This window comes from Nocardia yamanashiensis NBRC 100130, from assembly GCF_001613325.1.
Classification (GTDB): Bacteria; Actinomycetota; Actinomycetes; order Mycobacteriales; family Mycobacteriaceae; genus Nocardia; species Nocardia yamanashiensis.
Genome location: NZ_BDCD01000025.1, coordinates 1 through 57,671 on the forward strand (window position 1 = coordinate 1; position 57,671 = coordinate 57,671).

General features: G+C 68.3%; 52 protein-coding genes and 2 pseudogenes (1 of these 54 running past the window's edge). 26 read left to right on the forward strand and 28 right to left on the reverse strand.

Translation table 11 applies throughout. The features are described 5' to 3' along the window. The 3 genes and pseudogenes from NY1_RS28770 to sigE all read right to left on the reverse strand — a co-directional run. Positions 1-383, reverse strand: a pseudogene (locus tag NY1_RS28770) (serine protease); the annotation flags it as partial. A gap of 10 nt (positions 384-393) precedes the next feature. Beyond that, the gene (locus NY1_RS28775; RefSeq protein WP_067720116.1) at positions 394-807 is read right to left on the reverse strand and encodes a hypothetical protein; all 414 of its coding nucleotides are present in this window, start codon (positions 805-807) and stop codon (positions 394-396) included. A 93-nt stretch (positions 808-900) separates the two neighbouring features. Beyond that, positions 901-1,608 (reverse strand): RNA polymerase sigma factor SigE, encoded by a 708-nt coding sequence (gene sigE / locus NY1_RS28780; RefSeq protein WP_084535519.1) that lies wholly within the window; start codon positions 1,606-1,608, stop codon positions 901-903. 238 nt (positions 1,609-1,846) lie between these two features. On the opposite strand from sigE, the gene NY1_RS28785 reads away from it, so the two are divergent. From NY1_RS28785 to NY1_RS28810, 6 genes are all read left to right on the forward strand, one after another. Then, a complete protein-coding gene (locus tag NY1_RS28785) occupies positions 1,847-2,494 on the forward strand; it encodes an O-methyltransferase (protein WP_067720118.1) in 648 nt (215 codons plus the stop codon). Between the two features lie 52 nt (positions 2,495-2,546). Further along, a complete protein-coding gene (locus tag NY1_RS28790) occupies positions 2,547-3,182 on the forward strand; it encodes a TetR/AcrR family transcriptional regulator (RefSeq protein ID WP_169815415.1) in 636 nt (211 codons plus the stop codon). Positions 3,183-3,214: 32 nt separating this feature from the next. Beyond that, positions 3,215-4,156 carry an ABC transporter ATP-binding protein gene (locus NY1_RS28795; RefSeq protein WP_067720120.1) on the forward strand — a complete coding sequence of 314 codons (942 nt, stop codon included), beginning with the start codon at positions 3,215-3,217 and terminating at the stop codon, positions 4,154-4,156. Continuing rightward, positions 4,153-5,799: an ABC transporter permease gene (locus NY1_RS28800; protein WP_067720123.1), complete on the forward strand. Its 1,647-nt coding sequence runs from the start codon at positions 4,153-4,155 to the stop codon at positions 5,797-5,799. Before NY1_RS28795 ends, NY1_RS28800 begins: the two co-directional genes overlap by 4 nt. Positions 5,800-5,967: 168 nt before the next feature. Continuing rightward, a complete protein-coding gene (locus NY1_RS28805) occupies positions 5,968-6,177 on the forward strand; it encodes a hypothetical protein (RefSeq protein ID WP_157762530.1) in 210 nt (69 codons plus the stop codon). Positions 6,178-6,256: 79 nt separating this feature from the next. After that, complete coding sequence (locus NY1_RS28810) at positions 6,257-6,730, forward strand: hypothetical protein (protein WP_067720127.1); 474 nt, start codon at positions 6,257-6,259, stop codon at positions 6,728-6,730. An 11-nt stretch (positions 6,731-6,741) separates the two neighbouring features. On the opposite strand, the gene NY1_RS28815 is transcribed toward NY1_RS28810, so the two are convergent. Next, complete coding sequence (locus NY1_RS28815) at positions 6,742-7,956, reverse strand: DUF7373 family lipoprotein (protein WP_067720129.1); 1,215 nt, start codon at positions 7,954-7,956, stop codon at positions 6,742-6,744. 90 nt (positions 7,957-8,046) lie between these two features. Next, positions 8,047-9,261: a glucose-1-phosphate adenylyltransferase gene (glgC, locus tag NY1_RS28820; protein ID WP_067720132.1), complete on the reverse strand. Its 1,215-nt coding sequence runs from the start codon at positions 9,259-9,261 to the stop codon at positions 8,047-8,049. Between the two features lie 135 nt (positions 9,262-9,396). On the opposite strand from glgC, the gene glgA reads away from it, so the two are divergent. Further along, positions 9,397-10,566 (forward strand): glycogen synthase, encoded by a 1,170-nt coding sequence (glgA, locus tag NY1_RS28825; protein WP_067720370.1) that lies wholly within the window; start codon positions 9,397-9,399, stop codon positions 10,564-10,566. On the opposite strand, the gene NY1_RS28830 is transcribed toward glgA, so the two are convergent. Beyond that, positions 10,563-11,051, reverse strand: coding sequence for a GNAT family N-acetyltransferase (locus NY1_RS28830; protein ID WP_218028460.1), 489 nt, complete (start codon positions 11,049-11,051; stop codon positions 10,563-10,565). The two genes, glgA and NY1_RS28830, sit on opposite strands and share 4 nt — an antisense overlap. 69 nt (positions 11,052-11,120) lie before the next feature. On the opposite strand from NY1_RS28830, the gene NY1_RS28835 reads away from it, so the two are divergent. Then, the gene (locus tag NY1_RS28835) at positions 11,121-12,038 is read left to right on the forward strand and encodes a LysR family transcriptional regulator (protein WP_067720135.1); all 918 of its coding nucleotides are present in this window, start codon (positions 11,121-11,123) and stop codon (positions 12,036-12,038) included. Here the strand turns inward: NY1_RS28835 and NY1_RS28840 are convergent. The 9 genes and pseudogenes from NY1_RS28840 to NY1_RS28875 form a co-directional block, all read right to left on the reverse strand. After that, positions 12,010-12,978 (reverse strand): putative RNA methyltransferase, encoded by a 969-nt coding sequence (locus NY1_RS28840; RefSeq protein WP_439956050.1) that lies wholly within the window; start codon positions 12,976-12,978, stop codon positions 12,010-12,012. The genes NY1_RS28835 and NY1_RS28840 overlap by 29 nt on opposite strands. Positions 12,979-13,119: 141 nt before the next feature. Next, complete coding sequence (locus NY1_RS42225; protein ID WP_068918317.1) at positions 13,120-13,287, reverse strand: DUF3117 domain-containing protein; 168 nt, start codon at positions 13,285-13,287, stop codon at positions 13,120-13,122. Positions 13,288-13,452: 165 nt separating this feature from the next. Continuing rightward, complete coding sequence (locus tag NY1_RS28845; protein WP_067720137.1) at positions 13,453-14,028, reverse strand: DNA-3-methyladenine glycosylase I; 576 nt, start codon at positions 14,026-14,028, stop codon at positions 13,453-13,455. Between the two features lie 257 nt (positions 14,029-14,285). Further along, a pseudogene (locus NY1_RS45440) lies at positions 14,286-14,576 on the reverse strand (DivIVA domain-containing protein); the annotation flags it as partial. A gap of 205 nt (positions 14,577-14,781) precedes the next feature. Beyond that, positions 14,782-15,918 (reverse strand): Mrp/NBP35 family ATP-binding protein, encoded by a 1,137-nt coding sequence (locus tag NY1_RS28855; RefSeq protein ID WP_067720139.1) that lies wholly within the window; start codon positions 15,916-15,918, stop codon positions 14,782-14,784. A gap of 43 nt (positions 15,919-15,961) precedes the next feature. Beyond that, positions 15,962-16,828, reverse strand: coding sequence for a lytic transglycosylase domain-containing protein (locus NY1_RS28860; RefSeq protein WP_067720376.1), 867 nt, complete (start codon positions 16,826-16,828; stop codon positions 15,962-15,964). A 200-nt stretch (positions 16,829-17,028) separates the two neighbouring features. Continuing rightward, the gene (locus NY1_RS28865; protein ID WP_233434540.1) at positions 17,029-18,378 is read right to left on the reverse strand and encodes a lytic transglycosylase domain-containing protein; all 1,350 of its coding nucleotides are present in this window, start codon (positions 18,376-18,378) and stop codon (positions 17,029-17,031) included. A gap of 157 nt (positions 18,379-18,535) precedes the next feature. Beyond that, positions 18,536-19,123, reverse strand: a complete 588-nt coding sequence (locus NY1_RS28870; protein WP_067720141.1) for a DUF1003 domain-containing protein — start codon at positions 19,121-19,123, stop codon at positions 18,536-18,538. Further along, the gene (locus NY1_RS28875) at positions 19,120-20,445 is read right to left on the reverse strand and encodes a magnesium transporter MgtE N-terminal domain-containing protein (protein WP_067720143.1); all 1,326 of its coding nucleotides are present in this window, start codon (positions 20,443-20,445) and stop codon (positions 19,120-19,122) included. The genes NY1_RS28870 and NY1_RS28875 overlap by 4 nt, the downstream gene beginning before the upstream one ends. 94 nt (positions 20,446-20,539) lie before the next feature. On the opposite strand from NY1_RS28875, the gene NY1_RS28880 reads away from it, so the two are divergent. From NY1_RS28880 to NY1_RS28890, 3 genes are read left to right on the forward strand one after another with little or no spacing between them, the layout of a single operon-like run. Next, positions 20,540-21,496: an HpcH/HpaI aldolase/citrate lyase family protein gene (locus tag NY1_RS28880; protein WP_067720145.1), complete on the forward strand. Its 957-nt coding sequence runs from the start codon at positions 20,540-20,542 to the stop codon at positions 21,494-21,496. Positions 21,497-21,508: 12 nt separating this feature from the next. After that, a complete protein-coding gene (locus NY1_RS28885; RefSeq protein ID WP_067720146.1) occupies positions 21,509-22,003 on the forward strand; it encodes a YflT domain-containing protein in 495 nt (164 codons plus the stop codon). A gap of 4 nt (positions 22,004-22,007) precedes the next feature. Beyond that, entirely contained in the window at positions 22,008-22,583 is a 576-nt protein-coding gene (locus NY1_RS28890; RefSeq protein ID WP_084535523.1) for a suppressor of fused domain protein, read from the forward strand. 6 nt (positions 22,584-22,589) lie between these two features. Here NY1_RS28890 and corA read toward each other — a convergent pair whose 3' ends face one another. Then, positions 22,590-23,672 (reverse strand): magnesium/cobalt transporter CorA, encoded by a 1,083-nt coding sequence (gene corA / locus NY1_RS28895; protein ID WP_084535525.1) that lies wholly within the window; start codon positions 23,670-23,672, stop codon positions 22,590-22,592. A 71-nt stretch (positions 23,673-23,743) separates the two neighbouring features. Between corA and NY1_RS28900 the strand changes: the two genes are divergently transcribed. From NY1_RS28900 to NY1_RS28915, 4 genes are all read left to right on the forward strand, one after another. After that, complete coding sequence (locus NY1_RS28900) at positions 23,744-24,598, forward strand: PHP domain-containing protein (RefSeq protein WP_067720148.1); 855 nt, start codon at positions 23,744-23,746, stop codon at positions 24,596-24,598. Further along, positions 24,595-24,861 (forward strand): hypothetical protein, encoded by a 267-nt coding sequence (locus NY1_RS28905; protein ID WP_067720149.1) that lies wholly within the window; start codon positions 24,595-24,597, stop codon positions 24,859-24,861. Before NY1_RS28900 ends, NY1_RS28905 begins: the two co-directional genes overlap by 4 nt. Positions 24,862-24,912: 51 nt before the next feature. Further along, positions 24,913-26,661, forward strand: a complete 1,749-nt coding sequence (locus tag NY1_RS42230) for an FAD-dependent oxidoreductase (RefSeq protein WP_084535527.1) — start codon at positions 24,913-24,915, stop codon at positions 26,659-26,661. Positions 26,662-27,178: 517 nt separating this feature from the next. Beyond that, positions 27,179-28,399 (forward strand): NAD(P)-dependent malic enzyme, encoded by a 1,221-nt coding sequence (locus NY1_RS28915; RefSeq protein WP_408639241.1) that lies wholly within the window; start codon positions 27,179-27,181, stop codon positions 28,397-28,399. A gap of 91 nt (positions 28,400-28,490) precedes the next feature. Here the strand turns inward: NY1_RS28915 and NY1_RS28920 are convergent, their stop codons facing one another. From NY1_RS28920 to NY1_RS28940, 5 genes are all read right to left on the reverse strand, one after another. Next, a complete protein-coding gene (locus NY1_RS28920) occupies positions 28,491-28,913 on the reverse strand; it encodes a CBS domain-containing protein (protein ID WP_233434541.1) in 423 nt (140 codons plus the stop codon). 113 nt (positions 28,914-29,026) lie between these two features. Beyond that, positions 29,027-29,734, reverse strand: coding sequence for an ABC transporter permease (locus tag NY1_RS28925; RefSeq protein WP_067720151.1), 708 nt, complete (start codon positions 29,732-29,734; stop codon positions 29,027-29,029). After that, positions 29,731-30,387, reverse strand: a complete 657-nt coding sequence (locus tag NY1_RS28930; protein WP_067720153.1) for an ABC transporter permease — start codon at positions 30,385-30,387, stop codon at positions 29,731-29,733. Before NY1_RS28930 ends, NY1_RS28925 begins: the two co-directional genes overlap by 4 nt. Further along, positions 30,384-31,535: an ABC transporter ATP-binding protein gene (locus NY1_RS28935; protein ID WP_067720155.1), complete on the reverse strand. Its 1,152-nt coding sequence runs from the start codon at positions 31,533-31,535 to the stop codon at positions 30,384-30,386. The genes NY1_RS28930 and NY1_RS28935 overlap by 4 nt, the downstream gene beginning before the upstream one ends. Positions 31,536-31,545: 10 nt before the next feature. After that, the gene (locus NY1_RS28940; protein WP_067720157.1) at positions 31,546-32,439 is read right to left on the reverse strand and encodes an ABC transporter substrate-binding protein; all 894 of its coding nucleotides are present in this window, start codon (positions 32,437-32,439) and stop codon (positions 31,546-31,548) included. A 290-nt stretch (positions 32,440-32,729) separates the two neighbouring features. Here NY1_RS28940 and NY1_RS28945 point away from each other — a divergent pair, with 290 nt between their 5' ends. From NY1_RS28945 to NY1_RS28955, 3 genes are all read left to right on the forward strand, one after another. Next, complete coding sequence (locus tag NY1_RS28945; RefSeq protein WP_169815416.1) at positions 32,730-33,635, forward strand: glycine betaine ABC transporter substrate-binding protein; 906 nt, start codon at positions 32,730-32,732, stop codon at positions 33,633-33,635. A gap of 130 nt (positions 33,636-33,765) precedes the next feature. Further along, positions 33,766-35,082, forward strand: a complete 1,317-nt coding sequence (locus tag NY1_RS28950; protein WP_067720161.1) for a prenyltransferase/squalene oxidase repeat-containing protein — start codon at positions 33,766-33,768, stop codon at positions 35,080-35,082. Beyond that, entirely contained in the window at positions 35,079-35,987 is a 909-nt protein-coding gene (locus tag NY1_RS28955) for a DMT family transporter (RefSeq protein ID WP_067720163.1), read from the forward strand. The genes NY1_RS28950 and NY1_RS28955 overlap by 4 nt, the downstream gene beginning before the upstream one ends. On the opposite strand, the gene NY1_RS28960 is transcribed toward NY1_RS28955, so the two are convergent. Both NY1_RS28960 and NY1_RS28965 read right to left on the reverse strand, forming a co-directional pair. Then, complete coding sequence (locus NY1_RS28960; RefSeq protein ID WP_084535532.1) at positions 35,899-36,582, reverse strand: phosphoribosylanthranilate isomerase; 684 nt, start codon at positions 36,580-36,582, stop codon at positions 35,899-35,901. The two genes, NY1_RS28955 and NY1_RS28960, sit on opposite strands and share 89 nt — an antisense overlap. Before the next feature lie 40 nt (positions 36,583-36,622). Further along, positions 36,623-37,264, reverse strand: coding sequence for a TetR/AcrR family transcriptional regulator (locus NY1_RS28965; RefSeq protein ID WP_067720165.1), 642 nt, complete (start codon positions 37,262-37,264; stop codon positions 36,623-36,625). A 69-nt stretch (positions 37,265-37,333) separates the two neighbouring features. On the opposite strand from NY1_RS28965, the gene NY1_RS28970 reads away from it, so the two are divergent. The 7 genes from NY1_RS28970 (at position 37,334) to NY1_RS29000 (ending at position 45,461) form a co-directional block, all read left to right on the forward strand. Continuing rightward, positions 37,334-38,857 (forward strand): flavin-containing monooxygenase, encoded by a 1,524-nt coding sequence (locus tag NY1_RS28970; protein ID WP_067720167.1) that lies wholly within the window; start codon positions 37,334-37,336, stop codon positions 38,855-38,857. A 29-nt stretch (positions 38,858-38,886) separates the two neighbouring features. Next, entirely contained in the window at positions 38,887-39,717 is an 831-nt protein-coding gene (locus tag NY1_RS28975) for an SDR family NAD(P)-dependent oxidoreductase (RefSeq protein WP_067720169.1), read from the forward strand. Positions 39,718-39,727: 10 nt separating this feature from the next. Next, positions 39,728-40,642 carry an alpha/beta hydrolase gene (locus tag NY1_RS28980; RefSeq protein WP_067720171.1) on the forward strand — a complete coding sequence of 305 codons (915 nt, stop codon included), beginning with the start codon at positions 39,728-39,730 and terminating at the stop codon, positions 40,640-40,642. 124 nt (positions 40,643-40,766) lie between these two features. Beyond that, positions 40,767-42,563: an AMP-dependent synthetase/ligase gene (locus tag NY1_RS28985; RefSeq protein WP_067720173.1), complete on the forward strand. Its 1,797-nt coding sequence runs from the start codon at positions 40,767-40,769 to the stop codon at positions 42,561-42,563. A 148-nt stretch (positions 42,564-42,711) separates the two neighbouring features. After that, positions 42,712-43,134: a VOC family protein gene (locus NY1_RS28990; protein WP_067720175.1), complete on the forward strand. Its 423-nt coding sequence runs from the start codon at positions 42,712-42,714 to the stop codon at positions 43,132-43,134. 71 nt (positions 43,135-43,205) lie between these two features. Next, the gene (locus NY1_RS28995; protein WP_067720177.1) at positions 43,206-44,732 is read left to right on the forward strand and encodes a molybdopterin-dependent oxidoreductase; all 1,527 of its coding nucleotides are present in this window, start codon (positions 43,206-43,208) and stop codon (positions 44,730-44,732) included. A gap of 108 nt (positions 44,733-44,840) precedes the next feature. Then, positions 44,841-45,461, forward strand: a complete 621-nt coding sequence (locus NY1_RS29000; protein WP_067720179.1) for a Uma2 family endonuclease — start codon at positions 44,841-44,843, stop codon at positions 45,459-45,461. Positions 45,462-45,516: 55 nt separating this feature from the next. Here the strand turns inward: NY1_RS29000 and NY1_RS29005 are convergent, their stop codons facing one another. Together NY1_RS29005 and NY1_RS29010 are read right to left on the reverse strand one after the other, a co-directional pair. Beyond that, positions 45,517-47,010 carry a DHA2 family efflux MFS transporter permease subunit gene (locus NY1_RS29005; RefSeq protein WP_067720181.1) on the reverse strand — a complete coding sequence of 498 codons (1,494 nt, stop codon included), beginning with the start codon at positions 47,008-47,010 and terminating at the stop codon, positions 45,517-45,519. Positions 47,011-47,098: 88 nt separating this feature from the next. Continuing rightward, positions 47,099-47,791, reverse strand: coding sequence for a PadR family transcriptional regulator (locus NY1_RS29010; protein ID WP_067720390.1), 693 nt, complete (start codon positions 47,789-47,791; stop codon positions 47,099-47,101). 120 nt (positions 47,792-47,911) lie between these two features. Between NY1_RS29010 and NY1_RS29015 the strand changes: the two genes are divergently transcribed. After that, complete coding sequence (locus tag NY1_RS29015) at positions 47,912-49,150, forward strand: vWA domain-containing protein (protein WP_067720184.1); 1,239 nt, start codon at positions 47,912-47,914, stop codon at positions 49,148-49,150. Here NY1_RS29015 and NY1_RS29020 read toward each other — a convergent pair. The 3 genes from NY1_RS29020 to NY1_RS29030 form a co-directional block, all read right to left on the reverse strand. Next, positions 49,130-50,455: an FUSC family protein gene (locus NY1_RS29020; protein ID WP_157762532.1), complete on the reverse strand. Its 1,326-nt coding sequence runs from the start codon at positions 50,453-50,455 to the stop codon at positions 49,130-49,132. The two genes, NY1_RS29015 and NY1_RS29020, sit on opposite strands and share 21 nt — an antisense overlap. Positions 50,456-50,649: 194 nt before the next feature. Then, positions 50,650-54,342: a multifunctional oxoglutarate decarboxylase/oxoglutarate dehydrogenase thiamine pyrophosphate-binding subunit/dihydrolipoyllysine-residue succinyltransferase subunit gene (locus NY1_RS29025; protein WP_067720188.1), complete on the reverse strand. Its 3,693-nt coding sequence runs from the start codon at positions 54,340-54,342 to the stop codon at positions 50,650-50,652. Between the two features lie 182 nt (positions 54,343-54,524). After that, positions 54,525-57,671: the 3' portion of an ABC transporter ATP-binding protein gene (locus tag NY1_RS29030; protein WP_067720392.1), read on the reverse strand. Its footprint extends 723 nt past the window's final position; only the last 3,147 of its 3,870 coding nucleotides appear in the window; the start codon falls outside the window, past its right edge — the gene reads right to left on this strand; its stop codon occupies positions 54,525-54,527.

Consider the following 57,671-nt stretch of genomic DNA (forward strand, 5'->3'; position numbering starts at 1 on the left):
GCGGTCAGCTTGCGGCCCGGCGCGTCCGGATCCCGTTGCAGCAGTTCGTCGGAACCCTGCGGACGGCCGAACGCCTCGGCCAGCACCGCGTCCGGCGGCCGGTTCACCAGCTCCGGCGAACCCTTGGCGGCGGCCGCCGCGGCGGCCGCGGTATGCGGCGCGAAGGAACCGTGCTGGCCATTGGGGCGGCGGAAAGCGCGGGCGGTGTGATTGTCGACATGCGGCCGATACACCGGCCGCGGCCCCAAGACGGGTGCGTCCGACGGCCTCAGGTTCCCCCGATCAGCCGCCGAATCCGAAGTCGCCGCGGCAGCCGCCGGCGCGATCTTGTCCGCGGGCCCCTCACCCGGAACCGGGCCCGTGTTCTTCGATTCGGTGGTCACGCGATGAACTCTACTTGCGCCACCACGAGGTCCACCGTCTGCTGTCGAACGAATCTTGGCGCAGGCCGAAGGAACTCACGCCGCGCGCGAGCATATTCCGATCGGAATGCTGCTCCGCCGCATTCGGCAGCTGGTGATTGTTGTGCTCGGCGCCCGGCAATTCCGAGAGCGGAATGCGGCTGAGCGTGTCGTGCAAACGCAGCGGGGCGGAAATCTGGTCCTTGGACTGCTGCAGGGCGATGCGCGCCTGCTGCTGCGCGTCCACCTCGGCCGCGCACTCGTGGCACAGCGAAAGATGATGGGCGGCGCGCAGATACGCGTTCATCCGCAATTCGCCGTCCACGTAGGCGGCGATGGCCTCGCTGGCCAGATGCTCGGTCGGAGCGAATCGAGGACGACGGGGCGCATTCTCCTGACCATTCATACGCTGGCCTCGCCACTCATGCGCTGCACACCCTTCCGGACGACCTCGGCGGAACCGGGGAAAACGACGCGCGGACCGGTACGGCCCGCACTGTCACCCGACGTTTTCGGCAGCGGCGACCCGCCGCTCAATCCCATTATGCTCGAGGTGCTCGCGCAGTGCCTGACGTCCACGGTGGATGCGGCTGCGCACGGTCCCCAGCTTGACGCCCAGCGTCGCGCCGATCTCCTCGTACGACAGTCCTTCGATGTCACAGAGCACGACCGCGGCGCGGAACTCCGGAGCCAGCGCGTCCAGCGCGGTCTGCAGGTCCGGGTCCAGATTGGCGTCGTGATAGGCCTGCTCCGGGCCGGGACCCTCGGACGGCACCCGGTCGTAGTCCTCGGGCAGCGCTTCCATCCGGATGCGATTGCGCCGGCGGACCATGTCCAGGAACAGGTTGGTGGTGATGCGGTGCAGCCAGCCCTCGAAGGTGCCGGGCTGATAGTTCGACAGCGAGCGGAAGACCCGGATGAAGGTTTCCTGGGTCAGGTCCTCGGCATCCTGCTGATCACCGGTCAGGCGATAGGCCAGGCGGTACACGCGATCGGCGTGCTCGCGGACCAGCTCGTCCCAGGACGGCATCATGGTGCGGTCGCCGGTGGCGTCGAAAGCGGCCGTCCCGCTGAGGAGTTCGTCGGTATCCTCGGGGGTGAGGCCATCGGAAGACAGTAGGAACTCGCCGTTCAGCGTGGTGTCGCTGTCCAGCGGCTGAATCTGCGGGTGCAGAGTGTTGGCGTGTTCACGCGCCGCGTCGACCATGTGGATGGGGTTACCTCCTACTCGGGACCGTGAACCTCGGTGTCCGGTACAACCGACCTGGTTGGTCGAGTTGTTCCCGGTGCCGGGATCCGCCGGTCGCTGGCCTGGCGTAGGCAATACTTTCGTCGGTCCGCATGTGGTCGCCGTATGTGGAGGCTGAGGGACACCTGAGAAAAAGTCGCCACACCGGCCGGTCACCGCCACGCCTTCGCGCCTTCCCGCCATTAGCCTTTGAATCGTGAGCCAGCCTGCCGCCGCAACGAACCTGCAGCGAAACCTCGCCTACGTGGAGGAATCGGTCGCCGAGGACGAGATTCTCGTCGCCGCGCGCGAGCGCGCCCTGGAACTGGGGGCGGGCCCGGTGCCTCCGGCGGTGGGCGCGTTGCTGAGCATGTACGCCCAATTGCTGGGCGCCCGCGCGGTGGTCGAGGTGGGCACCGGGGCAGGGGTGAGCGGGCTGTGGCTGCTCGACGGCATGCGCGAGGACGGCACGCTGACCACCATCGATTCCGAGCCCGAGCATCAGCGCGCGGCGCGGGAGGCGTTCCGGTCGGCGGAGATCACCCCGGCGCGCACCCGGCTGATCAACGGCCGGGCCCTGGATGTGTTGCCGCGCTTGGCCGATGGGGCCTACGACCTGGTGTTCATCGATGCCGCGCCGCTGGAGCATCCGCAGTACGTGGAGCAGGCGGTGCGATTACTGCGCGAGGGCGGGGCCATCGTGCTGCACAACGCGCTGCTCGGCGGGCGGGTGCCGGATCCGGCGCAGCGGGATCCGCAGACCATGGCGGTGCGGGCCGCGACCCGGGCCATCGCCGAGGATCCGCAGCTGACCAGCGTGCTGATTCCGGTGGGTGACGGGCTGCTCTGCGCTTCGCGGGGCTAGCGAAAGCGGTACCTCTTGCGCTCTTGTTGAACGACTGTTTAGCATATTAAACGTGCGTTCAGCAGAGGATCTGACGACCCGGGCCCGGATTCGCGATGCGGCCATCGCCGCTTTCGGCGCGGAGGGGTTCGGGGTCGGGGTGCGGGCCATCGCGACCGCGGCGGGCGTCTCGCCGGGGCTGGTGATCCATCACTTCGGGTCGAAGGACGGGCTGCGCGAGGCGTGCGACGACCGGGTGCGGGAAGTCGTGCGCACGGCCAAGACCGAGTACATCGAGCATCCGTCGCCCGGCAGTCTCATGCAGCAACTCGCCGAGATCGAGGATTTCGCGCCGTACATGGCCTACATGCTGCGGAGCTTCCAGTCCGGCGGGCCGTTGATGAAGGTGTTCTTCGAGCACATGGTGGAAGACGTCGAGGTCTACCTCACCACCGGCATCGCCGCCGGCACGATCCGGCCCCTGCCCGACGTCAAGGCGTTCGCCCGCTACGTGGCGATCACCAACGGCGGCGGCATGATGATGTTCCTGCAGCTCTACGCGGCCGAGCATCCGGGACCCATGGACTTCCGGAAAGCGCTGCGCGACTACGCCGATCGCATGATGCTGCCCGCGCTGGAGCTGTACACGCACGGGCTGCTCACCGACTCGTCCGCTCTGGACGCACTGACCGGCAAAGAACCGGCCTGAATCCGAAATCGTCTTCCTACCTAGGAGATTCGATGAACGTTCCTGCCACCCCCGCGATCGAGATCCGGGGCTTGCACAAGCACTTCGGGCAGGTGCGCGCACTCGACGGCCTGGACCTCGAGGTCCGCGACGGCGAAGTGCACGGCTTCCTGGGGCCCAACGGCGCCGGGAAATCCACCACCATTCGCGTCCTGCTCGGCATTCTTTCCAAGACCTCCGGGGAGGCGCGGTTGCTGGGCCGCGACCCGTGGACCGACGCGGTCGCCCTGCATCGCGATATCGCCTATGTGCCAGGCGATGTCACGCTCTGGCCCTCGCTCTCGGGCGGGGAGACCATCGACCTGCTGGCGCGTATGCGCGGCGGTATCGACCAGGAGCGCCGCGCCGAGCTGATCCAGCGGTTCGAACTGGATCCGCGCAAGAAGGCGCGCACCTACTCGAAAGGCAACCGGCAGAAGGTCGCACTGGTTTCGGCCTTCTCCTCCAATGCGCGACTGCTGCTGCTCGACGAACCCACCTCCGGGCTGGATCCGTTGATGGAGCAGGTATTCGGGGAATGCGTGGCGGAGGCGAGCGCGCGCGGTGTCACCGTGCTGCTGTCCAGCCACATTCTGTCCGAGGTGGAGAAGCTGTGCGAGCGGGTGACCATCATCCGGGCCGGGCGGACCGTGGAAACCGGGACCCTGGCCGAGATGCGGCATCTGAGCCGGACCTCCATCACCGCCGAATTGACCGGTGACCCAGGGGATCTGAGCCGGATCGCCGGGGTGTCGGATATCGCTGTCGACGGGCGGACGCTGCGCTGCCAGGTCGACAGCGAGCATCTCGGGGAGCTCATCCGGGTGCTCGGCGACGCCGGGGTGCGCAGCCTGGTCAGCCAGCCGCCGACACTGGAAGAGCTTTTCCTGCGGCACTATTCGCTGAACGGCGAGGGCGAGGCGGCCGCCGAGACCCGGGAGAAGGTGGCGAAATGACCGCCATCACCGCACCGCGAACCATCGGAACATCTTTACGCACAGCCGATTTCACCGGGACCGGGCAGCTGCTGCGGCTGTACCTGCGACGCGATCGCATCGTGCTGCCGCTGTGGGTGCTGCTGCTGTCGCTGCCGGTGGGCAGCGTGTACATCGACAGCATCGCCTCGGTGTATCCGAGCGAGGCGGACCGGGCCGGTTTCGCGGTCACGATTCTGGCCAGCCCGGCGCAGCTGGCCATGTACGGGCCGGTGTACAACACCAGCCTGGGCGCGGTCGGCATCTGGAAAGCGGGGATGTTCTACACCCTGATCGCCATCGCCACCATTCTCACCGTCATCCGGCACACCCGGGCCGAAGAGGAAACGGGGCGTGAGGAACTCGTCGCCGCCACCCGGGTGGGGCGGTATGCGAGCCTCACCGCCGCGCTGATCCTCGGCTACGGCGCGTCGCTGGCCACCGGGCTGCTGGCCTTCCTGAGCCTGTCCGGCACCGACGTGCCGCGCGACGGGTCGCTGGCCTTCGGGCTGGCGCTGGCCGGATCGGGCGCGGTGTTCGCCTCCGTCGCGGCGGTGGCGGCGCAGTTGTGCGCCGGGGCGCGGCTGGCCCGCGGCATCGCGTTCGCGGTGCTGGGGACCACCTATACCCTGCGCGCCATCGGGGATGCGCGGGCCGGAGACGGGCCGACCAGTCCGCTCACCTGGCTGTCGCCGCAGGGCTGGTCGCTGCAGGTGCGGCCGTATGCGGGCGATCATTTCGCGGTGCTGCTGCTGCACCTGGCAGCCGTGCTGGTGCTGACCGTGATCGCGTATTCGCTGCTGCGGCACCGGGACATGGGTGCGGGGCTGATCGCCGAACGGCTCGGCGCGCCGGCCGCGAGCCCGGCGCTGAGCGGTCCGTTCGGACTGGCCTGGCGTTTGCAGCGCGGCACGCTGGTGGCCTGGACCGCCGGGCTCGGGCTGTACGGATTGCTGATCGGCAGCGTGGTGCACGGGATCGGGGACGAGCTCGGCAGCAGCCAGGCCATCAAGGATCTGATCACGCGCATGGGCGGGTCGGAGTCGCTGGAGAACTCCATGCTCACCTACGCGTTCACCATGATCGCGGTGGCGGCCGCGGCGTACTCGGTGTCGGCGTCGCTGCGGCTGCACGCCGAGGAGAGCGCGCAGCGGGCCGAGATCGTGCTCACCGGCGCGGTATCGCGAACCCGCTGGGCGGCATCGCATCTGCTGTACGCGATCGGCGGACCGGCGGTGGCGCTGACGGTTTCGGCGCTGCTCGGCGGAATCGTCTACGGGCGCGCCGCCGGTGACGTCGGCGGCAAGGTCGGCGACACCCTGGCTGCGGCGCTGGTGCAGTTGCCGGCGGTGTGGGTGTTCACCGGGGTTACGGTGCTGCTGTTCGGGCTGGCGCCGCGCTGGACGCCCGTTGCCTGGGGCGTGCTGACCGCCGCCATCGCGGTATTCCTGCTCGGCGCGATTTCCGGTGCCCCGCAGTGGTTGCGCGATCTCGAACCGTTCGAGCACGCGCCCAAGCTGCCCGGGGGTGAGTTCACCGCCACACCGCTGGTGGTGCTGCTGGTTGTCGACGCGGCGCTGATCGGCTTGGGGCTCATCGCCTTCCGGCGGCGCGACCTGCGCTGACCATCGGATTCGCCCGCGATGCCACCGGCTCCGCCGGTGGCATCGCGCGTTTGCCGCCCTTGCCCATGCCCTTCGAGGCAGCACACGGGCAGGGCACAGGGGTGGATTCGAGCCCGCTCGGGGTGGTACCACCGATAGGGGAACGATTTTCGCTAGGAGGTGGGGGAGATGCTCGAAGGACTCGTCCTCGGCGTGCATTTGCCCACGGGCTGGCTATGGCCCGCAATGGTCGTCTTCGGCCTGATACTCGCGGCCGGACTGCTGGTCCTGCTGCTGGTCAGCGGGGCGCGCTTCGACGACCAATCGCATGTCGTCCCGTCCACGCCAGGACCGTGCGAACCGTTCTGCATGACGCCGTCGCCCGCGTACCAGCAATGAGGTGATCATCCGGCGATCGGAGGATTACCGGAGGTTCATCGCGGATACTCCATCGGAGAGTTCGACGATCGAGGTTTCCATGAGTCAGCGGGTTCCGTCCGTGGTCGGTTTGTATCTGCGCGAGTCCGGGGAATGGCGGCGGATCGCCGAGTTCCGGCTGAATACCGACGGGCACGCCACCTTCCGGGCGGTGGATCCGGTGGAGGGACTGGTCGCGCGCGTCTGGTACCACCAGGGCGTCGACCTGCTCGGCGAGGACCGCACCGTGCTGCCCGCCGACGGGCCCGCGTTCCTGCGAGCGCTGTTGCAGCCGTTCGGTTTCCGGGACTACCGCTTCCGCGACGACAGCTCGCCGGGCAGCCGGTCGGGACCGGCCCGGCCGCCGCGTGGGCACGATCGCAGGACCCATCCTTCGGTGCATCGCGAGAGCGACACCGCCACAGGTCTTTCCGACTGCGCCGGGTGCGCCGACGACCGGGAGCCGCGGCGCCACGCGCACGGCTCCCGGCCCGCCGCCTGGCGCCTGCTGGATTCCGATACCGTCCGCTACTGAAACCCTTTGCGCTACAGGCTGTTCGCCAGCAGCGCGTACTGCGCTGCGGCGGCCTTGTGCGCGGCGGCCTCGTTATCGGCGTTCACCACGCCGACATAGCGCTTGTACGCCACATAGCAGCGGTAGATCGTCTTGCTGCTGGTCTTGTGCGTCACGCACTTGGTGTCCGGAACCTTGTCCGGCGCAGCGCCATTGGTCTCGTCCAGGCCGCTGATCAGCCCGCTCACCAGATCGGCCCCGGCCTTGGCGTCGCGTACCCGGAAGGTGTAGTTGTCGCCGACGATCGCCATCGCGTCCATCCCGGTGTCGTCCACCAGCCGCTGCCGCAGCGCCTGCTCGCCCGCCGGATGCACCATCATGCTCGGGCCGTACACCGCGAAATTGTCCGGGTCGGGCGTGTGATTGTCGCGATTGTCGGTCAGCACCCGGGCCAGCATCCGCCCCGGATCCACCGGCAGCTTTTCCAGCTGATCGGCGGCGGTGGCCTGGAACGAATCCAGCGCCGGCACCTGCGCGTCCAGCGCCTTGCGCACCCAGGACAGCAGATCCGCCTGCTCGGACTTGGGCCGGGTGATGAACAGCGAGATCACGAAATCCTTGTGCGCCATGATCGCGCCGATATTCGCCACGCCCGGCCGCCAGTGCATGTACGCGTCCGGATACTCGGTCAGGGTCAGCTTCTTGTTCTGGTCCAGCGCCACATTGAAATCCGCGTCCTCGATCTCGCGCGCCGCCAGCTTGGCATTGTCGGCGGTGGACATGCGCAGCACCCGGATGGTGACCGTGGTGGCCTTCGGATTGGCCTCGTCGGTATTGGCCTGTTCGCGCAGATCCGTACTGCTGGTGGCGAATCCGGTCAGGAAGCCGCGGCTCTCCAGGATCGGCTTGGCGGTATTGGACAGATGGCTGACGCTGATCACGTCCTTGGCCGAGGCCAGCACCACGCCGCCGCGGCCGATGCCCACGCTCTCGTCCACCTTCACGCCCGGGACCACGGCGTCGGCCATCCGAATGCCTTCCAGCACCGCGCCTTTGCCGTCGGCCGATTGCACGTAGGTGTGGCGGTTCACCGGGTAGCTCCCGGCGTCGAGCGTGCGGACATCGAGTTCGCCCGCCACCGCGTGCCCCTGTTTGCCGCACCCCGCCACCAGGGCGGTCAGGGCCACGCACGTGACGGCGGTGACGATCCGGGTTGCTGTCGAGAACCGGCGCTTGCGGCGGCCCATGATGCTCCCTCCCGCGCCACCCTGCCGGTAGCGCTCCGGCCCCTAGATTTTCGGACCCGGAAGCGGTGGGTGTCCACCGTTATCGGCGGGTCACACCCAGATGCCCTTACCGACGGTCACCACGCCGCCATTGCTCACCGCGAAACGATCCCGGTCCCGGTCCAGGTCGACGCCGATGATCTCGCCCTCCGACACCACCACGTTCTTGTCCAGAATCGCGTGCCGCACCACCGCGCCGCGCCCGATCCGCACCCCGGGCATGAGCACGCTGCCCTCCACGGTCGCGCCGTCCTCGACCATCACATTGGAGAAGAGCACCGAATTGCGGACGGTGGCCGCCGACAGGATGGACCCCGCGCCCACGATCGATTCCTGCGCCAGCCCGCCGCGCCCGAACTTGGCGGGCGGCAGGTTCTCGGCCGCACCGCGAATCGGCCAGTGCTTGTTGTACAGATCGAACACCGGATCCACCGAGACCAGATCCATATGCGCCTCGTAGAAGGCGTCCAGGGTGCCGACATCGCGCCAGTAGCCGCGGCTGCGGTCGGTCGCGCCCGGCACCTCGTTCTCGGCGAAGTCGTAGACCGAGGCCGCGCCCGAACGGACCAGGCCCGGAATGATGTCGCCGCCCATATCGTGATCGGAATCGTTGTCGTCGGCGTCCGCGCGAATGGCGTCCACCAGCACCTTGGTGGTGAAGACGTAATTGCCCATGGAGGCGAAGGTGGAGTTCGGATCGTCCGGGGTGCCGGGCGGATGCGCGGGCTTCTCCAGGAAATTCACGATCCGGCCGGACTCGTCGGAATCGATGCAGCCGAACGCGCTCGCGGTGCTTCGCGGCACCCGGATGCCCGCCACCGTCACCCCCGCCCCGGATTCGATGTGCGCCCGGACCATCTGCTCCGGATCCATCCGGTACACGTGATCCGCGCCGAACACCACGATGTATTCGGGATCCTCGTCGTAGATCAGGTTCAGCGATTGCATGATGGCGTCCGCGCTGCCGGTGTACCAGCGCGGGCCCAGCCGCTGCTGCGCCGGCACCGGGGTGATGTACTCGCCACCGAAACCCGACAGCCGCCAGGTCTGCGAGATGTGCCGGTCCAGCGAATGCGATTTGTACTGGGTGAGAACGCAGATCCGCAGATAGCCGGCATTGACGAGGTTGGACAGCACGAAGTCGATGAGCCGGTAGGCGCCCCCGAACGGAACGGCCGGCTTGGCGCGATCCTTGGTGAGGGGAAACAGTCGCTTCCCCTCGCCACCGGCGAGCACGATCCCGAGTACGTGCGGCTGGCTCCTCACACCCGCCAAACTACCGGTACTAATCGAACCTGGAATGGCCAGCACGTTCCGTGTCGATAGCGCCGGCGATTGGTGACCATGGGTGGGAGCGATTAGTTTGGACCGGTGAGTTCCGGCTCGGACGGCGGCCGCGATCTGCGCGTCGCCATGATGACTCGTGAATACCCGCCCGAGGTGTACGGCGGGGCGGGCGTGCACGTCACCGAATTGGTGCCGCGACTACGCGAACTGTGCGACGTGACCGTGCACTGCATGGGCGTCGAGCGCGCCGATGCCGTGGTGCACCAACCCGATCCGATGCTCTACGCCGCCAATTCGGTGCTGCAGATGATGTCCGCGCAATTGCGCATGGCCGATGCCGCCGCCGGGATGGACGTGGTGCACTCGCACACCTGGTACACCGGACTGGCCGGGCACCTGGCCGCCACCCTGTACGGAATTCCGCACGTGCTCACCGCGCATTCGCTGGAACCGCGCCGGCCCTGGAAGGCCGAGCAGCTCGGCGGCGGCTACCGGCTCTCCTCCTGGTCCGAGCACAATGCCATGGTCTCCGCCGACGCGGTGATCGCGGTCAGCGCGGGCATGCGGGCCGATGTGCTGGCCGCCTACCCCGATATCGATCCGGCGCGAGTGCACGTGGTGCACAACGGAATCGACGCGCGGGTCTGGCATCCGGGCGGGCCCGCGCTCGAAAGCCGGGACATCCTCACCGAACTCGGCGTGCATCAGGAGCGGCCCATCGCGGCCTTCGTCGGGCGCATCACCCGGCAGAAGGGCGTCGGGCATCTGCTGGCGGCGGCCCGGCACCTGGATCCGGACATTCAGCTGGTGCTGTGCGCCGGAGCCGCCGACACCCCGGCCATGGAAGCCGAAGTGGCGGCGGCGGTTCGCGAACTGAGCGCCATCCGCGACGGCGTGCACTGGGTGAAGCAGATGCTGCCGACCGAACTGGTGCGGCAGGTGCTGGCGGCGGCCACCGTGTTCATCTGCCCGTCGGTGTACGAACCGCTGGGCATCGTGAACCTGGAGGCGATGGCGTGCGGGACCGCGGTGGTGGCCTCGGATGTGGGCGGCATTCCGGAGGTCGTGCTCGAAGGCGTGACCGGGCGGCTGGTGCATTACGACGAGTCCGCGCCCGGGGCTTTCGAGCGCGGGCTGGCGCACGCGGTCAATCAGGTCGCCGGCGATCCGGTCGCGGCCGCGGCCATGGGCGTCGCGGGCCGGGCGCGGGCGATCGGCGAGTTCGACTGGGCGCAGGTCGCGGCGCGCACGGCGGTCATCTACGACCTGGTGCGAAAGAGCTAGTCCGCGAACACGTACCGCATGAACACATCCGCGCGGTCGTAGTGGAACGGCGGCAGTTCGGTGGGCGGGACGTGCACGAAGCCGAACGATTCGTAGAGGTGCACCGCGTCCTGCAGCGCGCTGTTGCTGGCCAGGAAGACTTCGGTGGCGCCCATGCGCCGGGCCAGGCCGAGCGCGGTCTCCAGCAGCCGGCGGCCCACGCCCCGGCCCTGAACCCGTGGCGTCACCGCCATTTTCGACAGTTCGAACACGCCCGGCCGGTCCGCGACCAGCGCCACGCAGCCGACGATATCCGCGCCGTCGCGCGCCACCAGCACCTGCCCGCCGTCGGTCACGATGCGCTGCGGGTCGTCGAGCGTCACCAGATCGGCCGGTTCGACCTCGAAGATCTTGGTGATCCACTCCAGATTGAGTTCCTTGAAGGCCGCGGCGTCGGCGAGGGTGGCCATCGGCTCGATCACGAGGGCGTCGGTCTGCTGAGTCACCAGCACAGCATGCCCAGCCTCGAACCATAACGTCCAATACTTGATAGCTGCGATTGATACGCTCAGCTTATGGTTGATGGGGTCGAGCTGCGCCACCTGCGGTATTTCCTGGCGGTCGCCGACGAACTGCACTTCGGGCGGGCCGCCGCGCGCCTGCACATCGCCCAGCCCGCGCTCACCCAGCAGATCCAGCGACTGGAAAACCTGCTCGGGGCCAAGCTCTTCGACCGCACCTCGCGAACCGTCGCGCTCACCCCGGCCGGACAGGTGCTGTGCGAACGCGCCCGGCCGCTGCTCGGGCACGCCGCGCGCGACCTGGCCGAGGTCGCGCGCATCGGGCAGGGCAGTCAGGGCACGCTTTACCTGGGGTTCGTGCCGTCGGTGCTGCCGCTCGAACCGTTGCGCGGGGTGCGCGCCTTCCGGGAACGGTTCCCGCTGGTGGAAGTCGATCTGGTGGAGGGTTATACGAGCCATCTGATGGAGAAGCTGGCCACCGGAGCGCTCGACACCGCCATCGTCCGCGATCCGGATCCGCTGCCGGGCATCAGCACCGAACCGCTCATGACCGAACCGTTCGTGGCCATCGTGCCCAGCGATCATGCGCTCGCCGGGCGGGACACCATCACGGGGGCGGAACTCGCCGACAGCCCGATGGTGTTCTTTCCGCGCGCGGCGGGTTCCCTGGCCCACGACAAGAACCTGTCGCCGATGCTGGAATCCGGCCGCCGGCCGCACATCGTGCAGGAGGCCACCAACTGGACGATCATCCTGTACCTGGTGGCGGCGGGGCTGGGCATCACCATCGCGCCGCGCAGCGCCACCTTCACGGCGCCGGCTTCGGTGCGGATCATCCCGCTCGCCGGCACCTCGGCGGTCACCACCATCTACACGGCGCACCGGACCGACGAGAACCGCGCGCTGGTGCGGAATCTCCTCGCGCTGCTGCCCAATCGCGGGGTCAGCGCCGCCGATAGCTCGACACCGTGACCGCGGCGGTGACGGGGAGCGGATCCGGCAGCGCCGCAATGCGCTCCGACCGATCCGCTGCGGCGTGAAAAGCCGAGGGACCCATCCCGGCCACCGCCGCGATATCGGCGTGCGTGAGCGGCATCGGATATTCGACCTCGGTGCGGTCCAGCAATTCGAAACGGCCGCCCAATGATTCGGTGAGCCGCTCCTGTTTCGCCGAATCCACCCGGACCATTTCCAGCGGTCCCACGAGTTCGCTCAGATGCCGCGCCGTCGGGGTCACGACAATGAATCGGCCGTCGCCGGTGAGCACCCGGGCCACCTCGTCCGCATTGCGCGGTGCGAACACCGACAGCACCAGGCCCATCGCCCCGTCCCGCACCGGCAGTCCGCGCCACGCGTCGGCGAGCACCGCGCCCGCGCGGCCGTGTGCTCGCGCGCTCCGCTTCACCGCGGGCTTGGACACGTCCAAGGCGATGCCGCGCGCTCCCGGCAGCGCGTCGAGCACCGCGGCCAGGTAGTAACCGGTCCCGGCCCCGATCTCCAGCACCCCCGTGCCGTGCGATCGAGGCTCGTCCGCGGCGAGCAGCAGACCGGCCAGGCGGCCGGCGGAGAAGGCGGTGGCCGTGGCGCCCGGACCACCGGGACGATGGCCGCGCCGAGCCGCCCGCGCGAGCGCCGTCGCGATCGGTTCGAAATGGCCCGCCGCCTGGAATCGGGCCCGCGCGTCCAGCATGTCCGGGGTATCGCCGGTCATCTTGGTGGACGCACCGGTGAGCAGGCTGACATAGCCCTGCCGGGCGATATCGAAGGTATGACCATGCGGGCAGCGCAGGGTGTGCGGTTCGGCCGCGAGCGGCCCGCCGCACTCCGGGCAAGCCAGCAGATCGGCGCAGGCGCTGAGGCGATCCGCGGGGGATGCCTCGGCCGTGCCGATCGAGAAGGGTCCGGGGTTCACCGGACGCGGGCGGTCGGAGCGAAACTCCCCGGTGTCACGGCGAAGCCCCCGGGCATCCGGGGGCATTCACCGTGGCCTCGGGCGTCCGACGGCGTGGAGGCTGCGACTCCACGGCGAGTCCCGAGAGTTGGATTGTCCGTACTAACCGGTGACATTCTTGAGTTCGTCACCGAGCGCTGCGGCCTCGTCCGGAGTCAGCTCGACGACCAGACGCCCGCCACCCTCGAGTGGAACCCGCATGACGATTCCACGCCCTTCCTTGGTTGCCTCGAGGGGACCGTCCCCGGTGCGGGGCTTCATGGCCGCCATCCTCTGCTCCCTCCAGATCTGCGCGGTCTACTGCGCACTTTCATGGAACTCCAGTTGTCACCAACCAGGCAGCCCGCCGGCATGTGGCGGGCTACACCCTGACCATTCTTCCCTATCGCGGATCGGGGCGGGTACCTGAGTTCCAAAAACCGACCGTTGTGGCGTTCAGCGTGTCTCCACATTCACCCAGCAATCGGCGATGTGGTCGTCTACCATGCCCGTCGCTTGCATGAGTGCGTACGCAGTCGTGGGTCCCACGAATTTGAATCCGCGCCGCTTGAGTTCTTTTGCGAGAGCGGTGGATTCGGCTGTGACGGCGGGCACATCGGACAGGGTGCGGGGGCGTTTGCGGGGGCTCGGGGCGAAGGACCAGAGCAGCCGGTCGAGGCTCTCGCCGAGATCCCGGGCGACACGCGCATTATGGACGCTCGCCTCGATCTTGGCGCGATTGCGAACTATGCCCGGATCCGTCATGAGCCGTTCCACATCGGCCGGGCCGAAGGCGGCCACCTGCTCGATCGCGAAGCCGGCGAAGGCCGCGCGGAAGGCTTCCCGTTTGCGCAGGATGGTGATCCAGGCCAGACCCGATTGGAACGCTTCCAGGCAGATCCGCTCGAACAGGGCGTCGTCGCCGTGCACCGCCCGGCCCCATTCCCCGTCGTGATAGTCGCGATAGAGCTGCGAGCCCTCCGACCATCCGCAGCGGATCAGGCCGTCGGCGGCGAGTTCGGTGGTGCTCATCGCGCGCCGGTCTCCCCGTTCCGTTCGCCCGCCGGGCCTTCGCCCGGCGCGGCGGTCTCGTCCGCGGCGGCGTCGGTGGCGACGGTTCCGGAAACGGCTTCGGGCGTGTCGGGGGTCGCGGGCTCGCCGGGCAGCACCTGCGGCAGCGGCGTGGCGCCGGGCACCCGCCGCGGCGCGGGCGTACCGGCCCCGTCCGGGCCGGCGGAATTCGCCTTGGTGAGGTTCGCGGCCGCCAGCGGGCGTTCCGGCGCGGTGGCGGCCACATAGGCCCGCGCATCGGCCAGCTCGGTCTCGAGTTCGTCGATGCGCCCGGCCAGCCGCGCCAGCGCCCAGTCGACCTCGCCCGCCTTGTACCCCCGGAACACCTGCTGGAAGCGCAGCGCCCGCACATCGCTGCCGCTGATGCCCGCCACCGGCAGCACGGTGGCCGTGGTGCCCTCGGGCAGCGGGCCCAGCTCCTCCGACCGGCCGAACAGCGCGCTCGCCAGCAGGAACAGCAGCGCGGCGACCAACCCGACGATCAGCACGTACAGCAACAGCGTGAGCATGCCCTCGAGCTTAGGTGGAGTCCGTGCGCGAAGCCGCCGTCACCCCTGGCGGAATCCGGCCCTCGAATTGCGCAGCGCCCGAGCATGACTCCCGTCGCGATCGCATTCGCCCGATGAGGTTCCGGCCGGAGGGCGGGTGCCCCCATACGAAAGCCCGCGCCAGTTGCTCAGGCAACGGGCGCGGGCTGCGTCGTTCTCGTCGGACCTACAGATGGCGTGTGGTGTCGATGCTGAGCGACATGCCCGCCAGGCCGCGGCGGCGGACCGCCAGTTTGTCGGCGATGCCGAGCAGGGCCTTGCCGGAGGCGGATTCGGGGTCGCGCAGGACGATCGGGGTGCCTTCGTCGCCGGCCTCGCGCAGCGACTGCTCGATCGGGATCTGGCCCAGCAGCGGCACGTTGGCGCCGACGGCGCGGGTCAGGTTGTCCGCCACGGTCTGTCCGCCGCCGGAGCCGTAGAGCTCCATGCGGGAGCCGTCGGGCAGGTCCAGCCAGGACATGTTCTCCACCACGCCGGCGATGCGCTGGCGAGTCTGCAGCGCGATCGACCCGGCGCGCTCGGCCACCTCGGCGGCGGCCAGCTGCGGGGTGGTGACGACCAGGATCTCGGCGTTCGGGATCAGCTGGGCGAGGGAGATCGCCACGTCGCCGGTGCCGGGCGGCAGGTCCAGCAGCAGGATGTCGAGATCGCCCCAGAACACGTCGGCCAGGAACTGCTGCAGCGCGCGGTGCAGCATCGGGCCGCGCCAGACGACGGGCGTATTGCCCTGGGTGAACATGGAGATCGAGATGACCTTCACGTCGTGCGCGATGGGCGGCATGATCATCCGCTCGACCTGGGTCGGGCGCTGATCGGTGCCGAGCATGCGGGGCACCGAATGGCCGTAGATATCGGCGTCGAGCACGCCGACCGACAGCCCCTTGGCGGCCATGGCGGCGGCGAGATTCACGGTGACGGAAGACTTTCCGACGCCGCCCTTACCGGAGGCGACCGCGTAGACGCGGGTGAGCGAGCCGGGCTGGGCGAACGGGATGACCGGTTCGGCCGCATCGCCGCGCAGCTTCTTGCGCAGTTCGGTGCGCTGCTCGTCGTTCATGACATCGAGGCCGACCGTGATGGACCCGACCCCCGCCACGTCCGCGACGGCCTTGCTGACGCGTTCCTGGATGGCCGATTTCATCGGGCAGGCCGAAGTCGTTAGGTAGATCACGACATGGACACTGCTGTCGGCGCCGATCTCGACGCTTTTCACCATGCCCAGTTCGGTGATCGGTTTCCGGATCTCCGGGTCGTCCACCTTCGCGAGCGCGCCCCGCACATCCGATTCCGTTACCACTGGCATACCGAAAGTCTAGGAGTGAGCGTGAGCAACCCCTCGGCGGGTGTCAGATGCGCGGCAGCGCGGCCGCCGAGGGCGCCAGGCCGGAGCCGTAGGCGGTCTCCCAGGCCATCACGTTCGCCACGTAGGCCATGGAGTTGTTGTAGCGCAGGATGGCCCGGGTCTGCTGGGCCGCGTCCCGCATATCGAGATTGCCGGAGCACAGGTACTTGCCCGCGGTGAGGGCCGCGTCGTACAGGTTCTGCGGATCCGCGATGCCGTCGCCGTTGCCGTCGGCCGCGTAGTGCCGCCAGGTCTCCGGCAGGAACTGCATCGGGCCGATGGCCCGGTCGTATCCGCCGAGGCCGTCCAGCTCGCCGCCGTCGGTATCGTGAATCACGTTGTTGCCGTAGAGGCTTCCGTCCAGTACTGGCCCGTAGATCGGATCCAGCGGATTGCCCTCGGCGTCGGCCTTGCCGCCGAACGCGTGCGTGGATTCCACCCGCCCGATGCCGGCCAGCATGGTCCACGGCATATTGCAGGTCGGATTGTCCGCTGCCAGCAGGCGTTCCGCGTTCCGGTAGGCCTGTTCGGAGATGCCCGGCATGCCGAGCGGTCCGGCGGGCAGTGCGGCGGGCACCCGGCCGTCGGGCTGGGCGACGGTTTTCACGACCGGCGGGGGCGGCGGCGCGAGCTGTTTGGCCTCGCGCAGCACCGGCTCCTGGGCGGCGACCTGGCCGGCCGCCTCCGGTCTGGGTAGGTGGTCGTCGGATTCGGCCGAAAGTCGTTGCTCCACATGTGCTGAGAGCTGTTCGGCGAGCGATCCGTCGGCGGCGCCGGTGACCGTGGCGAGCCCGGTCGGGATGAGTCCGGTCAATGCGATGACCGATCCGCGCCGAACTTTCGGGACCGGGGGTTTACGGTGACGTCCCACTGTGTGGTTGCCCTCCATTGCCATCGGATGAGACCGGGGTTTCGCAATGACAGCTACGTTACCGCATTCGAGACCTTCCCGTTACCGATCCGTGATTAATTCTCCGGTTTGGTTTCGAAAGCCCTGTTGAACTGCCCGAATTGCCCGAAAAGGCGTGAGGGACAAGCCCTCACGCCTTCGGATCGGAGAGTTTCGCGCGGTTACTGCGCCGGGGCCGGCATCGGGATGGTGATGCCGAACGGGAGCGTGATGCCGGGGTTCTCGGTGGTGGTCACCGGAGCCGCCTCGGGCGCCGGAGCGGCCTGCGCCTCCTGGGTGGTCTCCGGCGCGGGCGCGGCCTGTTCCTGCGGTTGCTGGGCCTGCTGCTGGGCCGGCTGTTCCTGGGTCGCCGGGGTGCACTTGGCCTGTTCCTGGACCGGCTTGCCGTCGGGTCCGAAGACCTGCGTCTCGCCGTTCTGCGCGGCGCCCTCGGTCTGGCCGGCCTCGTTCTCCTTGGCCTCCTGCTCCGGCTTGTCCTGCGAAACCGCCGCCTGCTCACAGGGATTGGCGGGCTGCACGGGCGCGGGGCAGAAGATGCCGCACGGGATGGGCGGCAGGCCGGGGATGGTGATCATCACCTGGGTCGGCGTCTGCGGGGCCACCGTGGTGGTGGCGACCGGCGCTTCGGTGGTGGTCGGCAGGGTGGCGCTGGCGGCGCTGTAGTCCACCCCGTTGCCCAGCGTGCCCGGCTGCACCATCTCGGCCGAGATGGCGACCGGGGCGGGCGCGCCGCCGGTCTTGTAGGCGTTCGACCAGCTCAGCACCTGGGCCGCGTAGGTCATCGAATTGTTGTAGCGCAGTACGGCTTTCAGCTGCTGCGCGGCGTCGCGCAGGTCCAGCCCGCCGGAGCACAGGTATTTGCCCGCGGCCAGCGCGGCGTCGAAGACGTTGTGCGGGTCGGAGACTCCGTCGCCATTGCCGTCGGAGGCGTAGTTGGCCCAGGTGCTCGGCAGGAACTGCATGGGCCCGACGGCGCGCACGTAGCCGCCGTCGGCGGCCTTGATGATCTCGTTGCCGGGCAGCGTGCCGTCCAGCGCGGGACCGAAGATCGGCGTGACGGAGGTGCCCGCGGCATCGGTGCGGCCATTGCTGGCGTGCGCGGACTCGATGCGCCCGATGCCCGCGAGGAGGTTCCAGGGCAGCCCGCAGCCGGGCATCTGGGATTGCAGCGCCAGTTCCGCGTTGCGGTAGGCGGCGAGCACGATCTCGGGGATGCCGAGCGCGCCGGCGCCGCCGGGCAGGGCGATGTTCTGCAGCGGCACGGTGCCGCCGAAGAGCGGGCTGCCGTCCGCCGGCGGGGTGAGCGCGCTGAGTTTGCGGGGCGCTTCGGCGGCGGCCGGAACCAGGCCGACGGTCTGGTCGGCGGGGACTTCGGCGACCGCCGCGGTGTTGCTGGCGGCGGCCGCCAGCAGCGCGTCGGGGGCGGCCTGCGGGGCCGGGGTGTGGACGGCGGTATTGGTGGCCGAACCGGCGGTGACCAGACCCGCGATCAGGAGCGCCGACGCTGTCACCGGTGCAGATATTCTCTTCGCCACCACACAATCCCCTCAGTCGTGCGGCCGGGCCCTAAGTGAGGACGGTCTCCCGGAGGAGCTGTCTGGGTCGGTCGCTCGGAACAACGTGATCCAGGTTACCCATCAGTCAGCTTGTTGTGTACAACTTGTGCGGTTACTCGCCATCTTTTCGCGGCGAAATCGGTACCTCGGACCTCTTTCGATCGGTACTCTTCTTGGCCTTTTTCACCCGCGTGACCTCGTCGTCTGAGGCCAATTTTTCCAGCCTGACCAGTGTTTCCTTTACATCTTCCAGTTCTCGCCGCAGATAGTCGCGTGTCGCGACCTCACCTACGGCGAGTCGCAGCGCGGCGAGCTCGCGCGCCAGGAATTCGGTGTCGGCCTTGGTCTGCGCGGCGCGGGTGCGGTCCTCCTCCAGGGCCACCCGGTCGCGATTGTCCTGCCGGTTCTGGGCCAGCAGGATGAGCGGCGCGGCATAGGCGGCCTGGGTGGAGAAAGCCAGGTTGAGCAGGATGAACGGGTACGGATCCCAGCGCAGCGAGACCGCGAAGACGTTCAGCAGAATCCAGACGATCACCACGATGGTCTGGATGGCGAGATAGCGCCCGGTGCCCAGGAAGCGCGCCACGTTCTCGCTGGAACGGGCCAGCGCCTCGGCGTCCCAGTCGAATCCGCGGAATCGGCTCTCGACGGGTGTTTCCAGGCGCTGCCGGGCGGTCAGTTTGTCCATGCGATCGGTCATGGGCGGCCTCCGGTCCCGTCGATCACGGGCAGCCCGTGTACGTCGTGATTGTCTTCATCTTGCTCGCGCCAGTCCTCGGGGAGCAGGTGATCGAGCACATCGTCGACGGTGACGGCGCCGAGCAGGTGGTTCTCGTCGTCCACCACGGGTCCGCAGACCAGGTTGTAGGTGGCGAAATAGCGGGTGACGGCGGTCAGCGGGGCGTCCGGGCGCAGCTGCACCAGGTCGGCGTCGACAATGCCGCCCACCAGGTTCGCCGGGGGTTCGCGCAGTAGTTGCTGGAAGTGCACGCAGCCGAGATAGCGACCGGTCGGTGTCGCGGTCGGCGGGCGCACCACGAACGCCATCGAGGCCAGCGCGGGCGTCAGCTCCGGATTCCGGATCCGGGCCAGCGCCTCGGCGACCGTGGTGGCCGGGGTGAGCACCACCGCGCGCGGCGTCATCAGACCACCGGCGGTGTAGGGCGCGTGCTCGAGCAGCCGGCGCACCGGTTCGGAATCCTCCGGATCCATCAGCGCCAGCAGCGATTCCGCCTCGCCCGCGGGCAGCTCGCCCAGCAGGTCGGCCGCGTCGTCGGGATCCATCGCCTCCAGCAGGTCGGCGGCGCGCTCCACGCCGAGCTGTTCGAGCAGCTCCACCTGATCGTTCTCCGGCAGCTCCTGCACCACGTCGGCCAGGCGCTCGTCGTCGAAGGCCGCCGCCACCTCGATGCGGCGCTTGCGCGGCAGATCGCGCAGCAGATGCGCGACGTCGGCCGGGCGCATGCCCTCGAACTGGGTGAGCAGCTGGGTGACGTCCTGCCCGGGCAGGTTCAGCTCGGTCTGGGTGAGCCCGCGGATCTGCGCCCAGTCCACCACGTGCACCGCGCCGCGCCGCCCGAAACCCACGCCGAGGCGCCGCCGTTCGCGCACCGCCACCCGGGACACCACCCAGTCGCGGGTGCGGGTCTGCTCGATACCGAGATCGACCACCACCACGTCCACGTCCTGCAGCTGCGGCAGCTCCGGATCGTCGACGCGCACGGTGGAGTCGAGCAGCTGTGCGATGCCCAGCATTTCACCCGGTCGTTGCTGGAACCGCCGCACGCTGATGGTGCCGGTGGTCAGGGTCACCGAACCCGGCTCGACCGAGGTCACCCGCAGCATCGGCATGAAAATCCGCTTCCGCGTGGGCAGTTCGACGAGCAGCCCGAGCACCCTCGGTTGCTGCCGGTCATAGCGGATGGAGATCACCAGGTCGCGAATGCGGCCTATAGACTCCCCGTCCGGTCCCAGCACCACCAGGCCCGCCAGCCGGGCGGCGAAAACCTTCGTCGCTGCCATGGTTGTCAAGGCTAGTGGTAACCGACTGCCCGAATTGTCCGCGCCACGAGCGCGAACTGTTCTTTGCCCTGTTGGCAGAGCGAAGGAGTGATCCATGACATCCCGCCGATCGGTGCTCGCCGTCCCCGGCAGCAATCCGCGCATGATCGAGAAGGCCAAGGGCCTGGCGGCCGACGAGGTGTTCCTGGATCTGGAGGACGCGGTCGCGCCGGCGGCCAAGGAAGCGGCGCGCGCCAATATCGTGGCCGCGCTGAACCAGCCGGGCTGGGAAGGCAAGATCCGGGTGGTCCGGGTCAACGACTGGACCACGGCGTGGACCTATCGCGATGTGATCTCGGTGGTGGAGGGCGCGGGCGCGAATATCGACGCCATCCTGCTGCCCAAGGTGACCGACGCCGGGCAGGTGCAGGCGCTGGATCTGCTGCTGACGCAGCTGGAGAAGACACACGGCCTTCAGGTCGGGCGGATCGGGATCGAGCCGCAGATCGAGAACGCGCTCGGCTTGCGCAATATCGACGCCATCGCCACCGCCTCGCCGCGCGTGCAGACCCTCGTCTTCGGGCCCGCGGACTTCATGGCGAGCATCAATATGCGCACGCTGGTGGTCGGCGAACAGCCCGAGGGCTACGAGCCCGGCGACGCCTACCACCACATCTACATGACGATTCTGCTCGCCGCGCGGGCGCACGGTTTGCAGGCCATCGACGGCCCGTACCTGGCGGTGCGCGATGTGGATGGCTTCCGCCGCAACGCATCTCGCACCGCCGCGCTCGGCTTCGACGGCAAATGGGTGCTGCATCCGGACCAGGTCGCCGCCTGCAACGAGATCTTCAGCCCGCGCCAGGCCGATTACGACCGCGCGGAGGAGATCCTGGACGCCTATGCCTTCCACACCTCGGCCGACGGCGGCGCGCGCGGCGCGGTCATGCTCGGAGATGAGATGATCGATGAGGCCAGCGCGAAAATGGCGCAGGTCATAGCCGATAAAGGACGGGCGGCCGGAATGACGCGAACCACGCGTTTCGTGCCCCCGTCCGACGATGCGAAATAGCATGATGGAGTCATGACGAATCCCTTGGGGAACTCGAGCCGGAACCGTCCGGGCCTGCCCACGCCGCCGTCGGGGTGGCCGGTCGGCTCGTACCCGACCTACGCCGAGGCGCAACGGGCCGTCGACTATCTGGCCGACAATGCCTTCCCGGTCGAGAACGTGACCATCGTCGGTGTCGACCTCATGCAGGTGGAGCGCGTGCTCTACCGGCTGACCTGGGGGAAAGTCATTGGCGGGGGCATTGTTTCGGGCGCCTGGCTGGGCCTGTTCATCGGCCTGCTGCTGAGCCTGTTCGGCACCGGCGGGCACGTGTTCGGCCCGCTGGTGGTGGGCCTGGTCGGCGGCATCGTGTTCGGCGTCATCTCCACCACCATCCCGTACGCCGCCACCCGCGGGCAGCGCGACTTCGCTTCCACCATGCAACTGGTGGCCGGCCGTTACGACGTGCTGTGCGACCCGAAGGTCGCCGAGCAGGCGCGTGACCTGATCGCCCGGCTGGCGATCTAGTTCGATGGATGTGCTGGACAAGGTCCGGGCCGCGACGCTCGGCTATTTCGGAGTGGACTCGGCCGATTCGGCCTCGGTGACCTTCCTGGGCCTGGAGCCCATCGAGATCCTGCGGATCCCGGGCGACGAGGTGGTGCACTACGTGACGGTGGGCGGTTCGCGCCACCCCATGACGGATCCGGCGGCGGCGCTGGCGGATCCGGTGCGCGGGCCGCGCGCGGAACTGGTGCTGAGCCTGCGCGGGGGAGTGGGCGCGGGCGCGGGACTGACCCGGTCGCTCGGCGTGCTGGTCGCCGCGCCGTCCGTGGAAGGCGTTGTGCTGCAACCCGATGCGCTGCTCGATCTCGGGGAACCGTTGTGGGCCAACGCTTCTTTCACCGCCGCCCTGCTGGGTGAGAGTGAGATTCCGGCGGTGGATTTGCCGGAACCCGCTGAGCCCGTGCAGTTTCTGACGGTCACGCCCATCACCGCGACCGAGGCGGCGTGGGTGCGAATTCGCGGCGCCTCGGCCCTGCGAGATGCCTGGGCGGAAGCGAAAATCGATGTGCGCGACCCGGATCGGGGCGCCGCGACCCTCTGAACGGGTTCACAACCAGTTGTTGCGGTGGAAGTTCGCGTACAACGCGGCGCACAGCAGCACCATGAGCGCGATCACGGCCGGATAGCCGAAAGTCCATCGCAATTCCGGCATGTGGTCGAAATTCATGCCGTACACGCCCGCGATCATGGTCGGCACCGCCGCCATGGCCGCGTAGGCGGAGATCTTGCGCATATCGGTGTTCTGCTGGACGCTCACCTTCGCCAGCGCGGCATTGATCAACGCGCTCAGCGATTCGTCGAAATCGGTGATCTGCTCGGTCACCTGCATGTGGTGATCGGCCACATCGCGCATATAGCGCCGGATCTCCTTGGGAATCGGCATGGCCGAATCGTGGGCGAGCAGTTGCAGCGGCAGCGCCAAGGGCTTCACCGCCCGGCGCAATTCCACGACTTCGCGCTTGAGCTGGTAGACCGCCTCGATGACGATCTTGCTGCCGGGCGTGAAGACTTCCTCCTCCATCGCCGCGACATCGTCCTCCATGGCCTGGGTGACCTCGATATAGGAGTCGACGACATGGTCGGCCACCGCGTGCAGCACCGCGCCCGGCCCCAGCTTCAACTGCGCCGAATCGGCCTCCAATCGGCCACGCACCCCGGCCAATCCGGTGTGATCGCCGTGCCGCACCGTGATCACGAAATCCGGTCCGAGGAACACCATGATCTCGCCGGTGTCCACGATCTCGCTGAGCGTATTGAGCTCGTGCTCGTGATACTGCACCGTGCGCAGCACCAGGAACAGCACATCGTCGTAGCGCTCCAGTTTCGGCCGCTGATGCGCGGTGACCGCGTCCTCCACCGCCAGCTGGTGCAGGCCGAAAGTCTTTGCCACATCGGCCATCAGGGCATCGCCGGGTTCCAGCAGGCCGAGCCAGACGAAGCCGTTGCCCTGCGCCCGCACCTCGGTCAGCGCCTGCCGATAGGTGCAGTGCTCCTGCTGCCGGTGCCCGTCGAGGTAGAGCGCGCAGTCGATGATCTTGTCGGCGGGCACTTTCGGCTTCGGGTGCTTGCCCGGCGGCTCGCCGGAGCGCCCGGGCCAGTGGAAGGACGGCAGCGGCGGAATCGAAGACACGTCTGACGATGCTAGCCGCGCACCGACCGGCCGCCCGGGACCTCCGCGATCGCGCAGGCAAGATAGACCCTGTGCGTATCGATCTCCACACCCATTCCAACGCCTCCGACGGCACCGACACCCCGGCGCAGCTGATCGGCAAGGCGGCTGCCGCCGGACTCGACGTGGTGGCGCTCACCGATCACGACACCACCTCCGGGTGGGCCGAGGCGGTCGAGGCGCTACCGCCGGGGCTGACCCTGGTGCGCGGCATGGAGATGTCGTGTGTGGGCAATGGCGAGGACGGCTGGCCGGTGCCGGTGCACCTGCTGGCCTACCTCTTCGATCCTGCCGACGAATGCTTCGCGCAGGAGCGGGAACGCCTGCGCGCCGAGCGCATCGTGCGCTTGCGCGCCATCGCCGAGCACATGGCCGCCGACGGGCTCCCGGTCGATCCGGACGAGGTGATGGCTTCCGCCGGTCCGTCGGCGGGCCGTCCGCACCTGGCGCGGGCGCTGGTGAACGCCGGGGTGGTCCCGACGGTGGACGCGGCTTTCGAGGATCTGCTCGCCCCGCACGGCCGGTACTACGTCGAGAAGGCCGACACGCCGTTGCAGCGCGCGGTGGAGATGGTCGCGGCGGCCGGCGGCGTGTCGGTGGTGGCGCATCCGCGGGCGCGCAAGCGCGGGCGGCTGCTCGCGCTCGACCACATCCGGGAGCTGGCGTCGCTGGGGCTGGGCGGGCTGGAGATCGACCACATCGATCACAGCGCCGAGGATCGCGAGATTCTTCGCGGCCTGGCCGCCGAACTCGGTCTGGTAACGACCGGTTCGTCCGACTATCACGGTGCGAACAAAACCATTCGTCTCGGTGAATTCACCACCGACCCAACGCAATTCGAGGAAATCGTGGGCAAAGCCACCGGGGTGCCGGTGATCACCGCATGAAGGTGCTCCGGGGTCTGAGCGGAGTCGTGACGGGTGGGGTGGTGGTGCTGGCGGCGGTGGTCGTCGGCGCCGCGATCATCGGTGCTCGGCGTGGTTTTCCGGGCCCCGGAGCCTCCTCGGTGGCCTGGCATGTGACGGGCGCGCTATTGGCTTTGGCGGCACAGATTTTCACTGATCGGCGTCAGGGTTTCGCCGCTTTTTCCGGTTCTATGGTTGTTTTCGTCGTAGCCGGATATCTGCTGTGGACACAGTGGTGGAATTGAAATACGCATAACGGTTGCGGGCAGTTGAACTGTCCACGAACATTTGTCGATATGACCGAATTCGACGCCGATGTGCTGGTGCTGGGTGGTGGTCCCGCGGGGACTTGGGCCGCCCTGGCGGCCGCTGCCGCCGGAGCTCGGGTGATCGTGGTCGACAAGGCCCGCTGCGGCGCCAGCGGACCCACCGCGCGCGGCGGGGTCACGCTCTGGAACATCCCGCCCGGCCGTTCCCGCGACGCGGCCGTGGCACAGAACTACGCGCACGGCGGCGGCCTGGGCGATCCGGAATGGATGTACCGGGTGCTGGACGAGACCCACCGGCGTGTCGCGCAACTGGTGCAGGGCGGCTTCCGCTTCCAGGGCGAGCACGCCGCCCGGCCCGCGCGGATCTACCTGGACGGGGCCCGCTATCTCGGCCGGATGCGGCGCAGCCTGGTCATCGCCGGGGTGCGGATTCTCGACCACCACCCCGTCCTGCAACTGCTCGCCGACTCCGACGGCACCGTCTCCGGGGCGGCCGGCATCGCCTATCCGCCGCATTCCGGCGGTCTGCGCGAATGCCACCCCTGGACCGCGCGCGCCAAGGCCGTGGTCCTCGCCACCGGCGGCTGCGCCTTCCTGTCCGGCGGCGCGGGCACCGACGTGAACACCGGCGAGGGCCTGCTCATGGGAGCGGAGGCCGGAGCCGACCTGTCCGGCATGGAATTCTCCAATGCGTATTCCCTGGTCCCGGCCTTCGGCGCGGCCCCGGCCCGGACCGACCGGCGCTGCGATACCGCTGCCGCGCGTGCGGGTTCGGGCGGGTCGATGGCCGAGCAGGGGCTGGCCGGGTGGACCCACGGCGGCGGGGGCCCGCGCGGCCGCGATGCCGACGGGGTGATGGCCGAGCACGGCCGCGACGCCTGGGCCGGCGGCTCGGCGCCGTTCGCCCCCGGGCAGCTGATGCATTTCGCGACGCTCTACGACGAATCGCGGGAAGTGCTGTTCGGGCACGGATGCGGCTCGCGCGCACAGGTTTTCACCGCCATCGCCGACGGCCGCCGGGTGTACGCGGCCTTCGACGACCTGCCCGCGCCGTTGCGCGCGGAACTCGTGCAGCAGGGCGGCGCCAACTGGTCCGGGCGGGTCCCGCTGCGCGCCGTGCTGGAAGGCACCGTGCGCGGCACCGGCGGCCTGCGCCTGGCCGGACCCGATTGCGCCACCACGATCCCGGGCCTCTACGGCGCCGGGGACGTCACCACCCGCGAGCCGATCACCGGCGCGGTCAGCGGTTTCGGCGGTCAGAACGGCGCCTGGGCGATCTCGTCCGGAGTCTGGTCCGGCGCCGCCGCGGCCCGTTTCGCCGCCACCCGCCGCCGCCTCGGCAAGACCCGCCCGGTGCGGGGCGCGGGCCTCGGCGACAAGGCCCGCATCGACCCCCGCGCCATCGTCGGCCTGGTGCAGGAGCACACCCTGCCGCTGCGCCGCTCCTACTGGCGCAGCGACGGCAGCCTGCGCGACAGCATCGCCGAACTCGACGGTATGTGGCCGGGAGCGGAATTCGACCTCGGCGGCGCGGGCGCGGCCCGGCTGCGCGCCCGCCAGGCCGCCGCGCTGCTGGCCGTGGCCCGCTGGACCAAGTACTCCGCCCTGGCCCGCACCGAAACCCGCGGCATGCACCGCCGCACCGATCATCCCGGCGCGGGCAACGACTGGCGCGTCCGTCTGCTCTCCGGCGGCGTCGGCGACGTCTGGGTCCGCCCCGAACGCCTCGACGCCACCGGTTTCGACCATGCCGTCCCGGAAGCGACTCCGGCTTGACTTCCGGGTCCGCGACCGATTCGTGACTCCTCACCGCACGGTATGCGACGCCGTTGTGACACTTCTCCGCGATCGGGTTCCGACGTGGGAGTTTCCCTTAACCCGGGGGTGATCCGGGTCTCCTACTCTTCGGTGATGACGAACTACCGCGACGGGCCGTGAGGCCGATTTGGCACGTCGTCGCGGCTCCTGGCAGAATGTGTCGACCCCCGGCCGCAGCCACCGCCCGGCCCGGGAGACTCGGTGATCACGATCCGCAAACTCGCGGGTTCTTCCGGGATCACCCCGGCATCGCCCGGACCCACCCGTCCGGTTCGCTCGACGATTGTGCCGCGACACGCTTCCGTTAAGCCGTAATACTTACCGGTGCTTGCCCCGATCCAGTGGCAAGGTTCCGTCCGCAACGGCTTGTCGGGAAGTGATCCGCGCACTTCCCTTTTGAGCACAAGAACCCAATTACCTATTACCGAACGGTAACCGTCAAACGGTTGAGTCCGCATCGAGCAGGAGTGAAATCGTGTCACCCGTGACTGAAGCAGTGAATGCCACCCAGGCCACCCCCGCGCCCGCCGCCGGGAATTTGGCCGACATCACCACGGAAGAAATTTTCGCCGGTCATTTGGGCGGCAAGCTCTCGGTCGAACTCACCGCGCCGCTGGAAACCCAGCGCGACCTTTCCATCGCCTACACCCCGGGCGTGGCGAAGGTGTGCCTCGGCATCGCCGAGGACGAATCCCTCGCCAAGACCTACACCTGGGCCGAGCGCCTCGTCGTGGTCGTCTCCGACGGCACCGCCGTGCTGGGCCTGGGCGATATCGGCCCGCGCGCCTCGCTGCCGGTGATGGAGGGCAAGGCGGCCCTGTTCAAGAAGTTCGCCGGACTCGACTCCATCCCGCTGGTGCTCGACACCAAGGATCCGGACGCGATCGTCGAGACCCTGATCCGCCTGCGCCCGAGCTTCGGCGCGGTCAACCTGGAGGACATCTCCGCGCCGCGCTGCTTCGAGATCGAGAAGCGCGTCATCGAGGCCCTGGACTGCCCGGTCATGCACGACGACCAGCACGGCACCGCCATCGTGGTGCTGGCGGCGCTGAAGGGCGCTGCGGCCCTGCAGAATCGGGATATGTCGGCCCTCAAGGTCGTGGTGTCGGGTGCGGGCGCGGCCGGTGTGGCGTGCACCGAGATCCTGCTCGCCGCGGGCGTGCCGGACATCATCGTGCTCGACTCCAAGGGCATCGTGTCGCAGGACCGCACCGACCTGAACGACGTCAAGGCGGATCTGGCCAAGCGCAGCAACCCGCGCAATATCACCGGCGGCCCGGCCGAGGCGCTCGCGGGCGCGGACGTGTTCCTGGGCCTGTCGGCGGGCACCATTCCCGAGGAGCTCATCGCCTCGATGGCGCCGGAGTCGATCGTGTTCGCCATGTCCAACCCGAACCCGGAGATCCACCCCGAGGTGGCGGCCAAGTACGCGGCCATCGTGGCGACCGGTCGCTCGGACTTCCCGAACCAGATCAACAACGTGCTCGCCTTCCCCGGCGTGTTCAAGGGCGCGCTGGACGTCGGCGCGCGCCGCATCACCGAGGGCATGAAGGTCGCCGCCGCCGACGCCATCTTCGGTGTGGTGGCGAACGAGCTGGCCGTGGACAAGATCATCCCCAGCCCGCTGGACCCGCGCGTCGCCCCGGCCGTGGCCGAGGCCGTGGGTGCGGCCGCCCGCGCCGAGGGCGTGGCGTGAGCTGACCGTCGCTGCGCGACAAGCGAACAACGAGGGGCCCCGTCCTACTGGACGGGGCCTTTTCGCTGGCGTGATTCGCCTCCGGCCGGGCTCAGTGCGGCGTCGCCACGGCCGAGACGAATTCGGCCAGTTGCGCGTCGCTGATGTTCTTGGCCAGATCGGATTCGCAGATCATGCCCATGAGCTGATTGCCCTTGCGCATATCCAGCACCGGCATCCGCTTGATCTGGTTCTTCTCCATGACGTCGAGCACCTCGCTGACGTCGGTGTCCATATCGACCGACCAGACCCGGCCCTGAGCGAGATCACCGGCCCGCACCCGGCTCGGATCGTGTCCTTCGGCGATGCATCGAATGACGATGTCGCGATCGGTGAGCATGCCGATGAGCTGGTCACCATTGCAGATGGGGAGTGCGCCGACATCCATATTGCGCATCATCTGGGCCGCGCGGTCCAGGGTCTCGTCCGCCGGGATACATTCCGCACTCCGGTGCATGATGTCGCGAGCCTTCACTTGCAACCTCCTGATTCGGATGGGTTTGCCACGCAACATCGTGACCCCGATCACAGGCGGTGGTCAATGCGAGTGTTTCAAATGTGACGCCCACCGGCCGGGACCGTGCCGCGTCAGTCTGCGGTGACCACCGGGCGGGCGGTGAGTTCGCCGGGACGGCGCCAGCGCCGCACGCCGGGCGCGCTGGCCCACACCACGAAGGCGAGCAGACCGTCGAGCAGCAGCGCCAGCGCCGCCACCAGGATCGCGCCGACCAATACCCGGTCGTATTTGTAGAGCCCGATGCCGTCGAAGATGTAGCGTCCCAGCCCGCCCAAGTTCACGTAGGCCGCGATGGTGGCGGTCGCGACCACCTGCAGGGTCGCGGCGCGCAGGCCGCTCAACAGGATCGGCAGCGAATTGGGCAGTTCGACGCGCAGCAGGATCTGGGTTTCGGTCATGCCCATCGCGCGCGACGCGTCCACCACGGTCGGATCCACATTCGCCACCCCGGCGTACGCGCCCGCCAGCAGCGGCGGAATTCCGACGGTGAGCAGCGCCAGCAGCGGCGGGATCAGCCCGAGTCCCATGAGCAGCACGAAGAAGGTGAGCAGGCCCAGGGTGGGCAGCGCGCGCATGGCATTGGCGAAGCCGACCACCAGCGCCGAACCCCTGCGGGTGTGCCCGATGATCATGCCGATCGGCACCGCGATCACCACCGACAGCGCCACGGTCAGGAAGCTGTACCAGAGATGCTGCGCGATGCGCATGCCGATCCCGGTGTCGCCGGACCAGTTCGAGCCGGTGGTCAGATACTCCCAGGCATCCAGGAAAAGGTTCATGCCGCAGGGCCTTTCGCCTCGGCGGTGCGCAGCCACGGCGTGGCCAGCCGGCCCAGCAGGTACAGCAGCCGGTCGATGACGAGCGCGAGCACCAGCACCACGATGATGCCCGCGATGATCTCGTCGGGATAGTCGCGCTGATAGCCCTGGGTGAACAGTTTGCCGAGCCCGCCGACGCCGATCAGCGCGCCGACGGTGACCGCGGAGATATTGGTGACCGCCACCACGCGCAGGTTCGCGATGAAAACCGGTAGGGCGAGCGGGAATTCGACGGTGAGCGCCCGGCGCAACCGGGTGTATCCGATGGCGTCCGCGGCGTCCAGCACGGTGGCGGGCACCGCGTCCAGGGCGGCCGGGACCGCCACCACCAGCAGCGCCACCGAGTAGATGGTCAGCGCGATCACCACATTCAGCGGATCGATGGTGGAGATACCGAGCAGCGGCGGGATGATGACGAACAGCGCCAGCGACGGAATCGTGTACGCGATACCGGAAATCGTGACCGTGGCCCGCCGCAGCCAGGGCAGCCGGTGGGTGAGCGCGCCCACCGGAATCGCGATGGCCAGACCGATGAGCAGCGGCAGCAGCGCGAGCACCAGGTGGGTGCGGGTGAAACCCGCTATCTCACCGAAATTGTCGAGGAGGTACCTCACTCGCGGGCTTCTTCCTCGAAGAAGTGCAGGTTGCGCTGGTTGTCCTCGCCGGCGCGCTGGCGGGCCAGTACTTCCAGCACGTCACCGGCGAGCACGCCGCCGCGCACCGCGCCCGAATCGTCCACGGCCACCCCGATTCCCGAGGGTGAGGAGACGGCGGCGTCCAGGGCCAGGCGCAGATCGCCGCCGGGCGGGAAGAGCGAACCGCCGGCGGCCATGCTGTCGTGCAGGGGTTTTCCGGCGCGATGGCCTTCGACGCCGGTGACGTCGATCCATCCGAACGGATGCCGGGCCTCGTCCACGATCAGCACCCACTGCCCGAGTTCCAGTCGCAGCGAATCGATTTCGCCGGCGATGGCGGTGACGATCTCGTGCAGCGGCACCTGATCGGCGGTCCGGAACGACAGCGCCCGGTAGCCGCGATCGCGGCCGACGAATCCGGCGACGAAATCGCTGGCGGGCTGGGCCAGCACGTTCTGCGGGGTGTCGTACTGCTGCAGCCGCCCGCCCGGCCCGAACACCGCGATGCGTTCCCCGAGCGCCACCGCCTCGTCGATATCGTGGGTGACGAAGACGATGGTCTTGCGCAATTCCGCTTGCAGCCGGAGCATTTCGGTTTGCAGTTCGGCCCGCACCACCGGGTCGACGGCGCTGAACGGCTCGTCCATCAGCAGCACGGGCGGGTCGGCGGCCAGTGCTCGTGCCACGCCCACGCGCTGCTGCTGCCCGCCGGACAATTGCGCCGGATATCGTTCCGCCAGACCGCGATCCAGGCCGACCCGGTCCAGCACCTCCAGCGCCGCCCTGCGGGCTTCCTTGCGGCGCGCGCCCTTCAGCATCGGCACCGTCGCCACATTGTCCACGACGGTGCGATGCGGCAGCAGGCCCGCGTTCTGGATCACGTATCCGATACCGAGTCGCAGCTTGACCGGATCGACCTTCGAAATATCCTGTCCGGCAACGGTGATCGTCCCGGAGGTCGGGGTGATCATCCGGTTGATCATGCGCATCGAGGTGGTCTTACCGCAGCCGGACGGGCCGACGAACACGGTGAAGGAACCGGATTCGATGCGCAGATCCAGGTGCTCCACCGCGGTGGTGCCATCCGGATAGGTCTTGGTGACGCCGCTGAACTCGATATCGGACACCGGGTTTCTCCTATCCGATCGGCTTGTCGAGCCCCTGCGCGGCGACCCAGTTCTTGGCGGCGGCGGCCGGTTCGGTCTTGCTGCTGCCCGAGACCGCGGTATTGAGCGAGATGAGCTGCGCGGTGGTGAGTTTCGCCGAGACGGCGTTCAGCACGGTGAGCAGTTTGTCGCTCTTCTTGGCGGTGTTGAACAGCGGCACCACGTTCTGCGCCGGGAAGTTGTGCTTCGGATCCTCCAGCACCACCAGGTTGTTGGCGGCGATGGCGGGGGAGGTGGTGAAGATATCGGCCGCGGTCACCTGGCCTTCGACCAGCGCGCGCACGGTGGCGGGGCCGCCGCCGTCGGCGATCGGCACGAAATTGCCGCTGGAGATGTCCAGGTTGTAGTTCTTCTTCAAGCCGGGCAGGCCGCCCGGCCGTTCCTGGAATTCGGCGGGCGCGGCGAACTTCACCTCGGCCGAATGCGCGGCCAGATCGGCGATGGTCTTCAGGTTCCAGCGGTCCGCGGTGGCGCGGGTGACGACGACGGCGTCGGAATCCTCACCCGGGGCGGGCGTCCCGATGGCGAGCTGATCGCCGAGGGCGGCGGTGAGCGCGGCGTTGACGTCCGTGGCCGAGGCGGCGGTGGCGTTCTTGTCCAGGTATTGCAGCAGGTTGCCGGTGTAGTCGGGGACCAGCGCGATGGAGCACTGCCGCAGCGCGGGCACGTAGGCTTCCCGGCTGCCGATATTCAGCTTGGTGTCGATTGTGAAGCCGTTGGCGCGCAACGCTTCCGCGTACACGTTGGCCACGGTCTCGGATTCCGGGAAGTTGGCCGACCCGACCGTGAGCTGGTTGGTGTCGGTGTCACAGCTGCCTTTCCCGCCGGCGAGCGGATCGGAATCACCGCAGGCCGACAAGGCCATGGCGGCGGCAAGGGCGACCGCGGCGGCGAGTACCTGTGCGACTTTGAGGGCTGGGCGTAGTCCGCTACCGCGGCCACGCTTGCTGAGCAGGGACTTCACTGCTGTCCTTCCGACGTCCCGGGCAGTTCGGGTGGCGGTCGCCGGCCGGTGACTTGATCGAACCGGGGCCGTCCAGGGTGTCCATCTTGCCTGGTCCGGCTCCGCCCCGCTGCCTTCCCCGTGTCCGTTTCGCGGATTTCGTGCGTGCCCCGCTCCGGTTTCCGTGGCTTCGGGAGGGCAAACTATTGCCCGTGCCCTCGCTGCGTACCGCCGTCCTGCTCCTGACCGTGGCCCTCACCGCCGCGGCCTGCGGCAGCTCCGACACCCGCCCGGTACTCACCATCGGCGCGGGTGATTCCGTGCAATCCGGCCTGCTCGCCGAGATCTACGCCCAGGCCCTGTCCCGCACCGGCGCCCGCACCGCCGTCGACCCCGGCCTGGGTGACCGCAAAGCCCTACTCGCCGCACTCGATTCGAACACCATCGCGGTGACCGCCGACGTCAACGGCGACCTGCTGACCGCCCTGGACTCCACCGCCCAGGCCCGCAAACCCGACGCCGTCACCTCCGCCCTGTCCGCGGCCCTCCCCGAAGGCCTCACCGTCTCCGACCCCGCCGACGCCACCGACCTGCGCCCCACCCTCGCTATAGCCGCCACCCGCACCCCCGAATTCCCCACCACCCTGAAAGATCTGGCCCCCCACTGCCCCGACCTCACCGTCGGCATAGCCACCGGCCCCGCCCTCGACCCCATGCGCGCCCCCCTCGCCCCCCAACCCGACGTCCTCACCCCCCTGCGCACCGTCTACCACTGCGACCTCCCCCAGCCCATCACCTACCCCACCGACGCCGACCTCCGAAAAGCCCTCCTGACCCACGAAATTCAACTCGCCGTCTTCTCCGGCCCACCCGCCTTCCTCTCCGAAGGCGCGGCGGACCTGACCCCGATCACCGACCCCGACTACGCCTTCCGCACCGCGAACATCCTCGCCCTGCTCCGCAAGAACACCCTCTCCACCGATCAACTCCGCAAGTTGAACTACGTCTCCGGCGAACTCACCACCACCGAACTCGCCGACATGATCCACCAAATCCGAGACAACCACGCCCTCCCCTCCTCGGTAGCCCGCACCTGGCTCGACGCCCACGCCCTCTGATCACTCCACGCTCGCGTCAAGTTGTTGTATCGCAGTGCCTTTCGATGAATCGGCGGGGGCGCTGCGGGTAGGGTGTCGATAACGCTCCGGGGGCGCCGATCGCTGCGGGGCGGCGTGCAGGGGAGGGAACGTGTCCAATCTGGACGAACGTATCGGCGATGCCGTCGAATGGTTCCAGCGCAGCCAGCTGCCCGACGGCCGGGGCGGAGCCGGGTGGGGCTGGGTCTCGGATGTGCCGCCCAATCCGCAGAATACGGCCGAGGTGGTGTGCGCGCTGGCCCGGGCGGGGCGCCCGGTCCCGCGGGTGGACGAGGTTTCCGCGCTGGTGCGGCAGCCGGTCATTCAACGGGACGAACGCGGCGAGTGGGCTTTCCGGACCCCGATCGATCTGTCCTGGCGGCTGCGGGCGCTGCACTGTCTCGGTGCGCCGGAGACGGATCCGGATGTCGTCGCGGGGCGGGACGCGCTGATCGCCGAGGCCGATGCCGGCACCGGCGGCTGGCGGCTGTCGGATCGGGTGGGACCGGTATCGATCACCTCGACCGCCAATGCGATCCAGGCCCTGGCGCCGCTCGCGGCGTCCGACGAGAACGTGGCGCGAACGGTGCTGCGCGGCACCGGATTCCTGGTCGAGTCGATGCTCGATCAGGATCCGCGAGTGCAGCCGCTGTACGCGAGTGCGCATGTCGCGACCGCCCTCGCCCGGCCGGAGATCGCGGCGGTGGGCGGCCGCCGGGTCGAGCGGGCGCGGGATCTGGCGGTGCAACGGCTGCTCGCGGGTCTCGGCAATGGGGATCCGCAGATCGAGGAGGAACCGTTCCGCCGGGGCGATTTCGCCGATACCTGGCGGCACCTGGCGCTGCATCTGACCGTCGGGGCGCTGCTGACGGCGGAACCGAAGACGATCTTCGATCCGGCAGTACGGAACGCCCTGACACAGCTGCTGGACCTGCAGGAAACCGGGCCGCTGCGGACGCACCGGGGCGGATTCCGGACTTCGCCCGAAGGCTTCGTCACCTCCTTCGCCACCACCCAGGCGCTGGAGGCGATGCTCGGCGCCCGTCAGGTGGTGAACGAGAACGTCAATCCGGCACGGATTTTCGACATGATCTGCCAGGAACAGGGCCGGCATCACGCCGACGCGCAGCGGGTGGTTTCCCTGCGCGGGCGCGCGGTGGTGATGAACAGCCTGGCCGGCGCGGCATCGTTCGGGCTGGGCGGGGCGGCCGGTTTGACCATCGCCATGCTGGCGATCGGTTTCGGCGACGAGCTGGGCAAGATCGGCAGCCGGGCCCTGGTGGTCTGGGGCATGCTGTTCCTCGCCCTGGGCACGCTGGCCGCGGTGACGACGAGATTCCCGGCCGCGTCGAAGCGGGGGATCGCCGCGGCCGTCTTCGCGGGCTACACCGCGCTGGCGCTGCCGATCGTGTCGTTCCTGCTGGCGTGACCGGCTACCGGTCCATCGGGCTGCTGCTGGCGGGCACCAGCCTGTGGGGGATATCGAGCGCCCTCATCGCCGCGGTGGCGCGCACCGGGTTCACCTCGGCGGCGCTGGTGGCGGCGGGGGGTGCGACAGCGGTACTCGGTGTGGCAGTGCTGCGGGGTGACCGGCCCTGGCGGATCTTCCGTGACGACTGGTCGCTGTACCTGCGCTTGGGCGTGCTGGAAGCGGTCAATCTCGCGCTCTACATGGCCGCGTTGCGCATCGGCCCATTGCCGATGATGGTGGCCCTGCATCTGTCCGCGCCGGTGCTGCTCATCGTCGCCCGGCTGGCAACCCGGCGCAGGTCCTTCAGTTTCGCTGTCGCAGTGGAGCTTTCGCTGGTGGCGATGGCGATTCTGCTGGTGTCGGGCCGGCATCCGGGCACGCTGTCGAGCACCGGCGTGCTGCTGGGCTGCGCGCTATCCCTAAGCAGCGCAGCGTGTGTCGCGGCTTTGATCACCGTGGTGGCGGGCGCGTCGCGGGGTCGCGGTTCGGTGGCCTCGGCCGGACTGCAATTGGCGACCGCCGCGGTTCTCGGTCTGCCGTTGCTGCTCATCGCACCACCCGAAGGGCCCGCGAGCCTGGCGCTGATCGCCATCGGCGCGGGCTTTCTGGGCCCCGGTTTCGTCTGCTACTGGTGGGCGCTGCGTACCGTCGACGCGCCGACCGCGGGCATCGTCGGATTGAACGAGGCGGTCAGCGCGTCGATCGTGGGCGCGGCGGTGACCGGAAGTCAGCTCACCCCGGCTGTACTCGGGGCGGGGGCGCTGGTGCTGCTGGCTATCGGGCTGGAAGTTCGATCGACTCCGAACTCTGATGGGCCGCCGCGACGAACCGCGCACACGACTTCGGATCCTTATCGCCGTTGACGGTCTCGACCCCGCTGTTCACATCGACGGCGAACGGCCGCACTGCGGCGATGGCGTCGGCGACATTGCCGGCGTTCAGGCCGCCCGCCAGGATCACCGGGCGGCCGAGTTCGGCGAGCGCACGCACGATGGCGGCACTGATGGACCAGTCGTGCGTCTTGCCGGTGCCGCCGAGGCGGCTGGCAGTCCGGGAATCCAGCAGTACCGCATCGCAATCCGCGGCGGCCGCCCGCGCGGATTCGATCGCATCCGATCCGGTGACGTGCACCGCCTTGACGATCGTCCGCCCCCCGGCCGATTCCCGGACGCGGCGCACGGTTTCGGGGGTGACGAGGCCGTGCACCTGAATGGTGTCGGCATTGATCCGGGCGGCCAGGCTCGTAATGGCCTCGGCGTCTTCCAGATGCGTGACGAGCACCCGGTTGACGAATGGCGGTACCAGCGCCGAAAGCTGCTGCGCGACCGACTCGTCCAGCGCGTCCTCACTGAAATGCGTTACCCCGCAGATGAATCCGACCGCATCGGCGCCCGCCGCCACCGCGATGCGCAGGTCGGACTCGGAGCGGATTCCACAGATCTTCGCGCGCACCGTCACGCATCCATCCTAGTCGGGCGCGACCGCGCGGCACCCGCGATCAGGGGCGCAGGGCGGTGGCCAGGAGGGGGTTCAGGGTCAGGGCGGTGAGGGAGTCTACGAGCATGTCTATGAGGGTTTCTCGGGTGATGGGGGCTTCGCGGAGCCAGGTGAGGGTGGTTTCTTCGACGAAGGCGATCCAGCCTCGGACGGCGAGGGTGAGGCGGGGGAGGTCGGTGTCGTCCACGGGGATGGGGGATTCGGTGAGGATGCGGTTGACCTGGGCGTTGCGGTGGGCGTCGACCATGGCGGTGAGTTCGGGGCTGGCGCTGGCGGGGCCGCGCAGCAGGGCCAGGTAGGAGGTGCGGTTCTCGGTTACGTAGTCGACGTAGCGTTCGATGGAGTCGCGGAGTTTGGCGTAGAGGTCCAGGTCGGGGGCGGGGGCGGTGCGTTCCAGGAGTTCGGCGTTGGCGTGCTGGATGATCGCCAGGTGGAAGTCCTGTTTGGTGGGGAAGTAGTGGAAGAGCAGGCCGCGGGAGATGCCGGCCTGATCCGCTATCTCGGTGATGGACACGTCTTCCAGGGAACGGCCCCGGAGCATTTCCACGCCCAGGGCGATGAGCTGGCGGCGGCGTTCCTCGGGGCTCAAGCGGGTGCGTTTGGTCCCGGTGTCGGCGCTGGTGGTGCTGCGTTCCTTGCTCACGTGGCCTATCCTACTGAACGCGAGTCAATACTGTTGACTCCTACTCAATAAGCACCTAGGGTTAGGTACATGAGTCGCAAGGTTACAGACAAAGCTGTCGGCAACCGGGAAGCCCGGCATGCGCACGTGATCATCGTCGGCAGCGGATTCTCCGGGCTGGGGCTCGCCATCCGGCTGAGTCAGCAGGGGCGTGACGACTTCCTGGTGCTCGAGCGCGGCAATGATGTCGGCGGCACCTGGCGGGACAACACCTACCCGGGCGCGGCCTGCGATGTGCCGTCGCAGCTGTACTCGTATTCCTTCGCGCTCAATCCGGAGTGGTCGCGCTCGTTCTCCAAGCAGCCGGAGATCCAGCGCTACATCCAGGGCGTCGCCGACAAGTACGGCGTGCGCGACAAGCACATCTTCGACTGCGAGATGACCGGCGCGCAGTGGAACGACGCCGCGGCGCGCTGGGAGATCCAGACCTCGCAGGGCCCCTTCACCGCCGATATCGTGGTCTCGGCCATCGGCGCGCTGTGTGAGCCGAACCTGCCGGATATCAAGGGCATCAACGACTTCCAGGGCGAGATCTTCCACTCCGCCCGCTGGAACCACGACTCGCAGCTGGACGGCAAGCGCGTCGCCGTCATCGGCACCGGCGCCTCCGCCATCCAGATCGTCCCGGCCATCGCGGGCAAGGTCGCGCACCTGGACGTCTACCAGCGCACCGCGCCGTGGCTGCTGCCGCGCATGGACCGCCCCTACCTGGCCCCGGAACGCTTCGCGTTCAAGCACATCCCGGGCGTGCAGGCGCTGTCCCGTGCCGCCATCTACGCCGCCCGCGAGACCCAGGTGGTGGGCCTGGCCAAGTTCCCGCCCGCCATGCGCATCTTCGAAACCATCGCCCGGGCAAAGATTTTCGCCGAAGTGCGGGATCCGGAACTGCGCAAGAAGGTCACCCCGGACTTCCGGATCGGCTGCAAGCGCATGCTGATCTCCAACGAGTACTACCCGGCGCTGGGCCGCGACAATGTCGAGCTGGTGACCGACGGCATCCAGGAGATCAAGGCCGGCTCCATCGTCACCAAGGACGGCACCGAGCGCGAGATCGACGCCATCATCGTGGCGACCGGCTTCCACGTCACGGATTCGCCTGCCTACGACACGGTTTCGGGCAAGGACGGCCGCACCCTCGCCGAGGTCTTCGACGCCATCGGCCAGCAGGGCTACAAGGGCTCGGCCATCCACAACTACCCGAACCTGTTCTTCATGCTCGGCCCGAACGTCGGCCTGGGCCACACCTCGATGGTGTACATGATCGAATCGCAGATCAACTACATCGCCGACGCCGTCGCGCAGTTCGACAAGCTGAAGCTGCGCACCGTCGAGGTCCGCAAGGACGTGCAGGACGAGTACAACGCCGAACTCCAGCGCAAGCTCGAGGGCGCGGTGTGGAGCACCGGCGGCTGCGCCTCCTGGTACCTCGACAAGCACGGCAACAACACCACGCTGTGGCCGGACTTCACCTTCCGATTCCGTAGCCTGCTGGAGAAGTTCGACGTGGCGGCGTACGAGACCACCTCCGCCGCGCCCGTCGCGCAAGCCGTCTAAGCCATCCTCGACAACCGAAAGTGGTAACCGTGAGCAACGATGCTTACTTCCAGGGCAAGGTCTGTGTCATCACCGGCGCGGGTTCCGGCATCGGCCGGGCGCTGGCGGAGAACCTGGCCAAGCGCGGCGCGGATCTCGCGCTCTCCGATATCGACACCGAGGGTCTCGCCGAGACCGTGCGCCGCTGCGAGAAGTACGGCGTGCGGATCAAGTCCGATCGCCTGAACGTGGCCGAGCGCGAGGCCGTGCTGGTCTACGCCGACGAGGTCAAGAAACACTTCGGCAAGGTCAACCAGATCTACAACAATGCCGGTATCGCCCACCACGGCGACGTGCTGAACACCTCGTTCAAGGACATCGACCGGATCATGGACGTCGACTTCTACGGAGTCGTCAACGGCACCAAGGCTTTCCTGCCGTACCTGATCGAATCCGGTTCGGGCCACGTGGTGAACGTGTCCAGCCTCTTCGGCCTGATCGCGGTCCCCGGCCAGAGCGCCTACAACGCCGCCAAGTTCGCGGTGCGCGGCTTCACCGAGGCGCTGCGCCAGGAAATGCTGATGAACGGCAGCCCGGTCCAGGTCACCTGTGTGCACCCGGGCGGCATCAAGACCGCGGTGGCGCGCAATGCCACCGTCGCCGAGGGCCTGGATCAGAAGAACCTGGCCGCGCTGTTCGACAAGCAGCTGGCCCTGCATACCCCCGAAATGGCTGCCCAGGTCATCACCGAAGGCGTCCGCAAGGGACACGGCCGGGTGCTGATCGGCTGGGAGGCCAAGGCTCTCGACCTCTTCGTGCGCACCACCGCCTCGTACTATCAGCGGATTTCGGCTGTGGTGCAGAAGCGCTTCCTGCCGTAGGAATTTGGATATGCCAGAACTGAATCTGCCACTGCCCCTTGCTCGTACGTTGCTGAACCCGGTCTTCCGGGTGATGCTGCACCATCGGCTGCCGTTCCCGGTGCAGCGGGCGCTGATGAACGCGGGCGCACCGCTGCAGGGCGCGCCCCGGGGCATCCATGTGGAGAAGGTCCGCCTGGGCGGCCGCCCCGCCGAGAAGGTGACGGTGGGCCCGGTCTCGGACGCGGCCACCGTGCTGTACCTGCACGGCGGCGGTTACGCGGTCGGTTCGCCCGCCACCCATCGGGGGCTGGCGGGGCTGCTGGCGCGCGAAACAGGTTGTGCGGTGCAGGTTCTGGACTATCGCCTGGCCCCGGAGCACCCGTATCCGGCGGCTCTCGACGATGCCGAGGCGGCGTTCCTGGAACTGGTCTCCTTCGGTTTCAAGCCGGAACGCATTGCGGTGGCCGGTGATTCGGCCGGCGGCGGGTTGTCGCTGGCGCTGGCCGAGCGCCTGCGCGACCGGCACGGGTTCGTCCCGGCCGCGCTGGGCTTGATCGCCCCGTGGACCGATCCGAACGAAATCCCGGACCGCCAGCGCGATCTGGTCATCAACAAGCCGTGGTCGCGCGCCTGCGCCGCCGCCTACCTGGGCGACGGCGACGGCAACGACACCGGTTACGCGCCGCTGCTCGCCGACCTGGCCGGACTGCCCGCCACCTACGTGCAGGCCGATGTCGACGAGCTGCTGCACGGTCAGGCCGTCCGCCTGGCCGCCAAGCTGGAAGCGGCGGGTGTTCCGGTGCAGTTCACCGAGACCCGCGGCCTCTGGCATGTGGCCCAGTTGCAGGCGTTCCTGGTGGCCCCCGCCGCCGCGGTCACGCGTGAACTGGGGGAGTTCCTACGGCAAGCCTTGCGACCTGCGCAAACCCGGTCCGTAGGATAGTGACGAAACACAGGTGACGGCCGTCGGATCGGGTGTTGTACCACCTGATCCGGCGGTCCGTGGGGCGTTGCCGGTAACCGTGGCGTAAATTACCCGCCAGTATCAACTTTGTGGAAGGGCAGCGATGCGAGAGTTCGAAGTCCCGGCTACCTACACCATCCCGGAAAACGCCAATATGTCCGATGGCGCCTACCGGCATGCGGAGAAGACGCCCGACCTGGTCGTTTTCAATACTCCGAATGGCAAGGGCGGCTGGAACGACGTCACGGCGACCGAGTTCGCGAAGACCGTGACCGGTGTGGCCAAGGGCCTCGTCGCCTCCGGGATCGAGCTCGGTGACCGCGTCGCCATCATGGCCGCCACCTCCTACGAGTGGGTCGTGCTGGACTTCGCCATCTGGGCGGCCGGCGGTTGCACCGTCGCCATCTACGACTCCTCCTCGGCCGAGCAGGCGCGCTGGATCCTCGAGGACTCCGCCACCAAGCTCACCGTGGTGCAGAACGACAAGCATCGCGCCACCATCGCCGAGATCGAGGGCGGGCTGGGCGAGCTGGCCGAGGTGCTGCAGATCGACCAGGGCGCCATCGCGACCCTGACCGAACGCGGTGCGGGCCTTGACGATTCGGTCGTGCACGAGCGCCGCGGCCAGGTGAAGGCCGCTTCCCCGGCCACCCTCATCTACACCTCCGGCACCACCGGGCGGCCCAAGGGCGTCATGCTCTCGCACGCCAACCTGTACGCCGAATCGGCCGCCGACCGCAGCGCCATGAGCGAATTCCTGCGGCCCGGCCGCAAGTCGCTGCTGTTCCTGCCGCTGGCCCACGTGTTCGCGCGCGCCGTCGCGCTGGCCGCGTTCGACGCCGGCGTCACCGTCGCGCACACCGCCGACTGGTCCACGCTGGTCGAGCAGTTCGGGCAGTACAAGCCGAACTTCATCCTCTCGGTGCCGCGCGTGTTCGAGAAGGTGTTCAACGGCGCCAAGCAGAAGGCGCACGACGGCGGCAAGGGCAAGATCTTCGACTACGCCACCGAGGTGGCCATCGAATACAGCCAGGCGCTGCAGTCCGGCAATGTCGGCCTGGTGCTCAAGCTCAAGCACACCGTCTTCGACAAGCTGGTGTTCAGCAAGCTGCGCGAGGCCATGGGCGGGCAGTGCGAGTCGGCCGTCTCCGGCGGCGGACCCCTGGGCGCGCGCCTGGGCCACTACTTCCGCGGCGCGGGCGTCACCATCTACGAGGGTTACGGCCTGACCGAGTCCACCGCGGCCGTCAGCGTCAACACCCCCAAGCACATCAAGGTCGGCTCGGTCGGCCGCCCGCTGCCGGGGCATGGCGCCAAGGTCGCCGAGGACGGCGAACTGCTGATCAAGGGCCCGGTGGTGTTCGCCGGGTACTGGAAGAACCCGGAGGCCACCGCCGACGCGTTCGACGCCGACGGCTGGTTCAAGACCGGTGACCTGGGCGCCATCGACGAGCAGGGCTTCATTTCGATCACCGGGCGCAAGAAGGAGATCCTGGTGACCGCGGGCGGCAAGAACGTCTCGCCGGCCATGCTCGAGGATTCGCTGCGGCAGCACCCGCTGATCAGCCAGGTCATGGTGGTCGGCGACGGGCAGCCGTTCATCGGCGCGCTCATCACCCTCGATCCGGAGGCGCTGCCGGGCTGGAAGGAACGCAACAATATTCCGGCCGAGACCACCATCGAGCATCTGATCGAGAACCCGGCGCTGGTCGCGGAGATCAACGAGGCGGTGGCGAACACCAACAAGCTGGTGTCGCATGCCGAGGCGATCAAGAAGATCCGCATTCTGCCGGTGGATTGGACTCAGGAGGGTGGGGAGCTCACCCCGAAGATGTCGCTCAAGCGCAATGTGGTGATGAAGCAGTACGCCGCCGACGTGGACGCGATCTACGGCGGCTGATCTGCGTCGTAAAGACCACGGAGCCCGGGCAATTCGCTCGGGCTCCGTTCTTTTCCGGCGGGACCGATGAATTTCCGCTGGGCGTACCGTCGTAGCTGGTGAGTGGGCTGCGGCCCGCTCCAGAGGCCGACGACAAAGGAGCACACCCATGCCTACCGCGAACCCGTACCTGATCTTCAATGGCAATTGCGAGGAAGCGTTCGTGTTCTACGCGTCCGTGCTGGGCGGAGAGCTTCGGCTCACCCGGTTCAGCGATATGGAAGGCGCCGGGGAGATGCCGCCGGAGTTCGGTTCGCGGGTCGCGAACGTGGCGTTGCCGTTGAGCGAGACGAATCTTCTCTATGGCTCCGATTGCCCGCCCGGACAGGACATCGACAACACGCGGGCCGGGTTCACCGTTTCGCTGGAGGTCGAATCCGCCGAAGAGGCCGAGCGGCTGTTCAATGAATTCTCGGCCGGTGGCGAGGTGACCATGCCCTACGGCCCGACCGAATGGGCGGAAGCTTTCGGCATGGTCAACGACAAGTACTCGGTGCCGTGGATGATCAACTTCACGGGCTCGAAGGGGTAGCGCCCCGGCGTCACCGTAACGTCATCATTCGCGCCCGCTCACGGGTCCGTTCCAGCAGTAGGGTCGGATTCGTGACCGGGCGCGAACTTCGTATTGCGAGTGGTGTGGCCGCCGGGGTGGTGATCCTCGGCGTCGCCGAAGTGGCAGCGGTGTGGATCAGCGCCGACAGCACGCCGTTGCAGGCGGTCGGGGCGACGATCGTCGACCACACGCCGGATGGCTTGCGCGAGTGGGTGATCGACCGCTTCGGCACCAACGACAAACTGGTGCTGTTCGTGCTCATGGGCTTGGTCGCGCTGGTAGTGGCGGGCGTCGCGGGGCTGGTGGAACGGGTGTCGCGGCCGGTCGGGTCGGCGATCTTCGCGGTCTTCGGCGTGTGCGCCGCCGTGGCCGCGGTGGCCCGGCCGCATGCCGCGTGGACCTGGGCGCTGCCGTCGATTCTCGGTGTAATCGTGGGAATCACGGTGCTGCGCAGCCTGATTCGGCGGATCGGGGAGTTCGAGTCCGTCACCGAATCCGACGATGTGGCGATCGAGCGGCGACAGGTGCTGCGCGGGCTCGCCACCGCTGCCGCAGTGGGCGTCGGTGCGGGCGTACTCGGCCGGGTGATCGGGGTGCGGTCGCGGGATGTGTCGGGGGAGCGGGCCGACGTGCAATTGCCGGAGCCGAGCGGCCCGGCCGTGGCGGTGGATCCGGGCGCGGACCTGAAGATTCCGGGCCTCGCGTCCTATGTCACCCCGAACTCGGACTTCTACCGCATCGACACCGCGCTGACCGTCCCGCAGGTCAGCAAGGCCGATTGGTCGCTGCGCATTCACGGCATGGTGGATCGCGAAATCCGTTTGAGCTACGCCGATCTCGCCTCCCGCACCCCGGTGGAGCGCCTCGTCACCCTGACCTGCGTCTCGAATCCGATCGGAGGCGATCTGATCGGCAATGCCATGTGGCTCGGCTATCCGCTGAAAGACCTGCTCGCCGAAGCGGGTCCGCATCCCGACGCCGATATGGCGCTGTCCCGCAGCATCGACGGCTTCACCGCGGGCAGCCCGCTGTCGGTGCTCACCGACGGCCGCGACGCCATCCTGGCCGTCGGCATGAACGGCGAACCGCTCCCCACCGCGCACGGCTATCCGGCCCGCCTGGTGGTCCCGGGCCTGTACGGATACGTATCGGCGACCAAGTGGGTCACCGAAATCGAGATCACCAGATTCGATCGCGCCCAAGCGTATTGGACCAAACGCGGCTGGTCGGAGTACGGCCCGATCAAGACCGGGACGCGCATCGACACACCTGCGGGTCACGGCACCTTGCGCGCCGGCAAGGTCACCGTGGCGGGCGTGGCCTGGGCACAGCATCGCGGCATCAAGGGCGTCGAGGTCCGCATCGATCAGGGCGAATGGCAGCCCGCCCGCCTGGCCACCGAACCGTCGGTGGACACCTGGCGGCAGTGGGCCTTCGACTGGGACGCCACGCCGGGTCTGCACACCGTCTGGGCCCGGTCGACCGACGGCAACGGCGAAACCCAGACCGACAAGCGCCAGGACGTGGTGCCTGACGGTGCGACGGGGTATCCGTCCATCACCGTCCGCATCGACTGACACGCCGACCGCGCGGTTTTCGGAGTGGCGAAAATGCCGAACGGCCGTTTCGTATGGGTGCGCGGTCTACGATCGGCGCGGCAGTCGTCCCATTGATAGGGAGCGCGCATGAGCGGAGTGCTCGAGTGGGCGCGGGCGGAAAACCTGCAGCCTGAACCGGTCACCTTGGATGTCTGGAAGAAGTTGCCCCGTGACTTCTGCCGGTTGGTGGAGGTGGTGAACGGGGACGTGGTGCGTGCGGAAGCGCCGCCGCAGCCGCATCGCAATGCGGCCAGACGCATCGCCTCCATGCTCGAGGCGGCCGCCGAAACCCATATGAGCCGGTACAACGACGGCTGGCTGTGGGTGGGGCTGGACCCCGACCTCATGCTGTGGGAATGGCCGCGAGTCACGTTGCGGCGGCCCGATATCGCCATGTTCACCTGTTCGCCCTCGGATGTCGGGCCGCTGCCCGCGTCCCGGGTGAAGGTGGCAATCGAGGTGGTGTCGCCGGTGACCGAGCGGGTCGACACCGCGGACAAGCAGGCGGAGTACGCCCTCGCCGGAATCCCCTGGTACTGGCTGGTCTACATGGATCGAGATCGGGTGAGCGCCATCCAGACTCACGTGCTGGTGCTCGGGCACTATCGCCCGCACAAGCGCCTGACCCCGATCAGCGGCGAGACCACCATCGATATGCCCATCGAGATCCGCCTGGACTGGACCCGGCTGATCGGGCTCGTCTACTGACACGGCACAGGCCCCCGCCGAGACGGGGGCCTGTGCCGCACGCGGCGGCGCAAGGTCAGTGCCCGGCGTCGGTCTTCTGCAGCGCCGGCACGCCCTTGTCGGACTTGTCGAAGCCGATGAACAGCGCGGACGCCACCACGCCGATCAACAGGATCGCGGCCGGCAGATACATGGTCTGGCTCAACGCGGTGCTGAGCTTCTCCAGCACCTTGGCCTTGACCTCCGGCGGCAGGTGGCTCAACCCGCCACTGCCCGCGGCGCCCTCGCCGACCGGACCGCTGGGCAGCTGCTGCGCGGCGATCCGCGCCGACAGCAGCGCGGCGACCGCGGCCGAACCCAGCACCGAACCCACCTGGCGGGTGGTGTTGTACACGCCCGCACCCGCGCCCGCCTGCTGAATCGGCAGGTTGTGGGTGGCGATGGAGGCCAGCGGCGCCCAGATGCAGGCGTTGGCGATACCGGCGATACCGCCCAGCACCAGGTACACCGGAATCGAGGAATCCGGCTCCATGAGCACCGCGAACCCGAAGATGGTGGCCGCGAAGGTCAGGAAGCCCGCGGTCGGCAGCACCCGCGGCGGCATCTTGTCCGACAGTTTGCCGATGATCGGCGCGAACACGCCGGTCAGAATGGCCATCGGGGCCAGCACCAGCGCCGACTTGGTCGGCGACATGTCCCGCACCTGCTGCAGGTAGAAGTAGAACGGCACGAAGGTCGCCGTCACCGCCGCGCCCATGGCCGCGATGGCCAGGCTGGACAGCGCGAAATTGCGATCCTTGAACAGGCCCAGCGGGACCAGCGGCTCACCGGTATTGCGGGACTGGTTGTAGACGAACAGCCCCAGCACCACCAGGCCGGCGGCGATCATGCCCCAGATGACGCCGTCCCAATCCCGGGTATTGCCTTCCTGAATGCCGAAGACCAGCAGGAACATGCCGACCGCGGAGAGCGCGACGCCGACCAGATCGAACTTGTGCTCATGGGTTTCCAGGGACGGCACCAGCCACACCGCGAGACCGAAGGCGATGATGCCGACGGGCACGTTGATGTAGAAGATCCACTCCCAGCCCTTCCAATCCACCAGCGCGCCACCGAGAATCGGGCCGACCAGGGTGGCCAGGCCGGCCACGCCGCCCCACAGGCCCATGGCCGCGCCGCGCTTGTCCGGCGGGAAGGTGCGGGTGATGACGGCCATGGTCTGCGGGGTCATCAGGGCCGCGCCCAGACCCTGCACCGCGCGGGCCGCGATCAGCATCTCGATGGAGCCGGACAGCGCGCACCACAGCGAGGCGGCGGTGAACACGGTCAGGCCGAGCAGGTAGATGTTCTTGGGGCCGTAGCGATCTCCGAGCCGGCCGGTCACCAGCAGCGGCACCGCGTAGGTGAGCAGGTAGGCGCTGGTCACCCAGATGACCTTGTTGAAATCGGCGTCGAAGGCTTCCATGATCGCCGGATTGGCCACCGCGACGATGGTCATATCCAGCAGGATCATGAAGAACCCGACGACCAGCGCGTATAGCGCCAGCCACGGATTGCGTTGTGTGGTCATGGATTACGTTCCTGTCCCGAATGGGCGGTCGCGAGGCGCGGGGCCGCCGATGGCATGAAGTAGTCGGAATGGCATGGGGCGGAAGGGTTTATCGGGCACCGCCTCTCCGGACGGATTCCAGGTCCTCCGGGGTGAGGCAGGCGGCCCAGTCGTGGCCCATGGGGGCGGCGGGGGCGGTGGTGCGTTCGCCGGTGGCGGGATCGAAGTCCTCCCACTCCAGCGCGCCGCTGTCCAGATCGGCGATGAAGGCGCGCAGCCATTCGGCCTCGGTGGCGGTGAGCGCGGCCACGTAGTCGATGACCGCCCAGAAGCGGCGCGGCACCTCCCGGGACCGGGCCCATTCCCGCAGCGCGTCGTACTCCGCGAGCCGGCCTTCGATCCAGGTGATGCGTTCACGCAGCAGCGTGGTCACCTCGCCCACCGGCAAATTGTGCGCTTCGGCCAGAGCGACCGGGAAGATCGGGTACTCCTGTACCGGCCGGCGCAGGATGTCGGCGATCCGGTCGCGCAGTGCCGCCGTGCCCGTGCCGGTGATCCGGTAGGTGGTGCGTTCCGGCCGGTTACCGGCCCGATCGGTGCCCTCCGCGACCACCAGTTCCTGCTCGGCCAGGCGTGCCACGGTGTGGTAGAGCGAGCCGGGTTTGATCTTCACCAGCTCGTCCTCGTGCCGGTTCATCAGCAGTTGATACATCTCGTAGGGATGCATCGGGTTCTCCTCCAGCAGCGCGAGCACCGAGATCGCCAGAGGCGTCAATACCGGCCCCGCCTGCTTCCCGCTCACGGCATCCTCCACTCTTCCGTGCCAAATATTCCACGTGGAATATACGACGCGGAACATGCGCGCACAACCCTCCTTGTTTGTAGGCTGCTCACGGATTCGCTGGATGAACGGGAGTGGGCCGTGACGGAACTGGTCAAAGGACAGAACACGGCGATCGGCGCGGGGGAGGTGCTGGTGACCGTGCGTTCGGCGGCGGAAGTGGATGTTTCGGCGCTCTTGGTCACTGCGGACGGGAAGGTGCGTTCCGACGCCGACTTCATCTTCTTCAATCAGGCGAGCGGGCCGGGGGTGCGGTTGGAGCCGGGAACGTCTGGGGTGCTGCGGGTTTCGTTCGCGGACGTGCCCGCGGAGATCGCTCAGGTGCGGGTGGTGCTGACGTTGTCCGATCCCGCCGCCACGTTCGGAGCGTTCGCGCCGCCTCGGTTGCTGGTGCGGGATGCTTCGGAGAATCCCTTGTGCGAGTACGTGATCGATGGGCTGTCCAGCGAATCCGTGGTGATCGGGCTGGAACTGTATCGGCGCGGGGCGGATTGGAAGTTGCGCGCGGTCGGGCAGGGTTACGCGGGCGGATTCGCCGCGCTCGTCACCGATCACGGCGTGAGTGTGGACGACGAACCGGCGGCCGAACCCGGCGTGCGGACCGTTCCGGGCGAGGAGAAGCTGTCGCTAGAGAAGCGCGAGCGGCTCGATCTGCGCAAGCGGGAAGTCGTGAAAGTGCTGCTCACCAAGGGTGCGGGCGAGGTGCGCGCCCGCGTCGTGCTGGTCATCGACAAGACCGGCAGCATGGCCAGGCTCTATCACGAGAAGGTGGTGCACCGGGTGGTGCAGCGCATGATTCCGGTCGCCATTCAGCTCGACGACGACGGGAAACTCGAGCCCTACCTGTACGCCATCGGGTACACCCGGCTGCCTGACGTCACGGTGGCGACCGTGGACGAATGGGCGGAAACCTACCTGCACCTGTCCGGCACGCACGGCGGCATCGACTACACCCCGCTCGGCAACAGCAATCGGGAAGAGCCGATCATGCAGGAAATCATCTCGACGCTGCGGCCGGGCGGCCCGCCCACCCTGGTGCTGTTCTTCACAGACGGCGGCTTCCGCAAGAAACGCGAAATCGCCGCGCTCATGCGGGAAGCGGCCGCGCTGCCCGCCTTCTGGCAGTTCGTCGGGCTCGGCGAAGCCAACTACGGGCTGTTGCGCAGCATGGATGAAATGGACGGTCGTGTGGTCGACAATGCCGGATTCTTCGCGGTCGACGATATCGACCGGCTCACCGATGCCGATCTCTACTCGCGCCTGCTCGGCGAATTTCCCGACTGGCTGCGGGCGGCGCGGTCAGCCGGCGTGCTCCAGTAGTTTCCGCCCGTGGGCCACCAGTTCGGTGTGTGAGTCCCAGCGTTCTTCGATCCACGCGGAATCATTGTGGGCACTGTCGATTCCGGCGCTCTGATAGCCGCTCAGCTCGAAGTCCAGCTGGACTCGCAGCCGGTCCGTGTCCGGATCGCCGGCGGGCGCCGCGGCCAATTCCGCTGCCGCCGTGCGTACTCGCTGTTCGGTCCAGTGCAGGCCGCGCCGATGTGCGTGCCGGTCCACGACATTCAGCGCCACGGCAGCCACCGCCACACCGATCAGAGTCTCCAGAAAGCGATCCCGCATGATGGGTCCCGCCGAGCCGCTCAAAGTTCCCGCCCCGCCCGCGAACATGGCGGTCGGCGTCAGGAAGGTCACCGCGAGCGCGTAATTCCCCGCGATGAACAAGTCGATGGCGAACATCAGCACCGCCAGCATGACCACCAGCACATAGCCCGACGGATGCAACTGCCACAACCCGGCGAACAGCACCAGTCCCGCGATAGTCCCCGCTATCCGGTGAATCGCCTTGGCGTGCCCCCGGACCCGGTCGGGACCCGCACCCAGAATGACCAGCGCCGAGATCACCGCCCAATGCGGCCGCAACGACCCCGCCGCCACCCCGATCCCACCCGCGACCCCACAGGCCACCAGCACCCGCGCGGTCGTCGTCCAGGTATGCGAATGCGGAGAAGCCGCCCGCCGCAACCGATATCCCACACTCGGCACCTCCGGCTTCGCCCAACTAGCCCCGCGCCATCGATCCACGGCAATGCTCACCCCCGTCACCGCCAAGGCCGAAACCCACCCCAGCGCGGCATATCCCGCGATGACCCCGACCGGCACCCCGCTCTCGGCCGCCACCATCGCCGCCGACCCGGTCAAGGCGAAGAACAATCCCCCAGGCGGCCCGGCCCGCAATCCAGTGAGCAACGCAACCGCCATCGTGGCGACCACGGTAATGAATACGGCGGTCACCACCGCCGCCCCACCGAACCCGATGACCGCCCGCCCCACCCCCGCACCCACCAAGGCCGCAGCCAGCAATGCCGCACCCGCCACGAACACGAACATCCCCCGAGTCCTAATAGCCCGCCCATCCCCATACATGATCGCGAACGCACCAAGTGTGACGAACAACGCCTCCTGCGCATGCCCCATCCCCACCACAACCGCCGCCGGCACCCCGAACGCCACCCCCGACCGCACCCCGGCCCCCACCCGGCTACGCACCGAAGGCACCGCAAACAGCAACGCCCGCACCCGCGCCACCTCCGGCAGCGCCCCACCCAACTCCGATCCCGACTCCATACCCCATATAAACACGTAAGCCCCGCTAACTATTCGCGGGCCGATAGCTCACGGGTTCATACCGGTCCCGCTCACCGCGGTCGGCGTCGGCTGACGAAGCTCGCGCGCTGATCGTGAGTCCGAGTGAACCCCGGGAAACGGCGCGAGGCCGGATCTCGGTGGGAGATCCGGCCTCGCACGGGCTTTCGGAGGGATTACACGGTCGGGGCGAAGGCCTCGGTGATGATCTCCTGCTGTTCCACGGCGTGCACCTTGGACGAACCCGAGGACGGGGCCGACATGGCGCGGCGGGAGATGCGGCGCAGCTTGCCGAACCGGGCCGGGAGGATTTCCGGGAGGTTCAGGCCGAAGAACGGCCAGGCGCCCTGGTTGGCGGGTTCTTCCTGGACCCAGACCAGGTCGGTGGCGTTCGCGTATCCCTCGAGCGCCTCGTTGAGGCGGAACTTCGGGATGGGGTACAGCTGCTCGGTGCGCACGATGGCGACATCGTCGCGGTTGTGCTTCTGCTTCTCCGCGACCAGCTCGTAGTAGATCTTGCCGGAGGTCAGCAGCACGCGCTTGACCTTCGAGCGGTCGCCGTTGCCCGACTCGTAGGTGGGCTCCTCGAGCACGGTGCGGAACTTGTTGTCGGTGAAGTCCTCGACCTCGGACACCACAGCCTTGTTGCGCAGCATGGACTTCGGGGTGAAGACCACCAGCGGGCGGCGGATGCCGTCCAGGGCGTGCCGGCGCAGCAGGTGGAAGTAGTTCGACGGGGTGGAGGGGACCGCCACCGTCATCGAACCCTCGGCGCACAGCTGCAGGAAGCGCTCGATACGACCGGAGGTGTGGTCCGGGCCCTGGCCTTCGTGACCGTGCGGCAGCAGCAGCACGACCTCGGAGAGCTGGCCCCACTTGGCCTCGCCGGAGGAGATGAACTCGTCGATGACGGTCTGCGCGCCATTGACGAAGTCACCGAACTGGGCCTCCCACAACACGAGCGCGTCGGGGTTGCCGAGCGAGTAGCCGTACTCGAAGCCGACGGCCGCGTACTCCGACAGCGCCGAGTCGTGCACCGCGAACCAGCCCGGCGCCTTGGACCCGATGTTGTGCAGCGGGGTGTACTCGCCGCCGGTCTTGCGGTCGATGATGACCGAGTGCCGCTGCGAGAAGGTGCCGCGGCGGGAGTCCTGACCGGTGAGGCGGACCGCCTTGCCCTCGTCGATGAGCGAACCGAAGGCCAGCAGTTCGGCCATGGCCCAGTCGATCTTGCCCTCGTAGGCCATCTCGCGGCGCTTCTCCAGCACCGGCTTGACGCGCGGGTGCACGGTGAAGCCCTCGGGCACGTTCACGAACGCGTCGCCGATGCGCTGCAGCACCGTCTTGTCCACGGCGGTGACCAGCGTGGTCGGCATGACCTGCTCGTCCTCGACCGATTCGGACGGCTCCGGGGTGTACTTCTCCAGCTCGCGGACCTCGTTGAAGACCCGCTCCAGCTGACCCTGGTAGTCGCGCAGCGCGGCCTCGGCCTCGGTCATGGAGATATCGCCGCGGCCGATCAGGCTCTCGGTGTACGCCTTACGCACCGAACGCTTGGTGTCGATCACGTCGTACATGTTCGGCTGCGTCATCGACGGGTCGTCGCCCTCGTTGTGACCGCGACGGCGGTAGCAGATCATGTCGATGACGACGTCCTTGCGGAACTTCTGCCGGTAGTCGACGGCCAGCTTGGCCACCCACACGCAGGCTTCCGGGTCGTCGCCGTTCACGTGGAAGATCGGCGCGCCGATGAACTTCGCGATGTCCGTGGAGTATTCGGTGGACCGCGAGTACTCGGGCGCGGTGGTGAAGCCGATCTGGTTGTTCACCACGATGTGCACGGTGCCGCCGGTGCGGTAGCCGCGCAGGCCCGACAGGTTCAGCGTCTCGGCGACGACGCCCTGTCCGGCGAAGGCCGCGTCACCGTGCAGCATGAGCGGCACGACGGAGAAGGAGCGATCCTCTTCGCCCTTGGTGACGATGTCTTCCTTGGTGAGCAGATCCTGCTTGGCGCGAACCAGACCCTCCAGCACCGGGTCGACGGCCTCGAGGTGCGACGGGTTGGCGGTCAGCGACACCTGAATGTCGTTGTCGCCGAACATCTGGATGTAGGTGCCCTGCGCGCCCAGGTGGTACTTCACGTCGCCGGAGCCGTGGGTGGCGGCCGGGTTCATATTGCCCTCGAACTCGGTGAAGATCTTCGAGTAGGGCTTGCCGACGATATTGGCGAGCACGTTCAGGCGGCCGCGGTGCGGCATACCGATGACGACCTCGTCGAGGGCGTGCTCGGCGCACTGGTCGATGACGGCGTCCATCATCGGGATGACCGATTCGGCGCCTTCGAGGGAGAAGCGCTTCTGGCCGACGTACTTGGTCTGCAGGAAGGTCTCGAAGGCCTCGGCCGCGTTCAGGCGGGACAGAATGTACTTCTGCTCGGCCACGGTCGGCTTGGCGTGCTTCTGCTCGACCCGTTCCTGAATCCATTGCAGCTGTTCGGGATCCAGGATGTGGGTGTATTCCACGCCCACGTGCCGCGAGTAGGCGTCGCGTAGGATGGACAGCACGTCGCGCAGCTTCATGCGCTCCTGGCCGTGGAAGCCCGCAACATTGAATTCGCGATCCAGGTCCCACAGGGTCAGGCCGTGCTGGGTGACATCCAGGTCGGGGTGCGAGCGGAACTTGTCCTTGACCAGGCGCAGCGGGTCGGTGTCGGCCATCAGGTGGCCGCGGCTGCGGTACGCGTTGATCATTTCCTGGACGCGGGTCGACTTGTCGATGCCGCGTTCCTTGATGTCCTTGCGCCAGCGCACCGGCTCGTAGGGGACACCCATGCCGTGGAAGATCTCGTCGTAGAACTGGTCCGAGATCAGCAGGTTGTGGATGGTGCGCAGGAAGTCACCGGACTCCGCGCCCTGGATGATGCGGTGGTCGTAGGTGGAGGTCAGCGTCATGAGCTTGCCGATGCCGATCTCGGCCAGCTGCTCGTCGCCCATGCCCTGGAACTCGGCCGGGTACTCCATGGCGCCCGCGCCGATGATCGCGCCCTGTCCCTGCATCAAGCGCGGCACCGAATGGTTGGTGCCGATGGTGCCCGGGTTGGTCAGCGAGATGGTGACGCCGGCGAAGTCGTCGGTGGTGAGCTTGCCGTCGCGGGCCCGGCGGACCACGTCTTCGTACGCATTGTGGAACTGCGCGAAGCTCATGTCCTCGGTGTTCTTGATGGCCGCGACCGCGAGCGAACGCTTGCCGTCCTTGCCCTTGAGGTCGATGGCCAGGCCGAGGTTGGTGTGCGCGGGGGTGACCGCGTTCGGCTTGCCGTCGATCTCGGCGTAGTGCCGGTTCATGTTCGGGTAGGACTTGATGGCCTGCACGATGGCGTAACCCAGCAGATGGGTGAAGCTGATCTTGCCACCGCGGGTGCGGGCCAGATGGTTGTTGATGACGAGCCGGTTGTCGATCATCAGCTTGGCCGGGATCGCACGCACCGAGGTGGCGGTGGGGATGGTCAGCGACGCCGACATGTTCTTCACGATGGCCGCGGCCGGTCCGCGTAGTACCTGGGCCTCGTCCGTCGCGGCGGGCTTCGGGCCACCCGTGGTGGGGGCGGCGTTCGAAGTCGGAGCCGGAGTGGTCTGCGGGGCGCGCACCTGAGCCGGAGCCGGGGCCGGGGCAGGCGCGGCGGCAGCGGGGGCGGGCTGCGGAGCGGGGGCGGGAGCGGGCGCCACGGCCGGCGCGGGGGCGGGGGGAGCTGCAGCGGCTACCGGCTTGCTGTTACCGGTGTCGCCGGTGTTCTCCGGCGTGTAGTCGGCCAGAAACTCGTGCCAGCTCTCATCGACGGACGAGGGGTCTTGCTTGTACTTCTGGTACATCTCGTCGACAAGCCACTGGTTCTGTCCGAACTGGTCTGTTGAGCTGCTCACAGCAGGTGTTCGCCTCATTTCGTTCTTCGCGCTGCGACGTTTGTGACGTGCCCGGCACGGGTAATCGGCGGATGCGCGCCGATGCGCCCCCACTGAGGATATGCCCACCCCTGTTCGTCCCTGTCCCTGGACTACCAGCGAGTGGACACGTCTCTCAATGACGACTCGTCCTCGAACGAGAATATTCCTTCCTCGGCGGCTGCCGCAGCCCACAAGCGGGAGTAAGCGCCGCGTTGCGATAGCAGTTGTTCATGAGTGCCGATTTCGGCGATCTTGCCCTGCTCGACCACCGCGATCCGGTCGGCTTGCGCGGCGGTCGCCAGCCGGTGCGCGACGATCACCGCGGTGCGTCCGCGCGTCACCGATTCGTTCGCCACCAGCACCGATGCCTCGGCCGCCGGATCCAGCACCGCGGTGGCCTCATCCAGCAGCAACAGGTCCGGGCGCACCAGTTCGGCGCGGGCCAGCGCGATCAGCTGGCGCTGCCCCGCGGACAGCCCGCGGCCGCGCTCGCCGACCGGTTGCCGCATTCCGTGCGGTAAAGCATTGATGGCGTCGAGCGCGCCCACCGCGGCGGCCGCGGCCTCGATCTCCGCAGGATTCGCAAAAGGTTTGCCAAATGCAATGTTGCTGGCGATGTCTCCGGTGAATAAGTGAGCTTCCTGTGGAACAACTCCCAAGCGCGCTCGGAAGTCGGTGAGCGCGTAGTCGCGGATATCGGTGCCGTCCACGCGGATCACGCCCGTGTTGATAGCCCCGTGATCTGCAGTTTCGGTGCGCGGCATGTCATACAGGCGGGCCAGGAGTTTCACGATGGTGGACTTGCCGGCGCCGGTCGCGCCGACCAGTGCCAGGCTGCTGCCCGCCGGAATCCGGAGCGTGACGCCGTCCAGTGCGGGGGTATCGACGCCGGGGTAGTGGAAGCGCACATCGTCGAACACGACCTCGCCGTGCAGTTTTCCGTCGATGGCCACCGGATGTTCGGGGTCGGGCGTGATCGAGGACGGGGTGCGCAGTAGTTCGCCGACGCGCCGCAGCCCGACCCGGGCCTGCTGATAGCCGTCGAAGAGCTGTGAGAGCTGGAAGATCGGCCCGGTCAGCAGCCGCAGGTACAGCACGAAGGCGACCAGGGTGCCGGCCGAGGTGCTGCCGTCGGCGACCTGCCGCGCGCCGAGGAACACCACGGCCGCCAAAGCCACATCGGCCCAGGCGCTCACGAACGCGAAGTACACCGAGATGGCCTTCTGCGCCCGCATCCGGCTCACCCGATACCGGTGCGAGTATTCGGTGAACCGCTCCGCGGCCCGCCGCTCGTGCCGGTGCGCCTGCACCACCCGCAGCCCCGCCACGTTCTCGGCGAAGTCGGCGTTCACGGTGGCGGCGTCCTCCCGCGATTCGCTGTACGCGCGATCGGAGGCCTTGCGGAACCACCAGGTCGCCAGCGCCAGCGGCGTGATGGTCACCAGCACCACCAGCGCCAGCTGCACGTCGATCACCAGCAGCGCCACCGCGATTCCCGCCACCGTCAGCAGGCTCACCAGGGTGTCCGGCACGCCGGTCTGCAGGAAGGTCGACATGGCGTCGATATCGGTGGTCATCCGGGTGAGGATGCGACCCGACAGCTCCCGCTCGTAATAGTCGAGTCCCAGCCGCTGCAGATGCGCGTAACTGCGCACCCGCAACCCGTACAGCAGCCGCTCCCCGGCCCGCACGCCCCACACCAGCGCCGTGGCCGCGACCACCCAGCCGATCCCGACCAGCAGCGCGCCCGCGACGGTGGCGCGAACCAACGCCCCGCCGTCGTCCTTGCTCACCCCCGAGTCGATCGCGTACTGCACGATCGACGGGAACCCCACGCCCACCAGCGCATCCAGCGCCAGCAGCAGCACGGTCCCCGCCACCAGCCACCGCACCGGCCGCAACAACCGGGCCAGCCGGAACCCCGGATCCGGCGCGGAAAGCTCCCGATCATCCAGTCCGGGCAGCTCGGTCGCGGCGGGCAAGGACGGCAGCACGCGCCGAACTTCCTCCGGCACATCGGAACCCGACAGCTCGTCAACGGCGGTTGGGGCGTTGTTCGTGGCCTGGGGCGGGTACCCATCCGCCTCCGGAGCGGCGGCCGCGTCGCTGGTTCGGCTCGGCTCGAGCTGCCCCGAGACACGGGGCCCACTCGTGGATTCGTCATGTCCGGTGAATCCCGCTCCGGCCGGATCGGAGTCGGCTTGCGTGGTCAGCGGCGGCGCGCCGAGGATCGAATCGGCGGGCGCGAGCGGTGCGACGGAATTCGGAAGCGGTTGCGGGGTAAAGGGATCGATTTCCGCGGCGGGATCGCCCAGGAGCGGGGCCGCGCCGGGGAGGCGGATGACGCGGTCGGCGCGGGCGAGGGTGGATTCGCGGTGGGCGAGGATCAGGGTGGCGCGGCCGGAAGTGGTGGGGAGGGCGTCGAAGATGGCGGCCTCGGTGACCGCGTCGACGGCGGAGGTGGCGTCGTCGAGGATGAGGATGCGCGGGTCGGCGAGCAGGGCGCGGGCCAGGGCGATGCGCTGGCGCTGACCGCCGGACAGGGTGAGGCCGCGTTCGCCGACCACCGTGTCGTAGCCCTGGGGGAGGGCCCGGACGAACTCGTCGGCGGCGGCCTGTTCGGCGGCGGCGCGTATCTCGGCTGCGGTGGCGTCGGGGCGGCCGAGCGCGATATTGGCGGTGATGGTGTCCGACAGCAGGAAGGCCTCGTCGAACACCACGCCCACCGCCGCACGCAGGTCGGCGGCGCGCAATTCGGCGATATCGGCGTGGGAACCCTTGCCGTACAGGCTGATCCGGCCCGAAGTGGGCGTGTAGAAGCGCGGCAGCAGCAGTGCCAGGGTGGACTTGCCGGAGCCGGCCGGGCCGATGATCGCCACGGTCTCGCCGGGCGCGACGGTCAGGTCGAAGTCGCGCAGGATCGGCCGATCGGGGTCGAAACCGAAGGTGAGCCCGTCGATTTCGATGCCGAGCGGTCCCGGCGGCAGCTCCACCGGATGCTCGGGATCGGTGCGTTCGTGCGCGCTGTCGATGACCTCGTCCACGCGTTCGGCGGCGGCGCGGGTCAGCTGCGCCATCACCACCACCATGGACACGGTGCGGGTGGCGGCGGTCATGGTGCCGACGTAGGCGGTGAACGCCAGGAACGTTCCCACGCCGATGGTCCCGTGCAGCGCGAGAATGCCGCCCACCGCGATCACCGCGACCAGCCCGGCCTGCGGAATCGCGGCCAGGGTCGGGGCGAACCGAGCATCGAT

Coding starts and splice junctions, on each gene's coding strand:
- NY1_RS28775 (WP_067720116.1), bottom strand. CDS start 807: ATGAATGGTCAGGAGAATGCGCCCCGTCGTCCTCGATTCGCTCCGACC.
- sigE (WP_084535519.1), bottom strand. CDS start 1,608: ATGGTCGACGCGGCGCGTGAACACGCCAACACTCTGCACCCGCAGATT.
- NY1_RS28795 (WP_067720120.1), top strand. CDS start 3,215: ATGAACGTTCCTGCCACCCCCGCGATCGAGATCCGGGGCTTGCACAAG.
- NY1_RS28800 (WP_067720123.1), top strand. CDS start 4,153: ATGACCGCCATCACCGCACCGCGAACCATCGGAACATCTTTACGCACA.
- NY1_RS28805 (WP_157762530.1), top strand. CDS start 5,968: ATGCTCGAAGGACTCGTCCTCGGCGTGCATTTGCCCACGGGCTGGCTA.
- NY1_RS28810 (WP_067720127.1), top strand. CDS start 6,257: ATGAGTCAGCGGGTTCCGTCCGTGGTCGGTTTGTATCTGCGCGAGTCC.
- NY1_RS28815 (WP_067720129.1), bottom strand. CDS start 7,956: ATGGGCCGCCGCAAGCGCCGGTTCTCGACAGCAACCCGGATCGTCACC.
- NY1_RS28835 (WP_067720135.1), top strand. CDS start 11,121: ATGGTTGATGGGGTCGAGCTGCGCCACCTGCGGTATTTCCTGGCGGTC.
- NY1_RS42225 (WP_068918317.1), bottom strand. CDS start 13,287: ATGGCGGCCATGAAGCCCCGCACCGGGGACGGTCCCCTCGAGGCAACC.
- NY1_RS28845 (WP_067720137.1), bottom strand. CDS start 14,028: ATGAGCACCACCGAACTCGCCGCCGACGGCCTGATCCGCTGCGGATGG.
- NY1_RS28855 (WP_067720139.1), bottom strand. CDS start 15,918: ATGCCAGTGGTAACGGAATCGGATGTGCGGGGCGCGCTCGCGAAGGTG.
- NY1_RS28870 (WP_067720141.1), bottom strand. CDS start 19,123: ATGACCGATCGCATGGACAAACTGACCGCCCGGCAGCGCCTGGAAACA.
- NY1_RS28875 (WP_067720143.1), bottom strand. CDS start 20,445: ATGGCAGCGACGAAGGTTTTCGCCGCCCGGCTGGCGGGCCTGGTGGTG.
- NY1_RS28880 (WP_067720145.1), top strand. CDS start 20,540: ATGACATCCCGCCGATCGGTGCTCGCCGTCCCCGGCAGCAATCCGCGC.
- NY1_RS28885 (WP_067720146.1), top strand. CDS start 21,509: ATGACGAATCCCTTGGGGAACTCGAGCCGGAACCGTCCGGGCCTGCCC.
- NY1_RS28890 (WP_084535523.1), top strand. CDS start 22,008: ATGGATGTGCTGGACAAGGTCCGGGCCGCGACGCTCGGCTATTTCGGA.
- NY1_RS28905 (WP_067720149.1), top strand. CDS start 24,595: ATGAAGGTGCTCCGGGGTCTGAGCGGAGTCGTGACGGGTGGGGTGGTG.
- NY1_RS42230 (WP_084535527.1), top strand. CDS start 24,913: ATGACCGAATTCGACGCCGATGTGCTGGTGCTGGGTGGTGGTCCCGCG.
- NY1_RS28925 (WP_067720151.1), bottom strand. CDS start 29,734: ATGAACCTTTTCCTGGATGCCTGGGAGTATCTGACCACCGGCTCGAAC.
- NY1_RS28940 (WP_067720157.1), bottom strand. CDS start 32,439: ATGGCCTTGTCGGCCTGCGGTGATTCCGATCCGCTCGCCGGCGGGAAA.
- NY1_RS28970 (WP_067720167.1), top strand. CDS start 37,334: ATGAGTCGCAAGGTTACAGACAAAGCTGTCGGCAACCGGGAAGCCCGG.
- NY1_RS28980 (WP_067720171.1), top strand. CDS start 39,728: ATGCCAGAACTGAATCTGCCACTGCCCCTTGCTCGTACGTTGCTGAAC.
- NY1_RS28985 (WP_067720173.1), top strand. CDS start 40,767: ATGCGAGAGTTCGAAGTCCCGGCTACCTACACCATCCCGGAAAACGCC.
- NY1_RS28990 (WP_067720175.1), top strand. CDS start 42,712: ATGCCTACCGCGAACCCGTACCTGATCTTCAATGGCAATTGCGAGGAA.
- NY1_RS29000 (WP_067720179.1), top strand. CDS start 44,841: ATGAGCGGAGTGCTCGAGTGGGCGCGGGCGGAAAACCTGCAGCCTGAA.
- NY1_RS29005 (WP_067720181.1), bottom strand. CDS start 47,010: ATGACCACACAACGCAATCCGTGGCTGGCGCTATACGCGCTGGTCGTC.
- NY1_RS29020 (WP_157762532.1), bottom strand. CDS start 50,455: ATGGAGTCGGGATCGGAGTTGGGTGGGGCGCTGCCGGAGGTGGCGCGG.
- NY1_RS29025 (WP_067720188.1), bottom strand. CDS start 54,342: ATGTACCAGAAGTACAAGCAAGACCCCTCGTCCGTCGATGAGAGCTGG.